The 55,696-nt window shown below is 42.3% G+C and carries 46 protein-coding genes and 1 pseudogene; 43 read left to right on the top strand and 4 right to left on the bottom strand.

Annotated elements, in window-relative coordinates:
- The 16 genes and pseudogenes from RWS39_RS02670 to RWS39_RS02745 all read left to right on the top strand — a co-directional run.
- Positions 1 to 165, top strand: a pseudogene (locus RWS39_RS02670) (phosphoglycerate mutase); the annotation flags it as partial.
- Between the two features lie 129 nt (positions 166 to 294).
- Entirely contained in the window at positions 295 to 2,352 is a 2,058-nt protein-coding gene (pbp2b, locus tag RWS39_RS02675) for a penicillin-binding protein PBP2B (protein WP_314480166.1), read from the top strand.
- 53 nt (positions 2,353 to 2,405) lie between these two features.
- Positions 2,406 to 3,002, top strand: coding sequence for a recombination mediator RecR (gene recR, locus RWS39_RS02680; RefSeq protein ID WP_005589561.1), 597 nt, complete (start codon positions 2,406 to 2,408; stop codon positions 3,000 to 3,002).
- 148 nt (positions 3,003 to 3,150) lie between these two features.
- Positions 3,151 to 4,197, top strand: coding sequence for a D-alanine--D-alanine ligase (locus tag RWS39_RS02685; protein ID WP_314480169.1), 1,047 nt, complete (start codon positions 3,151 to 3,153; stop codon positions 4,195 to 4,197).
- Positions 4,198 to 4,301: 104 nt separating this feature from the next.
- Positions 4,302 to 5,675, top strand: coding sequence for a UDP-N-acetylmuramoyl-tripeptide--D-alanyl-D-alanine ligase (locus RWS39_RS02690; RefSeq protein ID WP_314480172.1), 1,374 nt, complete (start codon positions 4,302 to 4,304; stop codon positions 5,673 to 5,675).
- A gap of 117 nt (positions 5,676 to 5,792) precedes the next feature.
- Positions 5,793 to 6,485 carry a YwaF family protein gene (locus RWS39_RS02695; protein WP_314480174.1) on the top strand — a complete coding sequence of 231 codons (693 nt, stop codon included), beginning with the start codon at positions 5,793 to 5,795 and terminating at the stop codon, positions 6,483 to 6,485.
- A 108-nt stretch (positions 6,486 to 6,593) separates the two neighbouring features.
- Positions 6,594 to 7,274, top strand: a complete 681-nt coding sequence (locus tag RWS39_RS02700) for a YwaF family protein (RefSeq protein WP_314480177.1) — start codon at positions 6,594 to 6,596, stop codon at positions 7,272 to 7,274.
- Positions 7,275 to 7,568: 294 nt separating this feature from the next.
- A complete protein-coding gene (locus RWS39_RS02705; RefSeq protein ID WP_314480181.1) occupies positions 7,569 to 9,113 on the top strand; it encodes a peptide chain release factor 3 in 1,545 nt (514 codons plus the stop codon).
- A gap of 443 nt (positions 9,114 to 9,556) precedes the next feature.
- Complete coding sequence (locus tag RWS39_RS02710; protein ID WP_314480183.1) at positions 9,557 to 10,468, top strand: magnesium transporter CorA family protein; 912 nt, start codon at positions 9,557 to 9,559, stop codon at positions 10,466 to 10,468.
- 180 nt (positions 10,469 to 10,648) lie between these two features.
- Complete coding sequence (locus RWS39_RS02715) at positions 10,649 to 11,542, top strand: ABC transporter ATP-binding protein (RefSeq protein ID WP_314480185.1); 894 nt, start codon at positions 10,649 to 10,651, stop codon at positions 11,540 to 11,542.
- Entirely contained in the window at positions 11,539 to 12,753 is a 1,215-nt protein-coding gene (locus tag RWS39_RS02720) for an ABC transporter permease (protein WP_314480188.1), read from the top strand. Before RWS39_RS02715 ends, RWS39_RS02720 begins: the two co-directional genes overlap by 4 nt.
- A 129-nt stretch (positions 12,754 to 12,882) precedes the next feature.
- A complete protein-coding gene (gene pyrH, locus RWS39_RS02725) occupies positions 12,883 to 13,608 on the top strand; it encodes a UMP kinase (RefSeq protein WP_005589574.1) in 726 nt (241 codons plus the stop codon).
- 19 nt (positions 13,609 to 13,627) lie between these two features.
- A complete protein-coding gene (gene frr / locus RWS39_RS02730) occupies positions 13,628 to 14,185 on the top strand; it encodes a ribosome recycling factor (protein ID WP_314480191.1) in 558 nt (185 codons plus the stop codon).
- A gap of 99 nt (positions 14,186 to 14,284) precedes the next feature.
- Positions 14,285 to 15,139: an RNA-binding virulence regulatory protein CvfB gene (cvfB, locus tag RWS39_RS02735; protein ID WP_314480194.1), complete on the top strand. Its 855-nt coding sequence runs from the start codon at positions 14,285 to 14,287 to the stop codon at positions 15,137 to 15,139.
- Complete coding sequence (locus tag RWS39_RS02740; RefSeq protein WP_005589581.1) at positions 15,140 to 15,355, top strand: YozE family protein; 216 nt, start codon at positions 15,140 to 15,142, stop codon at positions 15,353 to 15,355.
- A 90-nt stretch (positions 15,356 to 15,445) separates the two neighbouring features.
- Positions 15,446 to 16,444: a PhoH family protein gene (locus RWS39_RS02745; RefSeq protein WP_314480198.1), complete on the top strand. Its 999-nt coding sequence runs from the start codon at positions 15,446 to 15,448 to the stop codon at positions 16,442 to 16,444.
- Positions 16,445 to 16,506: 62 nt separating this feature from the next.
- On the opposite strand, the gene nrdF is transcribed toward RWS39_RS02745, so the two are convergent.
- The 3 genes from nrdF to nrdH form a co-directional block, all read right to left on the bottom strand.
- A complete protein-coding gene (nrdF, locus tag RWS39_RS02750; protein WP_314480201.1) occupies positions 16,507 to 17,472 on the bottom strand; it encodes a class 1b ribonucleoside-diphosphate reductase subunit beta in 966 nt (321 codons plus the stop codon).
- Positions 17,473 to 17,605: 133 nt separating this feature from the next.
- Positions 17,606 to 19,765 (bottom strand): class 1b ribonucleoside-diphosphate reductase subunit alpha, encoded by a 2,160-nt coding sequence (gene nrdE / locus RWS39_RS02755; RefSeq protein ID WP_314480204.1) that lies wholly within the window; start codon positions 19,763 to 19,765, stop codon positions 17,606 to 17,608.
- Positions 19,766 to 19,859: 94 nt separating this feature from the next.
- Entirely contained in the window at positions 19,860 to 20,078 is a 219-nt protein-coding gene (gene nrdH / locus RWS39_RS02760) for a glutaredoxin-like protein NrdH (protein ID WP_005589588.1), read from the bottom strand.
- Between the two features lie 443 nt (positions 20,079 to 20,521).
- Here nrdH and RWS39_RS02765 point away from each other — a divergent pair, with 443 nt between their 5' ends.
- The 14 genes from RWS39_RS02765 (at position 20,522) to budA (ending at position 36,953) form a co-directional block, all read left to right on the top strand.
- On the top strand, positions 20,522 to 20,785 hold the full coding sequence (locus tag RWS39_RS02765) for a phosphocarrier protein HPr (RefSeq protein ID WP_005589589.1): 264 nt from the start codon (positions 20,522 to 20,524) through the stop codon (positions 20,783 to 20,785).
- 4 nt (positions 20,786 to 20,789) lie between these two features.
- Positions 20,790 to 22,523 carry a phosphoenolpyruvate--protein phosphotransferase gene (gene ptsP / locus RWS39_RS02770; protein ID WP_125373530.1) on the top strand — a complete coding sequence of 578 codons (1,734 nt, stop codon included), beginning with the start codon at positions 20,790 to 20,792 and terminating at the stop codon, positions 22,521 to 22,523.
- 236 nt (positions 22,524 to 22,759) lie between these two features.
- Entirely contained in the window at positions 22,760 to 24,184 is a 1,425-nt protein-coding gene (locus RWS39_RS02775; protein WP_314480209.1) for an NADP-dependent glyceraldehyde-3-phosphate dehydrogenase, read from the top strand.
- 378 nt (positions 24,185 to 24,562) lie between these two features.
- On the top strand, positions 24,563 to 26,476 hold the full coding sequence (gene glgB / locus RWS39_RS02780) for a 1,4-alpha-glucan branching protein GlgB (RefSeq protein ID WP_314480211.1): 1,914 nt from the start codon (positions 24,563 to 24,565) through the stop codon (positions 26,474 to 26,476).
- Between the two features lie 3 nt (positions 26,477 to 26,479).
- Positions 26,480 to 27,622 (top strand): glucose-1-phosphate adenylyltransferase, encoded by a 1,143-nt coding sequence (locus tag RWS39_RS02785; protein ID WP_005589595.1) that lies wholly within the window; start codon positions 26,480 to 26,482, stop codon positions 27,620 to 27,622.
- Positions 27,612 to 28,751 carry a glucose-1-phosphate adenylyltransferase subunit GlgD gene (gene glgD / locus RWS39_RS02790; RefSeq protein ID WP_314480265.1) on the top strand — a complete coding sequence of 380 codons (1,140 nt, stop codon included), beginning with the start codon at positions 27,612 to 27,614 and terminating at the stop codon, positions 28,749 to 28,751. Before RWS39_RS02785 ends, glgD begins: the two co-directional genes overlap by 11 nt.
- Entirely contained in the window at positions 28,748 to 30,178 is a 1,431-nt protein-coding gene (glgA, locus tag RWS39_RS02795; RefSeq protein ID WP_314042349.1) for a glycogen synthase GlgA, read from the top strand. The genes glgD and glgA overlap by 4 nt, the downstream gene beginning before the upstream one ends.
- A gap of 301 nt (positions 30,179 to 30,479) precedes the next feature.
- Complete coding sequence (locus RWS39_RS02800) at positions 30,480 to 30,980, top strand: phosphatase PAP2 family protein (RefSeq protein WP_314480214.1); 501 nt, start codon at positions 30,480 to 30,482, stop codon at positions 30,978 to 30,980.
- A gap of 148 nt (positions 30,981 to 31,128) precedes the next feature.
- Positions 31,129 to 32,070 (top strand): mannose-6-phosphate isomerase, class I, encoded by a 942-nt coding sequence (gene manA, locus RWS39_RS02805; protein ID WP_314480216.1) that lies wholly within the window; start codon positions 31,129 to 31,131, stop codon positions 32,068 to 32,070.
- A 342-nt stretch (positions 32,071 to 32,412) separates the two neighbouring features.
- Entirely contained in the window at positions 32,413 to 33,582 is a 1,170-nt protein-coding gene (locus RWS39_RS02810) for an AI-2E family transporter (protein WP_314480217.1), read from the top strand.
- Positions 33,575 to 34,804: a tetratricopeptide repeat protein gene (locus tag RWS39_RS02815; protein WP_314480219.1), complete on the top strand. Its 1,230-nt coding sequence runs from the start codon at positions 33,575 to 33,577 to the stop codon at positions 34,802 to 34,804. Before RWS39_RS02810 ends, RWS39_RS02815 begins: the two co-directional genes overlap by 8 nt.
- Before the next feature lie 99 nt (positions 34,805 to 34,903).
- Positions 34,904 to 35,209 (top strand): DUF4298 domain-containing protein, encoded by a 306-nt coding sequence (locus RWS39_RS02820; RefSeq protein ID WP_314480221.1) that lies wholly within the window; start codon positions 34,904 to 34,906, stop codon positions 35,207 to 35,209.
- Between the two features lie 160 nt (positions 35,210 to 35,369).
- Entirely contained in the window at positions 35,370 to 36,119 is a 750-nt protein-coding gene (locus RWS39_RS02825) for a PHP domain-containing protein (protein WP_314480223.1), read from the top strand.
- Positions 36,120 to 36,233: 114 nt separating this feature from the next.
- Positions 36,234 to 36,953, top strand: a complete 720-nt coding sequence (budA, locus tag RWS39_RS02830) for an acetolactate decarboxylase (RefSeq protein WP_314480233.1) — start codon at positions 36,234 to 36,236, stop codon at positions 36,951 to 36,953.
- Positions 36,954 to 37,120: 167 nt separating this feature from the next.
- Here the strand turns inward: budA and fbpA are convergent, their stop codons facing one another.
- Positions 37,121 to 38,770, bottom strand: coding sequence for an Rqc2 family fibronectin-binding protein FbpA (gene fbpA, locus RWS39_RS02835; RefSeq protein ID WP_314480236.1), 1,650 nt, complete (start codon positions 38,768 to 38,770; stop codon positions 37,121 to 37,123).
- 533 nt (positions 38,771 to 39,303) lie between these two features.
- Here fbpA and trpX point away from each other — a divergent pair.
- The 13 genes from trpX to RWS39_RS02900 all read left to right on the top strand — a co-directional run bounded on the left by trpX (position 39,304) and on the right by RWS39_RS02900 (position 55,650).
- Positions 39,304 to 40,311 carry a tryptophan ABC transporter substrate-binding protein gene (trpX, locus tag RWS39_RS02840; RefSeq protein ID WP_187421615.1) on the top strand — a complete coding sequence of 336 codons (1,008 nt, stop codon included), beginning with the start codon at positions 39,304 to 39,306 and terminating at the stop codon, positions 40,309 to 40,311.
- Between the two features lie 313 nt (positions 40,312 to 40,624).
- Positions 40,625 to 41,671, top strand: a complete 1,047-nt coding sequence (pheS, locus tag RWS39_RS02845; RefSeq protein WP_314480239.1) for a phenylalanine--tRNA ligase subunit alpha — start codon at positions 40,625 to 40,627, stop codon at positions 41,669 to 41,671.
- 166 nt (positions 41,672 to 41,837) lie between these two features.
- A complete protein-coding gene (locus RWS39_RS02850; protein ID WP_314480243.1) occupies positions 41,838 to 42,350 on the top strand; it encodes a GNAT family N-acetyltransferase in 513 nt (170 codons plus the stop codon).
- Between the two features lie 100 nt (positions 42,351 to 42,450).
- Positions 42,451 to 44,898 carry a phenylalanine--tRNA ligase subunit beta gene (pheT, locus tag RWS39_RS02855; RefSeq protein ID WP_390896034.1) on the top strand — a complete coding sequence of 816 codons (2,448 nt, stop codon included), beginning with the start codon at positions 42,451 to 42,453 and terminating at the stop codon, positions 44,896 to 44,898.
- Positions 44,899 to 45,015: 117 nt separating this feature from the next.
- Complete coding sequence (locus RWS39_RS02860; RefSeq protein ID WP_314480245.1) at positions 45,016 to 45,738, top strand: hypothetical protein; 723 nt, start codon at positions 45,016 to 45,018, stop codon at positions 45,736 to 45,738.
- A gap of 124 nt (positions 45,739 to 45,862) precedes the next feature.
- A complete protein-coding gene (locus tag RWS39_RS02865) occupies positions 45,863 to 46,255 on the top strand; it encodes a YbgA family protein (protein ID WP_314480248.1) in 393 nt (130 codons plus the stop codon).
- Positions 46,256 to 47,088: 833 nt separating this feature from the next.
- Positions 47,089 to 48,348: an accessory Sec system protein translocase subunit SecY2 gene (locus RWS39_RS02870; protein ID WP_314480250.1), complete on the top strand. Its 1,260-nt coding sequence runs from the start codon at positions 47,089 to 47,091 to the stop codon at positions 48,346 to 48,348.
- Between the two features lie 6 nt (positions 48,349 to 48,354).
- Positions 48,355 to 49,953: an accessory Sec system protein Asp1 gene (asp1, locus tag RWS39_RS02875; protein ID WP_314480252.1), complete on the top strand. Its 1,599-nt coding sequence runs from the start codon at positions 48,355 to 48,357 to the stop codon at positions 49,951 to 49,953.
- Positions 49,940 to 51,520 (top strand): accessory Sec system protein Asp2, encoded by a 1,581-nt coding sequence (gene asp2, locus RWS39_RS02880; protein WP_314480253.1) that lies wholly within the window; start codon positions 49,940 to 49,942, stop codon positions 51,518 to 51,520. Before asp1 ends, asp2 begins: the two co-directional genes overlap by 14 nt.
- Positions 51,517 to 52,551 carry an accessory Sec system protein Asp3 gene (gene asp3 / locus RWS39_RS02885; RefSeq protein WP_314480254.1) on the top strand — a complete coding sequence of 345 codons (1,035 nt, stop codon included), beginning with the start codon at positions 51,517 to 51,519 and terminating at the stop codon, positions 52,549 to 52,551. Before asp2 ends, asp3 begins: the two co-directional genes overlap by 4 nt.
- On the top strand, positions 52,541 to 54,928 hold the full coding sequence (secA2, locus tag RWS39_RS02890) for an accessory Sec system translocase SecA2 (protein ID WP_314480256.1): 2,388 nt from the start codon (positions 52,541 to 52,543) through the stop codon (positions 54,926 to 54,928). The genes asp3 and secA2 overlap by 11 nt, the downstream gene beginning before the upstream one ends.
- 68 nt (positions 54,929 to 54,996) lie before the next feature.
- On the top strand, positions 54,997 to 55,122 hold the full coding sequence (locus RWS39_RS02895; RefSeq protein WP_314480259.1) for a hypothetical protein: 126 nt from the start codon (positions 54,997 to 54,999) through the stop codon (positions 55,120 to 55,122).
- A gap of 384 nt (positions 55,123 to 55,506) precedes the next feature.
- Complete coding sequence (locus tag RWS39_RS02900) at positions 55,507 to 55,650, top strand: hypothetical protein (protein ID WP_314480263.1); 144 nt, start codon at positions 55,507 to 55,509, stop codon at positions 55,648 to 55,650.
- The last annotated feature ends 46 nt before the right edge of the window (positions 55,651 to 55,696 follow it).

A 55,696-nucleotide genomic window follows, 5' to 3' on the forward strand; every position in this document is an offset into this window, starting at 1 on the left:
GTATTCGTAGGAGCTCACGGTAACTCAATCCGTGCCCTTGTAAAACACATCAAACAATTGTCAGATGATGAAATCATGGACGTGGAAATCCCTAACTTCCCGCCATTGGTATTCGAATTCGATGAAAAATTGAACGTAGTTGCTGAATACTACCTTGGAAAATAATTGATGATGAAGCTCTGCCTAGCAGAGCTTTTTCTCATTGTTGGAGAAAAATTCTTTTTCTTTCCTTTTAGATTTCCATGCTTCATTGCTGGGGAAATGTGGTAAAATAAAAGATAGATTTTTACGAGAATGAGAGAAGAAATGTCTAAGAGGAAATTTGATAGTCATTCTATCACAGGCCGACTCTACCTTCTATTTGGAATTGTCGGAGCCTTATTTTTGGTGCTGATCGCTCGTCTGGGCTATATGCAGGTCGTCAATCAAGAATTTTATACAGATAAATTAGCTAAAGCAAGTAAAACGAAGATTAAATCGAGTTCGGTTCGTGGGCAGATCTATGACGCTTCAGGCAAGCCCTTAGTGGAAAATACAACCAAGCAAGTGGTGACCTTTACACGAGACAATAAACTGACAGCAGAAGAAATCCGTGAAACAGCACAAAAATTGCTGCAGTATGTGTCGGTGTCGGATCTAAAAGTGACCGAGCGCCAAGAAGTTGACTATTATCTGGCGGATAATAAGGTTTACCGAGAAGTGGTTGAAAAATTACCCAAGGAGGAAAAATTTGATACGGATGGCAATCGTTTACCTGAATCCAAGATTTATAAAGCGGCGGCAGAGAGTATTGATCCAAGCCAGCTAGGGTATACGGATGAGGAAAAGAGAATCATCGCTTTGTTTAGCCAGATGAATGCTGTGCCGAACTTTTCTACAGGTACGATCCAGACGGATGACTTGACGACGGAGCAAGTCGCTACGATTGCTTCAATTGGCAAAGAACTTCCGGGCATTAGTATTTCAACTAGCTGGAATCGAAAAGTCTTGGAAACATCGCTAGCTTCGATTGTTGGTCAAATTTCGACCGAAAAAACAGGTCTGCCAGCTGAGGAAGCGGATGACTATGTCAAGAAAGGCTATTCTCTGAATGACCGAGTGGGAATTTCTTATCTGGAAAAAGAGTATGAGTCTGTTTTACAAGGAAAACGGGCAGAGAAAGAAATTCGGCTGGACAAAAATGGCAACATGGAGAGCGTTGAGACCATTTCCGAAGGCAGCAAAGGGAACAATTTGAAGCTAACTGTGGATCTGACTTTCCAGCAGGGAGTCGAGGATATTCTCAGAAATGCCTTTAATATGGAGCTAGCCAAAGGTAATGCCGCCTATTCAGAAGGCGTCTATGCTGTGGCTATGGATCCCAATACAGGATCAATCTTGGCCCTGGCTGGTATCAAGCACGACCTGGAAACAGGCGATATCTCGGCGGATGCGCTTGGTACCATTACAAATGTCTTTGTTCCTGGTTCTGTCGTTAAAGCGGCTACCTTAACCGCTGGTTGGCAGTATGGAGCCATTTCAGGAAATCAATCCTTGGTCGATCAGCCGATTCTTTTTGCGGGTTCTACTCCCATCAATTCTTGGTTTACGGCCTATGGTTCACGTTCTATTACGGCAGTGGAGGCTCTGGAATACTCGTCTAATACCTATATGGTTCAGGTGGCCCTAAATATGCTTGGAACTCCGTATAGCCCAAATATGGCTTTAGGAACCCATAATGTCGATGCTTCAATGAAAAAGCTCCGCTCGACTTTTGCAGAATATGGTCTGGGGACTGAGACAGGGATTGATTTACCGACGGAATCAACAGGCTATATTCCCAAAAACTTCACAGTTAGCAATTATATTACGGATGCTTTTGGTCAGTTTGATAACTACACTCCACTTCAGTTGGCTCAATATGCGTCGACAGTAGCCAATAACGGCAAACGGGTAGCTCCGCATCTGGTTGAAGGCATTTACGCCAACAATGACCAAGGTGGACTGGGAGACTTGATTGAGAAGAAGGAAACCAAAGAGTTAAATCAGGTCAATATTTCTGAGGAAAATATGGCTCTGATAAAACAAGGTTTCTATCAGGTGGTCAATGGATGGAGTGGCTTTACAACTGGACGGACGATTGCCCAAGGTGCCATGGTCTCGATCAGTGCCAAAACAGGGACTGCCGAAACCTTTGTCAACGGTGGTACATCTGCTATCAACACCAATGTCGTATCCTATGCACCAAGCGATAATCCTAAAATAGCTGTGGCCGTGGTCTTTCCGCACAATACTGACCTTTCCTCAACGGTCAGCCACAGTATTACCCGTGATATTATCAACCTTTATAATCAACAGCACCCTATGAATTAGAAAGGAAAGGCAGTAGAATCAGATCAAGATTTTACTGCTCAACGATTACTATTATGCTTTATCCAACTCCTATCGCCAAATTGATTGATAGCTTTTCCAAACTGCCGGGTATCGGCATCAAGACAGCTACTCGTTTGGCTTTTTATACCATCGGGATGAGTGACGATGATGTCAATGAATTTGCCAAAAATCTACTAGCTGCCAAGCGTGAGCTGACTTACTGCTCTATCTGTGGCAATCTGACAGACGATGATCCTTGTGCTATCTGTACGGATCAAACGCGCGATCAGACTGTGATTCTGATCGTTGAGGATAGCCGCGATGTGTCTGCCATGGAAAATATCCAAGAATACCACGGCCTCTATCATGTTCTCCACGGCCTTATTTCACCAATGAACGGTGTAGGACCAGATGATATCAATCTCAAGAGTCTCCTGACTCGCTTGATGGACAGCCAAGTGATGGAAGTGATTGTGGCTACTAATGCGACGGCTGACGGAGAAGCGACTTCTATGTATATTTCTCGAGTGCTCAAACCTGCAGGCATCAAGGTGACTCGACTGGCCCGCGGACTGGCTGTCGGCGCTGATATCGAATACGCAGACGAAGTGACCCTGCTCCGAGCCATTGAAAATCGGACAGAATTGTAAGAATAAAGAAAGATTTCCTGCTGAAAAACAGCTTTGGGAGTCTTTTTTCTATTCAAAAATGCTAGGAAATATGATATACTGAAACAGTCTAAAAAGAAGATGGGGCAACCCAAAATGAACTTATAGCTAGAAATGTTAGGATAAGATAATGGTCAAACAAACCTTGATTTTACTATACGGTGGCCGTAGTGCTGAGCGAGAAGTTTCAGTCTTGTCGGCTGAGAGTGTCATGCGAGCTATCAACTATGACAAATTTTCTGTCAAGACTTATTTCATCACAAAAGCTGGCGATTTTATCAAAACGCAGGTATTTACAGAAAAGCCGTCTGCAGATGAAAAGCTCATGACCAATGATACGGTTGACTTCTCGCAGCAAGTCAAACCGAGTGATATTTATGAGGAAAATGCAGTTGTCTTTCCTGTTCTTCATGGACCGATGGGCGAGGATGGCTCTATTCAAGGCTTCCTTGAAGTGCTGCGCCTTCCTTATGTAGGCTGCAACATCTTGTCTTCAAGTGTTGCCATGGACAAAATCACCACCAAACGTATTCTGGAGTCTGCTGGAATCCCACAGGTACCTTATGTAGCGGTGATTGAGGGTGAAAATCTGGAAGAAAAAATTGCCGAAATCGAAGAAAAATTAACTTATCCTATTTTTACTAAACCGTCTAATATGGGCTCTAGTGTCGGTATTTCCAAGTCTGAGAATCAAGAGGAGCTGCGGGCAGCATTGGATTTGGCCTTCAAGTATGACAGCCGTGTCTTGATTGAGCAGGGAGTCAATGCGCGTGAGATTGAGGTTGGTCTCTTAGGAAATTATGACGTTAAGAGCACCTTGCCGGGCGAAGTGGTCAAGGATGTGGCTTTCTACGACTATGAAGCCAAGTATATTGACAATAAGATTACCATGGACATTCCTGCGAAAATCTCGGACGAGGTTATTTCAGTCATGCGTACGAATGCTGAGACAGCCTTTCGTGCCTTGGGCGGACAGGGATTGGCTCGCTGTGATTTCTTCTACACCGAAGAAGGGGACATTTTCCTCAATGAGCTCAACACCATGCCTGGCTTTACCCAATGGTCTATGTATCCCTTGCTTTGGGAAAATATGGGACTGCCTTATTCTGATTTGATTGAGAAATTGGTAAATCTAGCTGAAGAGGCCTTTGCTAAGAGAGAAGCGCATCTTTTATAATTATGATATAATAGAGGGACTGAGAAGACAGACTGAATGTTTAGTATTTAGTTTGGCCTCACTCCCTTCTTTTTTGGGAAAAAGCGAAAAAATGAGTTAAAAATATGAAATTAGATTTATATGAAATAGCAGAAGTCTTGGCTGCGAAAAATGATGTCAGTCAGTTTGAAAATGTGACTTTTAGAAATGCTGAATTTGACAGCCGTTTGATTGAGGCGGGGGATCTTTTTATCCCGCTCAAGGGCGCGCGTGACGGCCATGACTTTATCGCGACGGCTTTTGCTCAGGGGGCTGCGGCTACCTTGTCTGAACGTCCAGTAGCAGAAGGGCCCTATGTCTTGGTCGATAATGTGTTAGCGGCCTTTCAAGCTTTGGCTCAATACTATCTAGAAAAGACAGGTGTAGATGTGCTCGCTGTGACAGGCTCCAATGGGAAGACTACAACCAAGGATATGCTGGCTCAGCTACTGGCTACTAGCTACAAAACCTATAAGACCCAAGGCAACTATAATAATGAAATCGGTTTGCCCTACACGGTGCTCCACATGCCGGACGACACAGAAAAGCTGGTTTTGGAAATGGGACAGGACCACTTGGGAGATATCCATCTTCTATCTGAAATTGCCAAGCCGAAAACTGGCATTGTGACCTTGATTGGCGAAGCTCACTTAGAATTTTTCGGAAGCCGTATGGAGATTGCTAAAGGCAAGATGCAGATTGCAGATGGCATGAGGAAAGGCAGTCTGCTCTTGGCTCCAGCAGACAAGATTGTCAATGACTTTCTGCCAGACCAGCAAAAAGTGGCTCGCTTTGGTCCCGATGCAGATATTTGCTTGACCCGTCTAGAAGAGCGTAAGGATAGTTTGACCTTTGAAGCGAATTTTCTGGAGCAGGCGATTGACTTGCCCGTGACTGGCAAATACAATGCGACCAACGCCATGATCGCCTCTTACGTGGCCTTGCAAGAGGGTGTCAGTGAGTCGGCGATCCGTCAGGCCTTTGCCCAGCTGGAATTGACCCGCAATCGAACCGAGTGGAAGAAGGCGGCTAATGGGGCCGATATCCTGTCAGATGTCTACAACGCCAATCCAACAGCCATGCGCTTGATTCTTGAGACTTTCTCAACGATTCCAGCCAGTCAGGGAGGCCGCAAGGCTGCAGTCTTGGCGGATATGAAGGAGCTGGGTGCTGACTCCAAGCTGATGCACGGAGCCATGATTACCAGCCTCAATCCAGAGATTATCACCGATCTTTTCCTTTATGGCGAGGATATGGAAGCCCTCTATGTCTATGCTCGGGAAATCTACCCACCAAATCGGGTGCATTATTTTGTCAAAAATGCTGACAAAGATCAGTTTGAAGATTTGACCAAGACCGTTAAGACTTGGTTGCAATCAGCCGACCAAATCTTGCTCAAGGGCAGTAATTCGATGAAATTGGATAAACTAGTGGAGGCCTTGGAGCATGGGGACAACTGATACTTCTTCTAGTCTAGATAGACAGTTGAAAAACTTTTTGAAAAAAATGAAGGACTTTGCTAGGAACGGCAAGCCCAATGTCCTTAAAAATTATGTATTAGGATGAAAATTTGAAAGATGAATTTACTAGATTTTTTTACTAGTCACAAAACAGAACCGCCTGTGATAACGCCTTTTGCTTATATTCTGCTCATGATGAGCCTAGTGTCCGTCATCTATGTTGCCAGTCGTTTTTTTGAGCGAAAGAAAGTACAGACCTTTTTTAGAGTTGCCCAAATCGTACAATTAGTCTCTTTGTATGGCTGGTACTTGGCTATTCAGGAGCCTTTATCGGAGAGTCTCCCTTTGTACCATTGTCGAGTGGCGATGTTTGCTGTCTTGCTACTGCCAGATAAAGTAGCCTATAAGCAATATTTCGCCTTACTGGGAGTGTTTGGACCGATTTGCGCTATTGTCTATCCGATTTTGGACCCATATCCATTTCCACATATCACGCTATTTTCATTTTTCATCGGTCATTTAGCCCTGTTAGGCAATTCGATTATCTACCTGATGAAGCATTATGATAGACTTAATTTGTCCTATCGCCGTATCGTAGAAATTACCTTTGGCTTAGACTTCCTTATCTTGCTTGGAAATATTGCTTTCGGGGGCAACTACGGTTTCTTAAAGGAGCCACCTCTGGTAGGAGATCATGGTATGCTTGGGAATTATATGATCGTGTCTGTGGTCTTAGCGACGGCCTTGCTTCTATTTTCTTACTTGTTCAAAGAAATGAAGGAAAGACAGGCAGAGCGATTGACCCAATAAAGATTGGAAGAGGAAATGATTTCTCTGATAACTAGAAAAATTCTGCCTAGATTTTCAAGCTGCATGGGAGTTTGAACATACAGATTTTAAAAGTAGAAAGGAAACTGGATGCATCATTTTTTGACTACCAACCAAACTGAACCACCCTTTGTTTCAGCTTTGGCCTACTCTTTGATGATGGCGCTGCTTTTGCTGTCTATATACGCATCGATAAAATACCATAAGAATCCTAGCTTTATCAAAAGCATGAAAATCCTTCAGTTGTGCCAACTGGCAATTCTTTATGGTTGGTATGTGGGTTTTCAGCTCCCTCTGGCAAATAGTCTGCCTCTATACCATTGCCGTTTGGCCATGTTTGCGGTAGTCTTTCTGCCAGATAAATGGCCCAGCAAGCAGTATTTCGCTCTTTTAGGAGCCAGCGGGGCAGTCTTCGCCCTCGGCTATCCAGTCTTTGATCCTTATGATTTCCCGCATATTACCAGCTTCTCTTTCCTGATTGGTCACTATGCCCTCTTGGTTAATTCCCTAATTTATCTGATGAATCACTACGACAAGACCCAGCTCAAGAAATACATGATTGTTCTCTATACTTTTGTGCTCGATGCCTTTCTTGTCGGTGTTAATCAAGTGACGGGTGGAAATTACGGTCTGCTAAAAAGCCCGCCTTTTATCAGTCAGCACAATCTTTTAGTAAAATATCTAGCTGTGTCGATTATTTTATCCGCTACCTTGCTTCTTTTTGATGAAGTATTTAAGAAACGGTGGAAAAAACAACTGGAAATTGTTTAATATTGAATGTTACAAGCTCCTGTCAAGTTTATTTGGCAGGACTTTTCTTAAATCTGATTTTAATCTTAATCTATGTAATTTTCTCTTTAGCAGTGTCATTGTCAGATTGTAAGACAAGTTAGCCAAATATAAAGAATAGAATCGCTGGAAAGAGCGATTTTTATCATTCTTATATAATTGAAAAAAAGCGCCAAATCCGCTATAATAGGTAGGTTGAAAGGATTAGAATATTCCAATGTAAAATAAAAAATACTGACATTCACCATTATCCAAAAAGAAAAGAAAGAGAAGAAGATGACTTTACAAGAAGAAATTAAGAAACGACGCACCTTTGCTATCATCTCCCACCCGGACGCGGGTAAAACAACTATTACTGAGCAGCTGCTCTACTTTGGGGGCGAAATTCGTGAGGCTGGTACAGTCAAGGGAAAAAAGACTGGTAACTTTGCCAAGTCTGACTGGATGGATATCGAGAAACAACGTGGGATTTCGGTAACTTCATCTGTTATGCAGTTTGACTACGACGGCAAACGCGTCAACATCCTAGACACACCAGGGCACGAAGACTTCTCAGAAGATACCTATCGGACCTTGATGGCGGTGGATGCTGCGGTCATGGTCGTGGACTCTGCCAAGGGTATTGAGGCCCAAACCAAGAAATTGTTTGAGGTTGTCAAACACCGTGGAATCCCTGTCTTTACCTTTATGAACAAGCTAGACCGTGATGGGCGTGAGCCACTGGACCTCTTGCAAGAATTGGAAGAAGTCTTGGGCATTGCGAGCTACCCGATGAACTGGCCAATTGGTATGGGGAAGGCCTTTGAAGGCTTGTATGACCTCTATAACCAACGTTTGGAGCTCTACAAAGGGGATGAACGTTTTGCTAGTCTGGAAGATGGAGATAAACTTTTTGGTAGCAATCCTTTCTACGAGCAAGTCAAGGATGACATTGAGCTCCTGAAGGAAGCAGGGAATGAGTTCTCAGAGGAAGCTATTTTAGCTGGTGAGCTAACTCCTGTCTTCTTTGGATCAGCCTTGACAAACTTTGGTGTGCAGACCTTCCTTGAAACTTTCTTGAAATTTGCGCCAGAACCGCATGGCCACAAGAAAACAGATGGAGAAATTGTCGATCCTTATGATAAGGATTTCTCCGGATTTGTCTTTAAAATCCAAGCCAACATGGACCCTCGTCACCGTGACCGCATTGCCTTTGTCCGTATCGTATCAGGTGAATTTGAACGTGGCATGAGTGTCAATCTGCCTCGAACTGGTAAAGGTGCCAAGCTGTCTAGTGTTACTCAGTTTATGGCGGAAAGTCGTGAAAATGTGACCAATGCCGTGGCAGGTGATATCATCGGGGTTTACGATACAGGTACTTATCAGGTTGGAGACACCTTGACAGTTGGAAAAAACAAGTTTGAATTTGAACCACTGCCAACCTTTACCCCTGAGATTTTCATGAAAGTTTCTGCTAAGAACGTCATGAAGCAAAAATCCTTCCACAAGGGGATTGAACAATTAGTGCAAGAAGGAGCCATTCAGCTTTATAAGAACTACCAAACAGGCGAGTATATGCTGGGTGCTGTCGGACAACTCCAGTTTGAAGTCTTTAAGCACCGCATGGAAGGCGAGTACAATGCAGAAGTGGTCATGAGCCCAATGGGTAAAAAGACCGTTCGTTGGATCAAGCCTGAGGACTTGGATGAACGGATGTCATCAAGCCGCAATATCTTGGCTAAGGATCGTTTCGACCAACCAGTCTTCCTCTTTGAAAATGACTTTGCCCTCCGCTGGTTTGCGGACAAGTACCCGGATGTGAAGTTAGAAGAGAAGATGTGATTCAGTAAGTCTACTTGATTGCATAGCAATCTAAGTAGACTACGGCAAGTCCTATTAGACTTGCCTAACTGCCTCACTAACTGAGTTTTACAAATGAAATCGATTTGTAAAACTCAGTGTCGTAGTGTAAAATCGGCTTACCTAAACGCTTCACTAGTAAAGTTTTACGAATATTATCGATTCGTAAAACTTTACGTCGTAACGGAAAGGAAGCCAAATACCTAACTACCTCACTAACTCATCGGCGAAAAAAGACTGTTTTCGCCTTTTCGTATCGTAAAGGGTAGAAAGTTAGACTAGCTACCTGCCTTACACTTATGTTTAGAAAATAATATCGATTTGCTTGTTTATTGTCAGGACATAGGAGCTTTGGCAATGAGGCTAAGTGTGGACATTAGGCGTGAGTTATTAGACAATTATTCTAGATCCCAGAAAGGAGTTCTATGTTTCTGGAAAGAAAACTAAAAGACCAATCTGTCTGGATCAACATTGACTCAGATGATGTTAAAAAGAATGGACAGATTTATCAGGATTACAATATCGACCTTGAAACCATCGAGTATGCACTGGATAAAAACGAGCGAGCTCACATGGACTACAATCGTGAGAATGGGACGGTTCTTTTTATCTATAATGTCCTGAATTTAGCGACAGAGAAGGACTACTATGAGACTATTCCGATGACTTTCGTGGTACAGCAGGATCGTCTCATCACCATCAGCAATCAAGACAATGCCTATGTGGTCGATATCATGAAGGCCTACACGGAGCACCATGAGCCTGTATCGGTCTATAAGTTTCTTTTTGCTAGTCTGGAGTTGATCTCCAATTCCTACTATCCGGTCATTGAGCAGATGGATAAGCGCAAGGATGAGCTTAACAGACTTTTGCGTCAAAAAACTACTAAAAAGCACTTGTTTGCCCTCTCCGACTTGGAAACTTCTATGGTCTATCTGGTGGCGGCATCCAAGCAAAATACTATTCTTCTGGGGCACATCAAGAGTCATGCTGTTTATCGTAGCTTTGATGAACTAGAAACCGAGCAGTTTGAAGATGCCATGATTGAGGCACGTCAGCTGGTTTCAATGACGGATTTGATTGCTCAAGTTCTTAGCCAGCTTTCGGGCTCCTATAATAACATTCTGAACAACAATCTGAATGATAATTTGACTGTCTTGACCATTATTTCGGTTCTTCTGGCAGTTCTTGCAGTCATCACTGGCTTCTTTGGTATGAATGTGCCCCTGCCTTGGGCAACGGACAAGAATGCCTGGCTTTACATTGTCACCATCAGTCTTGTTCTTTGGGTTCTTCTGACCAATCTCCTCAAATGGGTGGTCAATAAAGAGCGATGAATAAAATATATTAAATGAATGAGGCTTTCGAGCCTCATTTATTTGTGGTGCTAGCTGGAGCGAGTTTCATATTCTATTTATGAAAAATAGAGATAAAATTTCTTGTATAGTAGGACAAAAAGATGAAAAACTGCTTTCAAAGTAGTATAATAATCTTAGTATCATAATAGGAGGTTTCATATGCTGCATGTAGAAAAACTAGAAAAAAGTTTTGGGCAAAAGCAAGTCTTGTTCGGTATTGATTTTGAAGCCCAGACGGGACATATCCTTGGTTTGATTGGGAAAAACGGTGCTGGGAAAACAACGATTTTTCACAGTATTTTGCGCTTCCTAGACTATAGTGGAGAGATCCGTTTCGAAGGGCAGGCTATCAAGCAGGAGACCTATAGCAGGATTGGCTATCTACCTGAGGAAAGAAGCCTGATGCCCAAGCTGACGGTCTTTGAGCAAGTGCGCTATCTGGCAAATCTAAAGGGTGTGCCGACAGCTGTTGTCAAAGAAAAACTGCCTCAGTGGATGGAAATGCTTCAGGTCAAGGGGAAATTAACCGACAAAATCAAGAGTTTGTCTAAGGGGAACCAGCAAAAGGTTCAGCTGATTATCACGCTCCTGCATGAGCCAGACTTGATTATTTTAGACGAGCCCTTCAGCGGTCTGGATCCTGTCAATACAGAAATCCTGAAGGAAGTGATTGTTGAGGAGAAAAAGCGCGGAGCGACGATTATCTTCTCGGATCATGTCATGACAAATGTGGAAAAATTGTGTGATGATGTTCTGATGATTCGTGACGGGCAAGTAGTTCTAAATGGGGATGTACAGGCAGTCCGCAACCAATATGGTAAAACTCGTCTTTTCGTCTCAAGTGACCTATCACAGGCTGAATTAGAAGCCCTGCCTCATGTTGTCAAGGCGACGCAGACCAAGCAAGGAATCTGGAAATTGATTTTGGATGACGAAACAGCTGGCCCTGAATTGTTTGATCGCTTGACCCAGGGAAGTTATGTGGCGACTTTTGACCAGCAGGCACCGACAATTGATGAAATTTTCAAATTAGAATCAGGGGTGGAAGTATGAAACAAATGTTAATCGTTATCAAAGAAACATACCTGCGTCATGTCAAGTCTTGGAGTTTTGTCTTTATGGTCTTGTCTCCTTTTCTCTTTCTTGGGCTGAGCTTGGGGATTGGCTATCTGCAAGGAAGCTCGATGGCCTCTTCAAAAAAAGTAGCAGTACTGACCCAGCTTGATTCTGTACGAGAAGTATTAAGAGCTGAAGATCAGCTGAGTTTTCAGTACAAAGATGAAGCAGCAGCCAAGCAGGCTGTAAAAGATAAGAAAATCGCGGGCTATCTGACGATTGAGGAAAGAGCTGGACAGCTTTCTGCCACCTACTATGCAGAAACCAGCATGAACGCTGCAATGAAAATGGCTCTGTCCAATTCCCTTATCCAGGTCCAGCAGGCTTTAAACTTGGCTCAGGCTGATTTATCAGATGAGCAGAGTCAGATTCTTGCGCGGACAGTCCAGTTTGAAGAAAAAATCAATGAAAATAAAGAAGGCAAGAAGATGGTTCAGACCTTTGCTGCAATGGGACTGGGCTTCCTGCTCTATATGATTCTGATTACTTATGCCAGCATTACTGCCCAAGATGTAGCAAGTGAAAAGGGCACAAAAATCATGGAAGTTATCTTCTCCAGTATTAAGGCGACGGATTATTTCTATGCTCGTATGATTGGGATTTTTGCAGTGATTCTTAGCCATCTGGGTATTTATGTGCTTGGTGGACTGGCAGCCTTTCTCTTTGCGGACAGCATTCCTCTTGTATCTCAAGTTTTGAAGAGCAATCCAGCCATTCAACAGTATATCGGAGAAGCTGTGTCTTTGAATACTCTAGCTTTTGTAGCTGTTAGCATCTTTATGTATGTCGTCTTGTCGGCCTTTCTTGGCTCCATGGTGGCTCGAGCAGAAGATACAGGAAAAGTCCTTTCGCCAGTTATCATGCTGATTTTAGTCGGCTTCATGGGAGTTTCAGCTTTGGGGGCAGCAGGAGATAATGTGATTTTGAAGGTTGGTTCTTATCTTCCTTTCATCTCAACCTTTTTCATGCCTTTCCGAGCTATCAATGGTTATGCAACCAGCTTGGAAGCTTGGCTTTCTCTAGGAATTACAGCTGCTTTTGCGGTGATGATGACCGTTTTCATTGCACGAATCTACTCCAGCCTTGTCCTGCAGACGGATGATTTGGGAGCTTGGAAGACCTTCAAACGTGCTTTAAAATATAAATAAATCACAACTTCACTGGAGTCATCTGGTGGAGTTTTCTTTTTGTATTTTAATTTAATATTTTGAATAATAGGGCTAGGTAAAAAGTGGAATTTATGGTAAAATAGTACAGATAAAACAAGGAGTGGAAAAATGGTAGAACCTAAATATAAGCGTATTTTGATTAAACTATCTGGAGAAGCTTTGGCTGGCGAAAAAGGTGTAGGGATCAACATCGCCACTGTTCAAAAGATGGCTGAAGAAATCAAGGAAGTCCATGAACTGGGCATTCAAATTGCCTTGGTTATCGGTGGTGGTAATCTTTGGCGAGGCGAGCCAGCAGCAGAAGCAGGCATGGATCGCGTTCAAGCGGACTATACTGGCATGTTAGGAACCGTCATGAATGCACTTGTAATGGCGGATTCTCTGCAACAAGTGGGTGTTGACACCCGCGTTCAAACAGCAATTGCCATGCAGCAGGTAGCTGAGCCTTATATTCGTGGACGTGCCCTTCGTCACTTGGAAAAAGGTCGGATTGTTATTTTCGGTGCTGGTATTGGTTCACCATATTTCTCAACAGATACGACAGCTGCTCTGCGGGCTGCGGAAATTGAGGCAGATGCTATTCTCATGGCTAAAAATGGCGTGGATGGGGTCTACAATGCCGATCCAAATAAAGATAAAACAGCTGTGAAGTTTGATGAATTGACCCACCGTGATGTTATTAACAAAGGTTTGCGCATCATGGACTCGACTGCTTCTACCCTTTCTATGGACAATGACATTGACCTAGTCGTCTTCAATATGAATGAACCTGGCAATATCAAACGAGTCGTCTTTGGCGAGCAAATCGGGACAACTGTCTCAAATAATTTATAAAAATCAGGGAGAAAAGAAAATGGCAAATGCAATTGTAGAAAAAGCAAAAGAAAGAATGACCCAGTCGCACCAAAGTCTAGCGCGTGAATTTGGTAGCATTCGTGCAGGCCGCGCTAATGCTAGCCTTTTGGATCGTATCCAAGTGGAATACTATGGAGTAGAGACACCGCTTAACCAACTTTCTTCTATCACGATTCCAGAAGCGCGTGTGCTATTGGTAACACCTTTTGACAAGTCTTCTATCAAGGATATCGAGCGTGCGATCAATGCATCTGACTTAGGTATTACACCATCTAGCGACGGATCTGTCATTCGATTGGTTATTCCAGCTCTGACAGAGGAAACTCGTCGTGACTTGGCTAAAGAAGTGAAAAAAGTCGGTGAAAATGCTAAGATTGCGATTCGTAACATCCGCCGCGATGCGATGGACGAAGCAAAGAAACAGGAAAAGGCTAAAGAAATCACTGAAGATGAATTGAAGGTTCTTGAAAAGGATATTCAAAAAGTCACTGATGATGCAGTGAAGCATATCGATGATATGACAGCGACTAAGGAAAAGGAACTTCTAGAAGTTTAATATTTTAGCAGAATCAAAACTCAGTTGGCCTAGGCTGGCTGAGTTGTTTTAACATAAAAATCCTTGCGATTAGAAGAGGCAAGGTAGAAGTAGGACTATATGAACACAAATCTTGCTAGCTTCATCGTGGGGATTATCACGGATGAAAATGATCGTTTTTACTTTGTTCAAAAGGATGGACAAACTTATGCCCTTTCTAAGGAAGAGGGACCGCATGAGCTTGGTCAGTCTGTCAAGGGCTTTGCCTATAGCGATATGAAGCAGAAGCTTCGCCTGACGACTCTTGAAGTCACAGCGACCCAAGAGCAATTTGGTTGGGGAACAGTGACGGAGGTTCGTAAGGATCTAGGCGTCTTTGTCGATACCGGCCTGCCGGATAAGCAAATCGTCGTGTCACTAGACATCTTGCCAGAAATCAAGGAACTTTGGCCTAAGAAGGGCGACCGCCTCTATATTCGTCTGGATGTGGACAAGAAAGACCGCATCTGGGGTCAACTGGCTTATCAAGAGGATTTCCAGCGTCTGGCTCGCCCTGCCTACAATAACATGCAGAACCAAAATTGGCCAGCCATTGTTTATCGGCTCAAGCTTTCTGGCACCTTTGTCTATCTGCCAGAGAATAATATGCTGGGCTTCATCCATCCGAGCGAGCGCTATGCAGAACCACGTCTGGGGCAGGTCTTAGACGCACGAGTAATTGGCTTCCGTGAAGTAGACCGCACCCTTAATCTCTCCCTCAAGCCTCGCTCCTTTGAAATGCTGGAAAACGATGCCCAGATGATTCTGACCTATCTGGAGAGCAACGGTGGCTTCATGACTTTGAACGACAAATCTTCACCAGACGACATCAAGGCCACTTTTGGTATTTCCAAAGGCCAGTTTAAAAAAGCTCTGGGTGGGCTGATGAAGGCTGGTAAAATCAAGCAAGATGTGACTGGAACGGAGTTGGTGTAAATGAGAAAATCTTTTTACAGCTGGCTGATGACGGAGCGAAATCCAAAAAGTAATAAGCCCAAAGCTATTTTGGCGGACTTGGCTTTTCAGGATACGGCCTTTCCCAAGCATACAGATGATTTTGATGAAGTCAGTCGTTTTTTGGAGGAGCATGCAAATTTTTCCTTTAACTTGGGCGAGTTTGATGCTATTTGGGAAGAGTATCAGGCCCATTAAGTGGATAGTGGCTAGGGATAGTCATTTTCTGCTTGCTTTGATATAATAAAGGTAATTCATTCAAAAAATTAAAATAGAGAGGTTCTTTGTTTGCAGGAACATTCAGTAGAATTGAAACTGGGCCATCCAGATGATGCCTTTCATCTTTTTGGCTCTAATGAACGCCATCTGCGCCTAATGGAGCAGGAATTGCAGGTAACTATCCATGCCCGAACCGAGATTGTGCAGATTTTGGGTACGGAGGCTGCCTGCGAGGAGACTCGACAGGTCATTCAGGCTCTGTTGGTCTTGGTCAATCGTGGCATGACCATCGGCACACCCGATGTTGTGACAGCCATTACCATGGTCAAAAATGATGAAATTGATAAGTTTGTAGCTCTTTACGAAGAAGAAATCATCAAGGACAGCTATGGCAAGCCGATTCGGGTCAAGACACTTGGTCAAAAAATCTATGTGGACAGTGTTAAAAATCATGATATTGTCTTTGGTATCGGGCCAGCCGGAACAGGCAAGACCTTTCTGGCGGTGACCTTGGCGGTGACAGCTCTCAAACGTGGGCAGGTCAAACGCATCATCTTGACGCGACCAGCGGTAGAAGCTGGTGAGAGTTTGGGCTTTCTGCCTGGTGACCTTAAGGAAAAGGTGGATCCTTATCTGCGACCAGTCTATGATGCCTTGTATCAGATTTTGGGCAAGGACCAGACGACGCGCCTAATGGAGCGAGAAATCATTGAGATTGCACCTCTGGCCTATATGCGGGGGCGGACGCTGGATGATGCCTTTGTCATTCTGGATGAAGCTCAGAATACCACCATCATGCAGATGAAGATGTTTCTGACACGGCTGGGCTTCCAGTCCAAGATGATTGTCAATGGTGACATCAGTCAGATTGATCTGCCTCGCAATGTTAAATCTGGTCTCATCGACGCTCAGGAGAAATTGAAAAACATCTCCCAGATTGATTTTGTGCATTTCTCAGCCAAGGATGTGGTTCGCCATCCAGTAGTGGCGCAGATCATCCGTGCCTATGAACCGCCAGCTCCTAAGAAAGAGGATAGTGAAGTAGCTGAAGACAAAAGCACTAGCTGAGGATAAATGATAAAAAACGACTAACTTGATGAACAAGTTAGTCGTTTTCTAGTGTCTGCAAATTATTTGGTTAAACCGTAGTTGTAGTCATCGTCTTGCATGGCCTCAACTTCACCAAGAAGGTAACCATTTCCGACTTGAGAGAAGAAGTCGTGGTTGGATGTTCCTGTTGAGATACCGTTCATGACGATAGGGTTGACATCATCAGCTGAATCTGGGAAAAGTGGATCCTGTCCTAGGTTCATAAGGGCCTTATTGGCATTGTAACGAAGGAAGGTTTTCACTTCTTCGGTCCAACCAACACCGTCATAGAGGCTTTCTGTATAGCCTTCTTCGTTTTCGTAGAGGGTGTAGAGCAAGTCGTACATCCATTCTTTGAGTTTTTCTTGCTCTTCTTCCGGCAATTCGTTGAAACCAAGTTGGAATTTGTAACCAATGTAAGTTCCGTGAACAGATTCATCACGGATGATTAGTTTGATGATTTCCGCAACGTTGGCCAGCTTGTTATTGCCAAGATAGTAAAGGGGTGTAAAGAAACCAGAGTAGAAGAGGAAGGTTTCAAGGAAAACGCTGGCAATCTTCTTTTCAAGGTGGCTACCATTGAGGTAGATTTCATTGATAATTTCTGCTTTTCTTTGTAGGTATGGGTTTGTGTTAGTCCATTCAAAGATTTCTTCAATTTCAGCCTTGGTATTCAAGGTAGAAAAGATAGAAGAGTAAGATTTTGCGTGAACGGACTCCATAAATTGGATGTTGTTGAAAACAGCTTCCTCATGCGGTGTACGGATGTCTGAGCGCAGAGCTTGAACCCCAGTTTCAGATTGCATGGTATCAAGAAGGGTTAACCCACCAAAGACTTTACCTACCAAGTCTTTTTCTTTGTTTGATAGTTTTCTCCAGTCGTCTAGGTCATTGGATAGGGGAATCCGCGTATCCAGCCAGAATTGCTCAGTCAGCTTTTCCCAAGTTGATTTGTCGATGACATCTTCGATAGCATTCCAGTTTATGGCTTTATAGTATGTTTCCATGATAATCTCGCTTTAAACTTCTAATACTTGCTTATGTCGCCGATGGAATGATTTCCTTGGCGACATTACGATAGGTGCTTTTTTATACTTTATTTTGTTGAATTTAAATGGTGTAATTGTAAATTGTTACTTACTAGATCACACAGCTTTCACATTGGTTAGCGCCTACTTCGCCGCCATCATCAGTGAAGGTGCGGACGTAGTAGATGGACTTGATTCCCTTGTTGAAGGCGTAGTTACGCAGGATAGAAAGGTCGCGGGTTGTCTGCTTGCTTTCTTTTTTCCACTCGTAGAGGCCTTTAGGAATGTCACTACGCATGAAGAGTGTCAGTGAAAGTCCTTGATCCACGTGCTCAGTTGCAGCTGAGTAGACATCGATAACCTTGCGCATATCCATGTCATAGGCAGAAGTATAGTAAGGAATGGTTTCAGTTGACAAACCTGCCGCAGGATAGTAAATCTTACCGATTTTCTTTTCCTGACGTTCTTCGATCCGCTGAGTGATTGGATGGATTGAAGCAGAAACATCGTTGATGTAGCTGATAGAGCCATTTGGTGCAACAGCTAGGCGGTTTTGGTGATAGAGACCGTCCGCTTTTACCTTGTCACGAAGTTCTGCCCAGTCAGCAGCGGTTGGGATAAAGATATCTTTGAAAAGTTCCTTCACACGGTCAGACTTAGGTACAAATTCACCCGTCAGGTATTTGTCAAAGTAAGTGCCGTTGGCATAGTCAGATTTTTCAAAGTTATGGAAGGTCACACCACGCTCGCGAGCGATATTGTTAGACTCAACCAAGGTCCAGTAGTTCATGAGCATGAAGTAGATGCTGGTAAACTCGACAGCTTCCGCTGATCCATAGTCGATCAGTTGCTGAGCCAAATAGCTGTGCAGTCCCATAGCTCCCAGGCCAAAGGTGTGCGCCAGACTGTTACCGTTGTCGATAGAAGGCACAGCTGTGATGTGTGAGCTGTCAGTGACAAAGGTCAAAGCGCGTGTCATAGTCCGAATGGATTTTCCAAAGTCAGGCGAAGTCATCATGTTGACGACGTTGGTAGAGCCTAAGTTACATGATACATCTGTCCCTAAGTGGAGATACTCTTGTGCGTCATTCAAGAGACTAGGCTCTTGTACTTGCAGGATTTCAGAGCAAAGGTTACTCATGATGATTTTACCGTCGATTGGATTTGAACGGTTAGCTGTATCAATGTTTACGACATAAGGATAGCCAGATTCTTGTTGGAGTTTGGAAATTTCTGTTTCCAAATCACGGGCCTTGATCTTGGTCTTAGTGATGTTTGGATTAGCGACCAACTCATCGTATTTTTCAGTGATGTCGATATAGGCAAATGGTACGCCGTATTCACGTTCGATTGAGTAGGGGCTGAAGAGGTACATATCTTCATTTTTACGCGCCAATTCATAGAATTTATCTGGAATCACGACCCCGAGCGAGAGGGTTTTGACCCGAACTTTTTCGTCGGCATTTTCTTTCTTAGTAGAAAGGAAGGCGATGATATCTGGGTGGAAGACATTGAGGTAAACAACCCCAGCTCCCTGACGTTGCCCCAGTTGGTTAGAGTAAGAGAAGCTGTCTTCGAAGAGCTTCATAACAGGTACAACGCCAGACGCTGCTCCCTCATAGCCCTTGATAGGTGCTCCAGCCTCCCGCAGATTGCTGAGAGAAATACCGACCCCACCTCCGATACGAGACAATTGCAGGGCAGAGTTAATGGAGCGGCCGATTGAGTTCATATCATCTGTTACTTGGATGAGGAAGCAGGAAACCAATTCACCACGACGAGCTCGACCAGCGTTGAGGAAGCTAGGTGTCGCTGGTTGATAGCGTTGGTGGATGATTTCATTAGCAATATCCTTGGCAATGGCCTCATCTCCGTTAGCAAAGTAGAGGGCGTTGAAGAGTACGCGGTCTTCCATACTTTCTAGATAATACTCACCGTCATTGGTTTTCAGCGCATACTGGTTGTAGAATTTGTAAGCTGCCATGAAAGATTTGAACTTGAAATCTTGAGCATGGATAAAAGCAGCTAACTCTTCAATATATTCAGGAGAATAGAGTTGGATAAATTCTTTTTCCAAGTAGTTCTCTTCGATTAAGTATTGAATTTTTTTAGTAATAGAAGCAAACTTCATCGTGTTTGGTTCAACATTTTCTTTAAAGAAGGCTTCCAAGGCTTCTTTGTCTTTGTGAAGCATGATTTGCCCATTGACTGGACGGTTGATTTCGTTATTTAGACGGAAGTAAGTCACATCTTCTAAGTGTTTGAGTCCCATAATTTTCCTTTTTCTAAAATGTCTTTTGCTTTTACAAAATAAACGGCTCCTACGAATGATAGGAGCGGCAACAAAGCTCTAAATATTGGTGAGATTATGATAATTTTTTAAGTTTACCAGGCTGGAAACCAGAGAATGCTTCAGTTGGCGTTTGAATAACAGGCGCTGCATTGAAACCGAGGCTTTTAACATGGTCGATGTATTCTGGTTGCTCATCAAGGTTGATTTCGCGATATTCCACATTGTTGGTATCAAGAAAACGTTTGGTCATCTTGCATTGAACACAATCGTTTTTAGAGTAAATAGTTACCATTAGATGATTCCTCTATACTTTCATTTTCTTAAATTTTAATCTGAAACTAGTATATCTAAAAGCGAATTCGATGTCAACAGTTTTGAACTAAATATTGTATGATATTTTCTTATAGCAACTATTTAGATACAATATATAGTGTATAAAACATCGAAACAAAGAGAAATAACCACAAGGAGTCACAGCGCTTACTATACTTTAAGCGAAGCTAGACCAAGAAGAATTCATTATAGGGAAGAAATCCTTGAAACTATTTCGGAAAGAGAGGGAGTTGACTATCCAATCTACTATATTTAAAACAGAATTCATTTTCAAACTCTAACGAAATATTTTGTAAGCGGGCTATAAAATTCTTGAAAAAGATTTCAAAAAGTGATATAATATCAATTTGTAAGGGTTATCACTTTAACTCAAAAAGAATTATTTTAAAGGAGAGTCTAACTATGGCTTCTAAAGATTTCCACATTGTGGCAGAAACAGGTATTCACGCGCGTCCAGCAACATTGTTGGTACAAACAGCTAGCAAATTTGCTTCAGATATCACTCTTGAGTACAAAGGTAAATCAGTAAACCTTAAATCAATCATGGGTGTTATGAGTCTTGGTGTTGGCCAAGGTGCTGACGTTACAATCTCAGCTGAAGGTGCAGACGCGGATGATGCTATCGCTGCTATCTCAGAAACAATGGAAAAAGAAGGATTGGCATAATAAAATGACAGAAATGCTTAAAGGAATTGCAGCATCTGATGGTGTTGCTGTTGCTAAGGCATATCTATTAGTTCAACCGGATTTGTCATTTGAGACTGTTTCAGTCGATGATACGAATGCAGAAGAGGCTCGTTTGGATGCAGCTCTTGAAGCTTCACAGAACGAGCTTTCTGTTATCCGTGAGAAAGCAGTAGATAGCCTTGGTGAGGAAGCGGCTCAAGTATTTGACGCTCACTTAATGGTACTCGCTGACCCTGAAATGGTTGGTCAAATCAAAGAAACGATCCGTACTAAGAAAGTAAATGCGGAAGCTGGTCTGAAAGAAGTTACAGACATGTTTATCGCTATTTTTGAAGGTATGGAAGACAATCCATACATGCAAGAACGTGCGGCAGACATTCGTGATGTAACGAAGCGTGTTTTGGCAAACCTTTTGGGCAAGAAATTACCAAATCCAGCTTCTATCAATGAAGAATCAGTTGTGATTGCACATGACTTGACTCCTTCTGATACAGCTCAATTAGACAAGAAATTTGTTAAAGCGTTTGTAACCAATATCGGTGGACGAACAAGCCACTCTGCGATTATGGCGCGTACGCTTGAAATCGCAGCGGTATTGGGAACCAATAATATTACTGAACTCGTTAAAGACGGCGATATCATTGCAGCAAATGGTATCACTGGTGAAGTTATCATTAACCCAACTGAAGAGCAGGCAGCAGCATTCAAGGCAGCTGGTGAAGCTTATGCTAAACAAAAAGCTGAATGGGCTCTCTTGAAAGATGCTCAAACAGTGACTGCCGATGGCAAACACTTTGAACTCGCAGCTAACATTGGTACACCAAAAGACGTTGAAGGTGTCAATGCAAATGGTGCTGAAGCCGTAGGTCTTTATCGTACAGAATTCCTTTACATGGATTCGCAAGACTTCCCAACAGAAGATGAGCAATACGAAGCTTACAAGGCTGTCTTGGAAGGTATGAACGGTAAACCAGTAGTTGTCCGTACGATGGACATCGGTGGAGATAAGGAGCTTCCTTACTTCGATATGCCGCATGAAATGAACCCATTCCTTGGTTTCCGTGCATTGCGTATCTCTATCTCTGAAACTGGCGACGCTATGTTCCGTACACAAATCCGTGCTCTCTTGCGTGCTTCTGTACACGGACAATTGCGTATCATGTTCCCAATGGTTGCCCTCTTGACAGAATTCCGTAAAGCTAAAGCAGTTTACGAAGAAGAAAAAGCGAAATTGCAAGCTGAAGGTGTTGCTGTAGCGGACAATATTCAAGTAGGTATCATGATTGAAATTCCAGCAGCAGCAATGCTAGCTGATCAATTTGCGAAAGAAGTTGACTTCTTCTCTATCGGTACTAACGACTTGATCCAATACACAATGGCTGCTGACCGTATGAACGAACAAGTTTCATACCTCTACCAACCATACAACCCATCTATCCTTCGCTTGATCAACAACGTTATCAAGGCAGCTCACGCTGAAGGCAAGTGGGCAGGTATGTGTGGAGAAATGGCCGGTGACCAAACAGCTGTGCCACTCCTTGTCGGTATGGGCTTGGATGAATTCTCTATGAGTGCAACATCTGTCCTTCGGACTCGTAGCCTTATGAAGAAATTGGATACAGTGAAGATGCAAGAACTTGCACAACGCGCTTTGACTGAGTGTGCGACAATGGAAGAAGTTCTTGAACTTGAAAAAGAATATCTTGACTTTGATTAATCTAAAAAAATAAGATCAGGAAATTTTCCTGGTCTTTTTTAGTTTTCTTCAACGTCATAGTGGACCTAGTGTAGAAAGTGAGAATTGATAAAAAATCGAGAAATATAGAGAGTTAATATGAGCAAAAGAAGATGATTCATGAAAATTGTGAAAAATTTCTTTAAATATATAAAATTTAGTTGAAATTTTCAGAAAATTTGATAAAATGATACTTAATAACATTATGGAGGGCACAAGTGACACAATATAAGAACTATATAAATGGAGAGTGGAGAGCTTCTGAAAATGAAATCACCATCTCATCTCCTATCAATAATGAGATTTTAGGAACTGTGCCTGCCATGAGTCAGACAGAGGTTGATTATGCGATGGCGAGCGCTCGTGCTGCTTTGCCAGCTTGGCGCGCTCTTTCAGCAGTCGAACGTGCAGCTTATCTGCATAAGGCCGCGGATATTTTGGAGCGTGATCAAGAGAAGATTGGCGAAATCCTTGCAAAAGAAGTTGCCAAGGGTATCAAAGCGGCAGTCGGAGAGGTAGTCCGGACAGCAGACTTGATTCGTTATGCGGCTGAAGAGGGCATCCGTATTCACGGTCAAGTTATGGAAGGTGGCGGCTTTGAAGCTGCCAGCAAGAAAAAATTGGCTATGGTTCGTCGTGAGCCTGTAGGAGTTGTCTTGGCTATTGCGCCATTTAATTACCCAGTCAATCTGTCTGGTTCTAAGATTGCTCCTGCCCTTATCGGCGGAAATGTTGTAATGTTTAAGCCACCTACTCAAGGTTCGATTTCTGGTCTGCTCTTGGCTCAGGCTTTTGCTGAGGCTGGTCTTCCTGCTGGTGTTTTCAATACCATCACAGGACGTGGTTCAGAAATCGGGGACTACATCATTGAGCATAAGGAAGTAAATTACATTAACTTTACTGGCTCTACTCCAATCGGTGAACGCATCGGTAAGTTGGCTGGTATGCGCCCCATTATGTTAGAATTGGGTGGTAAGGATGCTGCAGTTGTGCTGGAAGATGCTGACTTGGAGCATGCAGCTAAGCAGATTGTTGGCGGGGCATACAGTTATTCCGGTCAGCGCTGTACGGCTATTAAACGTGTCATTGTCATGGAGAGCGTAGCAGATAAATTAGCAGCGTTACTTCAGGCAGAGGTAGAGAAACTGACGGTTGGTGATCCCTTTGATAATGCGGATATCACACCAGTCATTGATCATGCATCAGCAGATTTCATCTGGGGCTTGATTGAAGATGCTCAGGAAAAGGGAGCGTCAGCCTTGACAGAAATCAAACGTGAAGCAAATCTCATCTGGCCTGCCTTGTTTGACCATGTGACACTGGATATGAAATTAGCTTGGGAAGAGCCATTTGGTCCTGTTCTTCCGATTATTCGTGTGACTTCCGTTGAAGAGGCTATTCAGATCTGTAACCAGTCAGAATTTGGTCTTCAATCTTCAGTCTTTACAAATGATTTCCCGAAAGCATTTGAAATTGCTGAGAAACTGGAAGTGGGTACTGTACACATCAATAATAAGACCCAACGTGGTCCAGATAACTTCCCATTCCTTGGTGTTAAGGGATCTGGAGCCGGAGTGCAAGGGATTCGTTACAGTATCGAAGCGATGACACAAGTGAAATCCATCGTGTTTGATGTGAAATAATGAGAAAGGCGGCTTTGTGCGGCCTTTTTTCTTACCTTGATGAACTTGTAATTCTAACAAGTGTTCGAACAATATAAAAATAAGCAGGCGTTGATATTTTTGATTGCTTATCATTTTAAAATGTAAATTTACATATTGGTCTATACAAATTTTAACCGTTTTATCTCTAATTTTATATCAAATAATTCAAGTAAAAGCCTGTAGAATTAGTATTTCATGAGATCTTCTTCAATGGCCTGTCGATATAGTAATTCATTCTTTTGAAGAAATTGGGCTTTTGAAATTTTTGAGATAGTTTTTGGAAATTTACTTGAAAAATATAAGAAAATGGGGTAAAATAGAAACATAGAAAACGCTTACAAATAGAAAGGTGACTAAATGGATAAAAAAGAAGCATTAAGAACCTTTACAACAGGTGAAAACTTTCATTTACAGCATTATTTGGGAGTGCATCGGGATGTGGTGGATGGCAAGGCTGGCTACACCTTTAGAGTCTGGGCTCCAAATGCGCAGAATGTGCATCTGATTGGAGATTTCACCAATTGGTATGGAGAGCAGATTCCTATGACTCGCAATGAAGGCGGTGTCTGGGAAGTCTTCACGGATTTGCCTAAGGAAGGAGATATTTACAAGTACAATATCAAACGCAGTAGTGGTCAGGAAATCTTGAAAATTGATCCGCTGGCTATCTATTTGGAAGAGCGCCCAGGGACAGGAGCTATTGTTCGGACTATTCCAGAGAAGAAGTGGCAAGATGGACTTTGGCTGGCTCGGAGAAAGCGTTGGGGTTTTTTCTCAAGACCGGTCAATATCTATGAAGTGCATGCTGGCTCTTGGAAACGTAATCCTGACGGCAGTCCATATTCTATGGCTCAGCTTAAGGAGGAGTTGATTCCTTATCTGGTCGAAATGAACTACACGCACGTTGAGTTCATGCCGCTCATGGCCCATCCTTTGGGACTCAGCTGGGGCTACCAGCTCATGGGCTACTTTGCCTTTGAACATACTTATGGAACGCCAGAGGAATTTCAAGACTTTGTCGAAGAATGTCACTTAAATAATATTGGTGTCATTGTGGACTGGGTTCCAGGTCACTTTACCATCAATGACGATGCCTTGGCCTACTATGATGGAACACCAACCTTTGAGTACCAGGATCATGACCGAGCTCATAACTATGGCTGGGGTGCCTTGAATTTTGACTTAGGAAAAAATGAAGTGCAATCTTTCTTGATTTCTAGTATCAAGTTCTGGATTGATTTCTACCATCTAGATGGGGTTCGTGTGGATGCGGTTAGCAACATGCTCTATCTAGACTACGATAGTGGTCCTTGGCAGCCAAACAAGGACGGCGGTAACCGTAACTATGAAGGCTATTATTTCTTGCAGCGTTTGAATACAGTTATCAAGCTGGCTCATCCAGATGTCATGATGATTGCTGAAGAGAGCTCGTCCGAAACCAAGATTACGGGCATGAGAGAGATGGGCGGTCTGGGCTTTGACTTCAAGTGGAATATGGGCTGGATGAACGATATTCTGCGTTTCTATGAAGAAGACCCGATTTACCGCAAGTACGATTTTAATCTGGTGACCTTCAGCTTTATGTATGCTTTTTCTGAAAATTTCCTCTTGCCTTTCTCTCACGACGAAGTCGTTCATGGTAAGAAGAGCATGATGCATAAGATGTGGGGTGACCGCTATAATCAATTTGCTGGTCTCCGCAACCTCTTGACCTATCAAATCTGCCATCCAGGCAAGAAATTGCTCTTTATGGGTTCAGAATTTGGCCAATTCCTAGAGTGGAAGTCAGAAGAGCAGCTGGAATGGTCAAATCTGGACGATCATATGAACAAGCAGATGCAAACCTTCACTTCTGCCCTCAATGCCTTTTATCGAGATAATCGTCCGCTTTGGGAGATCGATTTGAGCTATGATGGTATCGAAATCATTGATGCCGACAATACTGATCAGAGTGTCCTTTCCTTTATCCGTAAGACGGAAAAAGGGGATATGCTAGTCTGTGTATTCAACATGGTGCCAGTAGAGCGCAAAAACTTTACCATTGGTGTGCCAGTGGCAGCCGTTTATGAAGAAGTATGGAATACTGAATTAGAGAAATGGGGAGGTGTTTGGAAAGAACACAACGAAACAGTTCAGTCTCAAGAGGGACTATGGAAAGATTATCCGCAGACCTTGACCTTTACGCTACCAGCTTTGGGAGCAAGTATTTGGAAAATCAAGCGTCGTGTGAATGTTCGTAAAAATGCTAAAAAAGATTCCACAAAGGAGTAGGATATGAAGAATGAAATGCTAGCTTTGATTCTTGCCGGTGGGCAAGGAACTCGTCTTGGAAAGCTCACACAAAGTATTGCGAAACCAGCAGTACAGTTTGGTGGTCGTTATCGTATTATTGATTTCGCGCTGTCAAACTGTGCCAACTCTGGGATTAATAATGTCGGTGTGATTACCCAGTACCAACCACTTGCTTTGAACAGTCACATCGGGAACGGTTCAAGCTGGGGCTTGGATGGTATCAATACAGGTGTATCTATTCTTCAGCCTTACTCTGCCAGTGAAGGAAATCGTTGGTTTGAGGGAACTAGCCACGCTATTTTCCAAAATATTGACTATATTGACAGCATCAATCCTGAATATGTTTTAATCCTATCTGGAGACCATATCTACAAGATGGACTATGATGATATGCTCCAATCCCACAAGGATAACAGCGCTAGTTTGACGGTTGCAGTCTTGGATGTGCCTCTCAAGGAGGCTAGCCGTTTTGGTATCATGAATACCGACGCTAACAATCGGATCGTTGAATTTGAAGAAAAACCAGAAAATCCTAAATCTACCAAGGCTTCTATGGGAATCTATATCTTTGACTGGCAACGTCTCCGCAATATGCTGATTGCTGCTGAAAAGAGCAATGTCGATATGTCCGACTTTGGTAAGAATGTTATCCCTAACTATCTTGAATCTGGCGAAAGTGTTTATGCTTACGAATTTAACGGCTACTGGAAAGACGTTGGTACGATTGAGTCACTTTGGGAAGCTAATATGGAATACATTAGTCCAGAAAATGCTTTAGACAGTCGTGATCGTCAGTGGAAAATTTACTCACGTAACTTGATTTCACCACCAAACTACCTTGGTGCAAATGCTCATGTTGAAGATTCTTTGGTAGTTGACGGCTGTTTCGTAGATGGAACTGTTAAGCATTCTATTCTGTCAACGGGCGCTCAAGTTCGTGAGGGTGCAGAAGTCATTGATTCTGTTATTATGAGTGGCGCTATTATTGGCCAAGGAGCTAAGATTAAACGTGCGATCATTGGTGAGGGTGCTGTTATTTCTGATGGTGTGGAGATTGACGGGACAGATGAAGTGCAAGTAGTCGGATATAATGAAAAAGTGGGGGTACCAACAGATGAAGATTGATAAATATTCAGCGATTTTAGGAAATACGGTCGGTTTCCACGACATGTCAACCTTAACAGAACATCGTCCAGTTGCCAGTTTGCCATTTGGTGGGAAATACCGCTTGATTGACTTCCCCCTTTCTAGCCTTGCTAATGCTGGCGTTCGTAGCGTCTTTGGTATCTTCCAGCAGGACAATATTAGTTCTGTATTTGACCATATTCGTTCAGGTCGTGAGTGGGGCTTGTCTACACTTTTGAGTCACTACTATCTAGGCATTTACAATACTCGTGTAGAAAGTAGCACAGTTGGTAAGGAATATTATGAACAGTTATTGACTTATCTGAAGCGCTCAGGCTCTAACCAAACTGTAGCCCTGAACTGTGATGTGTTGATCAACATTGACCTTAATCAGGTCTTCCACTTACATAACACAACCCAGAAACCGATGACAGTGGTTTACAAGAAACTGCCATCTAAAGATATTTCAGATGTCAATGCAGTTCTGCAAGTCAGTGAAACAGACCATGTCCTAGGACATAAACTGCATAGTGATAGAGACGAGGGCGAGCTCTTCAATATGTCTACAGATATTTTTGTAGTAGATACGCCTTGGTTGATTGAAAAATTGGAAGAAGAAGCCCAAAAAGAATTCCCACAAAAACTGCGCTATGTTCTTCGGGACTTGGCAGCTGAAGTTGGAGCTTTTGCTTACGAGTATACAGGTTATCTGGCAAATATTTACTCTGTTGAATCATACTATAAGGCCAATAAAGATATGCTTGATCGGCAGAAATTCTACTCCCTCTTCTCACCAAATCAAAAGATTTATACAAAGGTGAAAAACGAAGAGCCGACATACTATGCAACTACATCAAAAGTAAATCGCTCTCAGTTTGCGTCAGGTAGTATTGTAGAAGGTGAAGTTGTAAACTCTGTTATCTCGCGGAATACAAGAATCTTAGCGGGTAGCAGTGTCAAAGACAGTCTCCTCTTCCCACGCGTTGTCGTTGGAAAAAATGCAGTGGTAGAATATGCAATTGTGGACAAGGGCGTTGAGATTGCTGAAGGAGTTATCGTTCGAGGTACAGCTGAACATCCAGTTGTACTGAAGAAAGGTCAAAAAGTTACAGAGGACATCGTTTCATGAAAATTTTATTTGTAGCAGCAGAAGGGGCACCTTTTTCAAAGACGGGTGGTTTGGGGGACGTTATCGGCGCCCTCCCCAAATCCTTGGTCAAAGCTGGTCATGAAGTTGGGGTTATTCTGCCATATTATGACATGACGGATGCTAAATTTGGTGATCAAGCCGAGGATCTTTTCTCCTTTGAAGTCAGTGTCGGCTGGCGTCGGGAATATGTCGGTGTCAAAAAGATTGAGTTGGAAGGTGTGAACTTCTATTTTATTGACAATCAGCATTATTTCTTCCGTGGACATGTCTATGGTGATTTTGATGACGGCGAACGCTTTGCTTATTTCCAATTAGCAGCAATCGAACTGATGGAGCGCATTGACTTTATTCCAGATGTTCTCCATGCGCACGACTACCATACGGCCATGATTCCTTTCTTGGTCAAGGAAAAATACCGCTGGATTCAGGCCTATAACAACATCAAGACAGTGCTGACGATTCACAACTTAGAGTTTCAGGGACAATTTCCGGATAGTATGCTTTGGGAACTCTTTGGTGTCGGCTATGAACGTTATGCGGATGGCACTCTCCGTTGGAATGACTGTCTCAACTGGATGAAAGCGGGCATTCTCTATGCGGATCGCGTGACAACTGTTTCACCGAGCTATGCCAACGAAATTCGGACAGCTGAGTTTGGCTGCGGTCTGGATCAGGTTCTTCGGATGGAGTCTGGCAAGCTGGTCGGTATTGTCAATGGTATTGATACAGATATCTACAATCCAGAAACAGATAAATTGCTGGCTTACCACTTTAATAAAGATGATTTGACTGGGAAATTGGAAAATAAACGAGCTCTTCAAGCAAAAGTAGGCTTGCCAGTTCGGGACGATGTTCCTGTCGTTGGTATCGTCTCTCGATTGACACGTCAAAAAGGTTTTGATTTGGTGGTGGAAGAGTTGCATAATCTGCTTCAGGAAGATGTGCAAATTGTGCTACTTGGAACAGGTGACCCTGCATTTGAACGGGCCTTCGCTTGGTTTGGCCAGGCTTATCCTGAAAAGTTATCCGCTAATATCCTTTTTGATGTTACTTTGGCTCAGGAAATCTATGCAGCTAGTGATATTTTCCTTATGCCGAGTCGCTTTGAACCGTGCGGTCTGTCTCAGATGATGTCCATGCGCTACGGGACACTGCCACTTGTTCACGAAGTTGGTGGTTTGCGCGATACGGTTGAACCTTTCAACGTCTATAGTGGACGGGGAACAGGCTTTAGCTTCAATAACTTCTCTGGTTATTGGTTAACATGGACTTTCAAAGAAGCCCTCAATCTTTACTGGCATGACCAAGAAGCTTGGCATAATCTGCAAATACAGGCGATGGAAAGAGATTTCTCTTGGGATACAGCCAGTCGAGCATACAGTGATTTATATGAGTCACTACTCTAGTATGTTGCATTAGAACAGTAATCCTCTCTTGTCTTGACAAGAGAGGATTTGTCGGGTAAGTGGTCTTTCTTATGTTGTTATCTTATCCAGACTGATGCTTTTCCCTAAAAGAAAGGAAGTTGATTCGTAAGAATGGAAATCTGGAATTTGGAGAAATAATACTCTTTAGAAAACATGAACAAAAAGAGATTGGGACCTGGATCTCAGTCTCTTTTGTTATCCATCTACCATCTTATAAAGAATTATGCTATAGTAGAGAAAGTATGAGAGTCCAACGTTTAGAAAAGTAGGGTAAGCAAGTATGACAGACTACGAGATTTTTTACCAACAATTGACGGCTCCCTTTCGCAGTCGCCCTAGGATAGTGAAAGGGATGGCCTATTTTAATAGGGGGATGACTGTTTTTATGCCTCTAGTTTATGGATTGGTCTTGATTGATGCCCTTCTGACAGAGGGTTGGAAAGGGCTGCTTGCTTTTTTTCTCCTTCCAGCTATCGGATTTGGTCTCTTGTCAGCGATTCGCAAACGGCTTAATCAAGCACGCCCTTACGAGAAATGGGCTATTCAACCCTTGCTGGCCAAGGATACATCAGGCAAGTCCATGCCCAGCCGCCATGTCTTTTCGGCGACAGTGATTTCCATGTGCTTGCTCTACTATTTCTGGTTGCCGGGGCTTATTTGCCTCTTGCTTTCAGCAGGGCTGGCTGCGGTGCGCGTGATTGGCGGAGTCCACTATCCAAAGGATGTAGTGATAGGATACCTTTGTGGCATTTGCTGGGGAGCTTTACTCTTTTTATTATAAAGGTCTGGCCAGAGCCAGATTTTTTATGTAAAGTAAGGTGAGGAGTAGACAAAGTGCCCGAGTCTATATTATAATGTAAGCAGTTCCAAATTTTCATCGCCAAGGAACATGGGATTTTGGAAGATGAAAAATATGTAAGGAGACTATTATGTCAGAACCGTTATTTCTACAGTCTGCGATGCAGGAGAAGATTTGGGGTGGCACCAAGCTGCGCGATGTATTTGGCTATGAAATTCCCAGTGACCATGTAGGAGAGTACTGGGCTATTTCGGCTCATCCGAACGGTGTCTCAACCGTCAAGAATGGCCGTTTTGCCGGTCAGAAGCTAGATGCACTCTATGCTGAGCACCGTGAGCTCTTTGGCAATCGTCCAGAGCCTGTCTTTCCGCTTTTGACGAAGATTTTAGATGCCAATGACTGGCTCAGCGTTCAGGTCCATCCAGATGATGCCTATGGACTAGAGCACGAAGGTGAGCTTGGCAAGACAGAATGCTGGTATGTCATCGCTGCAGACGAGGGGGCAGAGATTATATACGGTCACAATGCCAAGAGCAAGGAAGAGCTGCGCCAGCAGATTGAGAGCAAGGACTGGGATCATCTTTTGACCAAAATTCCAGTCAAGGCTGGTGATTTCTTCTACGTGCCAAGTGGCACCATGCATGCCATTGGTTCAGGTATTCTAATTTTAGAGACTCAGCAGTCTAGCGATACTACTTATCGGGTCTATGATTTTGATCGTAAGGACGACGCTGGCAATCTGCGTGAGTTGCATTTGGAGCAGTCTATTGATGTTTTGACTATCGGCGAGCCTGCTAATAGCCGTCCCGTTACCATTCAGGCAGATGATTTGACTTCTACTCTTTTGGTAGCCAATGACTTCTTTGCTGTTTACAAGTGGGACATCGCTGGTTCTGTTGAATTTAAAAAGACAGCAGATTACAGTCTGTTCAGCGTTTTGGAAGGTGCTGGCGAGTTGACAGTGGATGGACTAGTGTATCCAATCGAAAAAGGCTCTCATTTCATCCTGCCGAGCGATGTCACAGAGTGGACCTTGTCTGGTGACTTACAACTGATTGTCAGCCATCCATAGTGAAAAAACAAATGAGAGTGGGACAGAAATCGGTAATTCGTTAGAATTCGATTTCGTCATCCCACCTCCGCACAGTTGAGTAAGGCTGTAAAAACTGATGAAATCAGCGTAGTAGAGCCCACTCAACCACTGCGTCTTGCTCGACAATCCAAAGACAATTGAGAGGCTAGGACTTTTGTCCCAGCCTCATTTTTCTTTATTTTCGTAGAATGGATAGAGAAAACAGGACTTTAACTTCAATCGGTGAAAAAGTCCAATAAATAAGGCATTTCATCATGGTTGCTTGAAGATATTTTTTCTGAAAAATGTTACAATGAAAAGGAATATCCAAAGGAGTCGAATATGGAACACAAAGAAAAAGATTTTAGTTTATCCTGGTTTTTTAGATGGTTCTTGGATAATAAGGCCATTACCGTATTTTTGGTGACCTTGCTCATCGGTTTGAACATTTTTATTCTTAGCAAAATTAGCTTTATTTTTACACCAGTGATTGAGTTTATTGGTGTCATTATGTTGCCAGTGATTTTGGCTGGGCTGCTTTACTATCTGCTCAATCCCATTGTCGACTGGATGGAAAAGCGCAAGATTAGCCGTGTGGCTGGAATTACGATTGTCTTTGTCTTGATTGGTATCTTGATTGTGTGGGGCTTGGCAGTTGCTATTCCTAGCTTGCAGCATCAGATAGTGAGTTTTTCAAAGAATGTTCCCGCCTATCTCAAGCAAGCCAATAAAATGATTGAAGATGTTTTGGACAATCATATTTCAGATGATTTGAAGCCACAAATCGAGCAAGTTACGAATAAGCTTTCGACCCAGATTACTTCATGGGCTAGCAATTTTTCATCTAAGGCAGTCAATTGGGCTAGCAATTTGATTAGTACGGCTTCACAAATCATTGTAGCTATTATCATCATGCCTTTCATTCTTTTCTATTTGCTACGCGATGGGAAGAATCTCAAAGGCTATGTAGTTCAGTTCTTGCCAACGAAATTCCGCGAGTCATTTGGTCAGGTTATGACGGATGTTAATACCCAGTTGGCCAATTATGTTCGTGGTCAGGTGACTGTAGCCATTATTGTGGCCTTTATGTTTATGATTCTTTTCAAGATCATCGGCTTGCGTTACGGTGTGACTCTAGCGGTTGTGGCAGGAGTTTTAAACTTGGTACCTTATCTGGGAAGCTTCCTTGCTATGTTGCCAGCCTTGGTTCTTGGTTTGATTGCTGGACCTCTCATGCTGTTGAAAGTCATTATCGTCTTTATCGTGGAGCAGACTATTGAGGGGCGCTTCGTGTCTCCATTGATCTTGGGAAGTCAATTAAGCATCCATCCGATTACGATTTTATTTGTTTTGCTGACTTCAGGAACCATGTTTGGTATCTGGGGCGTCTTGCTGGGAATTCCAGCTTATGCGTCAGCCAAGGTTGCCATCACAGCGCTCTTTAAGTGGTATAAGAAGGTCAGCGGTTTGTATGAAGAAAGTGTTCAAGAATTAGGAGAAGGCAGTGAGTAAGAGTGAACAAATGTTAGCAGCCCTGAAAAATCAGGATTTAGTGCAAGCTGAGAAGTATTTTGAAGAGGCTTTGAGCCAAGATACTGATCAAGAGTTATTAGAATTAGCCGATTACTTAGAAAGTATCGGCTTTTTCCCTCAAGCCAAGCGTATTTATGAAAAATTGGCTCCGCTTTTCCCCGAGTCCTATATCAGTCTGGCAACGATTGCTGCTGACGATGGTGACTTAGAAGAGGCTTTTGCCTATTTAGAGGAAATTAACTCAGAAAGTGAATGGTATGTGGCCGCTCTCTTGGCCAAGGCAGACCTCTATCAGCTAGAAGGATTGCCAGATGTGGCAAGGGAGAAATTACTGGAAGCTGCCAAACTGTCGGACGAACCTTTGGTGACTTTTGGTTTGGCAGAAATTGAGTTTGAATTGGAAAATTTTGCCCAGGCCATCAAGGAATATGCCCAGCTAGATAATCGGTCTATCTACGAGCAGACAGGCGTATCCACCTATCAGCGCATCGGCCTTTGCTATGCCAGTCTGGGGAAAATCGAAGCAGCCATTGAATTTTTGGAAAAGGCTGTGGAGCTGGAGTACGATGAAGAGACGGTCTATGAATTGGCAGCTATCTTGTACGAACAAGAGGAGTACCAAAAAGCTAATTTGTACTTCAAGCAGCTGGATACGATTTCGCCAGATTTTGAAGGCTATGAGTATGCCTATGCGCAGTCTCTCCATGCGGAGCATAAGACCGAGGAAGCTTTGGCAATGACTGAGCAAGGCTTGACCAAAAATCCTTTCGAGACTCGCCTTCTGCTCCTTGCTTCCCAACTATCTTACGAACTGCATGATGTGGAAAAATCTGAGCACTACTTGCTAGCAGCTCAGGGAAATGCAGATGATGTAGAGGAAATTGCTCTGCGCCTGACCAATCTCTATCTGGAGCAGGAGCGCTACGATGAGGTCTTAGCTTTTGAGGAACAAGAGCTAGACAATGTCTTAACCCGCTGGAATCTGGCGCGGGCTTATCAAGCCTTGGAAAATCTGGAAAAAGCTGGGGAGCTTTATCAGGAACTGGCAGTTGATTTGCAGGAAAATCCTGAATTTTTGGAAGAATTTGTTTATCTCTTACGCGAATTAGGGCGTGTGGAAGAAGCGAAAATACAGGCTGATAAGTACCTGCGTTTGGTTCCAGATGATACTGCTATGGCAGATTTATACGAAAGTTTGTAAAGTTTTCTTGGGAAATCTCTTACCTTGCTAGCTTTGGGACATCTTACAAGAAGATTTTCTTACGGACACTATAGTTTGATTAAAGAAGGAGTGGAGATAATGTCCCAATTGAAACGAATCCAAGAAATGGAAGAGCATTTGAATAAATACGCTCAGACGCTGGCTGCAGCTCAATCAGCTTTGGCTGAGCTGGAGGCCAGCCAGAAGCATTATATCCAGCTCCGAGATTATTACACCAGCCAAGCTTTCTTTGACGATTTGGAATTTTCCAATCGACCGGACTTTCCTGAGGATGTGGCCTGCGGCGTTTTGAGCGAAGATGCTGTCTATGACCTCATGGGAGAGCACTTTGAGACGGCCTTGCAGCTGCTAGAACTATCCAGTGCCATGCTGAAAGAAAGATAGAAGACTAGGAAGATTCGTGAAATAAAATGACTTCTGTTGAAAAGCTAGAGCATGGAATAAGGGTAACTTAAAAAGTCGGAAATGTAGAAAATCCTAAACAAAATCCGACCAACTATTGACATTATTAAAGGACATAAGATTAGCAGAAAGGCGGATGAGCATGCGCGACAATCATCTTCATACTTATTTTTCCTATGATTCTGAGGCGGATTTTTCTGACTATCTGGACCATTACGAGGGCGAGATTGTCACCACCGAGCACTATGACCTGTCCAATCCTTACCCTTACCAAGCTGCCTCATCCCATGATGATGTGCCTGATTATGCGGCCTATTCGGCAAAAATTGCAGAGCTGAACCAGCAATATGGTAACCGCATCAAAAAGGGGATTGAAATTGGCTATTACGCTCCACGTAAGGACGATATCCTATCTTTCCTATCTGACAAGGAATACGACTTGAAACTCCTATCTGTTCACCACAATGGTAGTTTTGACTATCTGGAAGAGCCTGTCTTGCAGCTGGACAAGATGGAGTTAATTCCCCGCTACCTGAGAGAGCTAGAAGAGGCCATCGAAGCTGTGCCAGCAGATGTCCTAGCTCACTTTGACTATGGTTTCCGAAAATTTGCGCTTACCGTGGAGGAGTTAAAAACTTTTGAACCGCAGCTGCGACAGCTTTTTCAAAAGATGATTGATCATGGTCTGGCCTTTGAACTCAACTGCAAGTCCATGTATCTCTATGGTCATGAAGTTCTCTATATCTACGCTCTTGGTCTGGTCAAGGAGCTGGGTGGTCAGCGCTTTTCAGTTGGCTCCGATGGACACAAGCTCGAGCATTTCCGCTTGAAGTTTGACCACGTGGCTCAAATCCTCTCTGATTTCGGTATTGAGGAAAGTCAGCTGATTTAGGGTATCGGAATTACACCTTGATTGTCCATTAAACGATTTTTTTGAAATTCGACCAGAATATGATATACTTAATTATCTTAGAAAATACAGAAATTTGTTGATATAGGAGAAAAAATGGCAGAGCCAGTGAAATTATTTCAGTATAACACCCTAGGAGCTTTGATGGCTGGACTTTATGGTGGGAGCATGACGATTGGGGAGCTCCTGAAATACGGTGATTTAGGGATTGGTACACTGGATTCCATTGATGGGGAGCTGATTGTTCTTGATGGCAAGGCCTATCAGGCTAAGGGATCTGGCAATGTGCCTGAAGTTGTAGAAGTTTCAGATGATGTAACGGTGCCCTACGCTGCGGTTGTTCCCCATCAAGCGGAGGTCATTTTCCGCCAACGCTTCGAAATGACAGATGAAGAGCTGGAAAAGCGAATTGAATCCTATTACGATGGGGAAAATCTATTTCGCTCCATCAAGATTCATGGAGAATTTTCCCACATGCATGTGCGAATGATTCCGAAATCAACCTCAGAGAAGAAGTTTGCTGAAGTAGCCGTGAGTCAGCCAGAGTACTATGCGGACAATGTTTCTGGAACTATTGTTGGTTTTTGGACACCCGAAATTTTCCACGGTGTCAGTGTGGCGGGCTACCATCTTCACTTTATTTCGGACGACCATACCTTTGGTGGTCACGTTATGGACTTTGTTATCAAGGAAGGGATTGTGGAGCTAGGTGCTGTCGATCAGTTGGATCAACGTTTCCCAGTTCAAGACCGTAAGTTCCTCTTTGCAAAATTCAATGTCGATGAAGTAAGATCGGACATGGATAAGGTTGAGTAGCCAATTACTGTGACAATTGTCTACTTCTGATAAAAAAAGAGGCTAGGAATCTGCGGTCCCAACCTCTGAAAGATAAGTAGAGTTTTAAATTTAGTAAGTTTGTGGAGCCTCGGCTCCTCTTTTGTTTTTCAATATCCGCCAAATCGATATTTTAGAAACTGCTTAGTTTACATTTTCATGCTTTTAATCTTTTCTTCATCTGGTGTGACGCGCAGGGTTTTCTGGCCTGTATAGGTGACAAATCCGGGCTTGCCACCAGTTGGCTTGTTGAGTTTTTTAGCCTCAATCATGTCCACTTGGACCAGATTGGAGAGTCTGGCTTTGGAGAAGTAGGCTGCTAACTCAGCAGCATCCGTCTTGACCTCATCACTAGGCTGGAGATTGCCTGTAATGACCACATGGCTACCTGGGATATCCTTGGCGTGGAACCAAAGCTCGTCCTTTTTCGCCATCTTAAACGTCAGCTCATCATTTTGTAGATTGTTGCGACCAACTAGGATAATGGTTTGGCCATCTGTTGCCAAATATTTCTCTGGTTTCTGCCTTTTTTGGATTTTTTCTCTCTGGCGTCGGCGGATAAAGCCAGTCTGGATGAGTTCCTCTCGGATTTCCGCAATTTCAGTCAGGCTGGCCTGAGCAAGGGCTGTTTCCACGCTCTCTAGGTAGAGAATCGTAGTCCGTGTCTCCTCAATTAAGCTGGTCAGGTGTTTGACGGCTTCCTTGAGCTTCTGGTAGCGTTTGAAATAGCGTTGGGCATTTTGATTTGGGGTCAGAGCCTTGTCAAGTGCAATGACAATCTTCTCACCCGTGTAGTAATTGTCCAGCTCCACCTGATCCTGATCGTTGGGCACCTGATGGAGGAAGGTGGTCAAGAGTTCTCCTTTTTGGCGGAATTCTTCTGCGTTCTCCGTTGCTAGGAGCTCTTCCTCTTGCTTGCCCAGCTTTTTCCGGTTCTTTTCCAACTCGTTTTCTACCCGACGGATAAGCTCGCTGGCCTGCTGGTTGACCCGATCACGCTCAGCCTTATCCTTATAGAAAGTGTCTAAAAGCTCGGATAGACTGGACATTTGGGTCTTACTGTCGGAAAATAGCAAAGCAGAAAAGGATTTTTCGGTCAAGCTTGGCTGAGTCGGACTGGCAAAGAAGGCTCGGAAGGTTTTGAGCTTGTCAGCTGCCAGATGGCCACTGAGCTCAGTAGCCGTATCCCGTCCCAATCCCTGAAACATTTGCTGCAGGCGTTTGGGCTCTAAGTCCTCTGTCTGTAGGATTTGGAAGAGCTTTTCATCGCCCACAGTGAAAGGGTTGAGACTGCCAGTCTGAGGCGGTGCGACATAGGTTGAGCCCGGCAGGATTGTTCGATAGCTATTTTGTGAAAATCCGACGTGTTTGATAGCTTCAATGATCTTGCCGCTAGCCTTATCCAAGAGAATGATGTTGCTGTGCTTGCCCATGATTTCGATGACCAGAGTCACAGCCACGCTATCGCCGATTTCGTTCTTATTAGAAACGCTGATTTCCAAAATCCGATCATTTTCCACTTGCTGGATTGCTTCAATGACAGCGCCCTGCAGGTATTTGCGCATGACCATGATAAAGGTAGTGGGAATAGCTGGATTTTCAAAAGTAGTCTCTGTCAGCTGGACGCGCCCAAAGACCGAGTGGGCTGACAGGAGCAGCTTGTGGCTTTGGCGATTACTGCGAACCTGCAAGACTAGCTCCTGTTCAAAAGGTTGATTAATCTTTTGGATGCGGCCGCCCAGCAGTTCGCGGCGCAGCTCCTCTGTCATGTGGTGTAAAAAAAATCCGTCGAAAGACATGCTTTTCTCCTTGAAACTTGCTAAAGAAGATTATAACAAAAAACCAAGCCAAAAGCTTCTAAAGTCTCATCAAAAAGAAATTTATTTTTTATCAATGATTATCTATATAAACAAAAACCGAACATTTTATAAAAATTTTCAAAAAAGCCTTGACATCCCTTCAGGAAAAATTTACAATATAGGAAATTAGAAAAGTAGTAGATGCATTTGTTTTTAGCGAGCTTGTGGTTGGTGGAAATGAGCAGCAAATCTTTACGAAATTGGGCTAATTGATAAATATGAATTTGAAACAATAAAAATTCGGTGCGCACACCTTACAGTGCAGCTTGTTTGATGACAAGATAGAGATATGGGGGAATACTAGCTATTTTTCCATAATTGAGGTGGCACCGCGATTTACGCCCTCACACAGAGTACCTGTGTGAGGTTTTTTTGTTGCTTATTATAAAAAATAAGGAGAATTGCCTATGTTTAAACGATGGCGTCCCTAGGGATTGAATAGAAAAAATGAAATAAAGAAATGGAGAAAGAACATGAAAAATAAACGTTTAATGACTATTTTGGGCCTCTTGGCTATTTTGGTAATTGGTGGGATGGCTTATTCCAGCTTGAGTGGAAAGAGCAACGGATCTAAGACTGGCGACGATAGTAAGACAGTCAAGGTTGGTGTCTTGCAGTATGTCAGCCACCCATCCCTTGATTTGATTTACAAGGGAATTCAAGATGGTCTAGCTGAGGAAGGCTACAAGGGTGACAAGATCAAGATTGACTTTATGAATGCAGAGGGAGATCAGAGCAAAGTTTCTACTATGAGTAAGCAGCTGGTGTCCAATGACAATGATGTGCTGATTGGTATTGCGACTCCGTCTGCGCAAGGCTTGGCTGCGGCTACTAAGGACAAGCCTATTGTCATGGGAGCTATCACAGATCCAGTCGGAGCAAACCTAGTGAAAAATCTGGAAAAGCCAGGTGGTAATATCACAGGTGTTTCTGACCACAATCCAGCTAAGCAACAACTAGAGTTGATTAAAAAATTGACGCCAAATGTGAAAACGATTGGTGCCCTCTATTCTAGCAGTGAAGACAACTCCAAAGCTCAGGTAGAAGAGTTTAAAAAATTGGCTGAAGAGGCAGGCTACAAGGTAGAGGAATATTCTGTTCCTTCAACCAATGAAATTGCTTCAACCATGAATGTCATGACTGGCAAGGTTGATGCTATCTGGATTCCAATTGACAATACTATTGCGTCAGCATTTGCGACAGTTGTGTCCAGCAATAAAGAAGCTAAGAAACCGATTTATCCAAGTGCGACGGCCATGGTAGAAGAAGGCGGTCTTGCCTCTGTCGTTGTAGACCAGTATGACCTCGGTGTTGCGACAGGTAAAATGGCTGCTAAAGTCCTTAAAGGTGCCAAGCCTGCTGATACTGCAGTAGATATTTTTGATAAAGGTAAATCTGTTATCAATACTAAGAATGCCAAAGAACTCGGTATCACTATACCAGAAGATGCTCTCAAAGAAGCAGGACAAGTGATTAAATAGAAAGAAAGGAAGTCCGTTGCTTAACGGGCTTCTTTTTCTGCTTGTAAAATCTTTAACTGAGCTTGCGAAAAGTTTAGAAATCTGTTAGAATGAATTATAATTGAATAGCAATCTGCAAGACCAGTAACCTAGGGGAAGTTTGACAGGGAGGAGAGCCAGAGACTGAGAGCTCTCTAGATGAAAGCTAGGCGAATTCACTTGCTTTAGGATTGGTAATTAAGGTCTGGCTTGCCAGATAAAAAACGGATGGTACCGCGTGTCAACGCTCCGCTTCGGTGTGAGTAAGACCGCGGTTTTTATTTTTGGAGGAACTATGTTAACAATTGAAGAACGATTGCAGAGTCTGCGTGAGGAAACTTTAGCCCAATTGCAGACCATTACTCTGGAAAATGCTAAGGATATGCAGGAGCTGAAAGTATCTGTCCTAGGGAAAAAAGGAAGTCTTACTGAGATTCTCAAAGGGATGAAGGATGTTTCTGCTGAGATGCGCCCTATTATCGGGAAGCACGTCAATGAAGCGCGCGATGTGCTGAATGCAGCCTTTGAAGAAGCAGCTCAAATCTTGGAAGAACAGAAAGTCGCAGCCCAGCTGGCCAATGACGCCTTGGATGTGACCCTACCAGGTCGTAAGATTCCAGCTGGAAATCGACATATTTTGACCCAGACGAGTGAAGAAATCGAAGATATCTTTATCGGTATGGGTTATCAGGTTGTGGATGGTTTTGAAGTTGAGTCAGACTACTACAACTTTGAGCGGATGAACCTGCCTAAAGACCACCCTGCCCGGGATATGCAGGATACCTTCTACATCACAGAAGAGATCCTCTTGCGTACTCACACTTCTCCTGTCCAAGCTCGTGCAATGGATGCCCATGACTTTATCCAAGGTCCGCTCAAGATGATCTCTCCGGGACGTGTTTTCCGTCGTGATACAGACGATGCGACTCACTCTCACCAGTTTCACCAGATTGAAGGTCTGGTCGTAGGGGAAAACATCTCTATGGCTGATTTGCAGGGAACCTTGCAGCTGATCGTGCAAAAAATGTTTGGTGCGGATCGTAAGATTCGTCTGCGTCCATCTTACTTCCCATTTACAGAGCCATCTGTCGAAGTAGATGTATCTTGCTTTAAGTGTGGTGGGGCCGGCTGTAATGTCTGCAAGAAGACTGGCTGGATCGAAATCATGGGAGCTGGAATGGTGCACCCAAGTGTCTTGGAGATGAGTGGCATCGACTCAGAGAAATATTCTGGCTTTGCCTTTGGTCTTGGTCAAGAGCGGGTAGCTATGCTTCGCTACGGTATCAACGATATTCGTGGCTTCTACCAAGGCGATGTACGTTTTTCACAGCAGTTTAAGTAAGAAGCTTAGACTAGGACTTGATTTGAACAATCCCATCACGACAAGCCTGATTAGCAATGTTTGCGGACTTGAAATGCGTGGAAAAGATGTTTATCAGTTTAGTTGTCTATAAGACGATTTTAGCTGGGAGTATCGTTCGCAGCTGCTTCTGAGAAAGGGGTGCCCTATGTTAGTTAGAGTTCGGACGGAGGATCTGGATATTTTGCGGGAGTTGGAAGTGCAGACCTACCAAGAAACTTTTGGTCCTTTCATCAAGCAGGAAGACTTGGAGCATTATTTTGCCCATGAGCTGGCGCTTGAAAGGCTGGAGCGGGAGTTGGCGAATCCTGAGTCTGAGCATTATTTTGTACTGGACAAGGAGCAAAAAATCGCTGGTTTTCTCAAGTGTAACTGGGGTCTGGCTCAGACAGAGCAGGAGTTGGAAGCTTCCTTTGAAATTCAACGGATTTATGTGCTTGCCTCCCATCAGGGTCTCGGCTTGGGCAAGGAAATGTTTGAATTTGCCCTAGAAGAAGCCCGAAAACGTGGTTTTAGCTGGGCTTGGCTAGGCGTTTGGGAAAGAAATTTCAAGGCGCAGAATTTTTACTTTAAATATGGCTTTGAAAGGTTTAGCCAGCATGAATATATCACTGGTGACACAGTCGATATTGACTGGCTTTTAAGGAAGAAATTAAACTAAAAAGACGATAACAGCGCTGTCTATTGGGCTTTTAGTAAAAACAGAAATTTATAGAGAGGAATCAAATACGACCGAAAAGACGAATGGACTGGCTTTGTCTATGAAATCAAAGTTAGCGCTGGTCGGTCGTAAAATCATCAATATGTTAGTTAGTTATAAATGGTTAAAAGAACTGGTTGATTTGGATGTGACAAGCGCCGAACTGGCAGAGAAAATGTCCACAACTGGTATTGAAGTAGAAGGAGTCAGCTCACCAGCTGAAGGCCTTTCGAAAATTGTTGTCGGAGAAGTTCTGAGCTGTGAGGATATACCTGAAACTCACCTGCACCTCTGTCAGGTCAATGTCGGAGAAGAGGAGCCTCGCCAGATTGTCTGTGGAGCGCCGAATGTTCGCGCGGGTATTAAGGTTATGGTGGCTGTACCAGGCGCTCGCATTGCAGATAATTATAAGATTAAAAAAGGAAAAATTCGTGGGTTAGAGTCACTGGGTATGATTTGCTCCTTGGGCGAGCTAGGCATTTCGGATTCTGTCGTGCCAAAGGAATTTGCGGATGGCATTCAAATTTTGCCAGATAGTGCTGTACCAGGAGATGAGGTTTTCCCTTATCTAGACTTGGATGATGAGATTATCGAGCTTTCTATCACGCCAAACCGGGCTGACGCTTTGTCTATGCGCGGGGTTGCGCACGAAGTAGCAGCTATCTACGATAAGCCTGTTCATTTCAAAGAATTTCCTCTGACTGAAGGGGATAAAGATGCTGTGGCTAGCTTGTCTGTTGCCATTGAAAGCGACAAAGCACCGTTTTATGCCGCTCGTATTTTGGACAATGTGACCATTGCTCCGAGTCCTCAGTGGCTGCAAAATCTCCTCATGAACGAAGGAATCCGTCCAATTAACAATGTAGTGGACGTGACTAACTATATCTTGCTCTACTTTGGTCAGCCCATGCATGCCTTTGATCTGGATACATTTGAGGGCGACCAGATTGTCGTCCGAGAAGCGCGTGCTGGTGAAAAACTGGTGACGCTGGACGGTGAAGAGCGTGAACTGGAAGTCGGCGATTTAGTTATCACTGTGGCAGATAAGCCAGTGGCTTTGGCTGGTGTCATGGGCGGAGCAGCGACGGAAATCTCTAGCAAGTCTACTCGTGTCGTTCTGGAAGCGGCTGTCTTCAATGGCAAGTCAATCCGTAAGACAAGCAGCCGTCTGGGCTTGCGTTCTGAGTCTTCTTCACGCTTTGAAAAAGGGATTAACCTTGCAACAGTAACTGAAGCTCTAGATGCTGCTGCAAGCATGATTGCTGACTTGGCTGGTGCCAATGTTCATGCTGGCATTGTCCAAGCAGGACAGTTAGATACGACTGACAAGCAGGTTTCAACTAGCCTTTCAGATGTCAACCGAGTTCTGGGAACAGATTTGACTTATGCAGATATTGAAGATATTTTCCGTCGTCTAGGCTTTGGTCTCAGCGGTTCTGCGGACTTCTTTACAGTCAGCGTACCTGCTCGTCGTTGGGATATTAATATTCCGGCAGATCTTTACGAGGAAATTGCTCGTATTTATGGCTATGACCGTTTGCCAGTTTCCCTACCTCAAGATGCTGGAACGGCTGGCGAATTGACGGCCACTCAAAAGCTACGTCGCAAGGTTCGGACGGTGGCTGAAGGAGCAGGTCTGACCGAGATTATTTCCTATGCCTTGACCACGCCAGAAAAAGCTGTCGAATTTACGCTCAATCCTACGAATCTGACTGAGCTTATGTGGCCTATGACAAGGGAGCGCAGTGTTCTTCGTCAAAATATGCTCTCAGGCATGCTGGATACTGTCAGCTACAATGTTGCTCGTAAAAATAAGGATTTAGCCCTTTATGAAATTGGGAAAATCTTTGAAAAGACAGGTAATCCGAAGGAAGAATTGCCTAACGAAATCAATAGCTTTGCCTTTGCCCTAACTGGCTTGGTAAGTGAAAAAGATTTCCAAACGCCAGCGACTCCTGTTGACTTCTTTTTCGCTAAGGGTGTGGTTGAAGCACTCTTTGACCGCTTGGGATTAGAAGCTGATTATCAAGCAACTGACCAGCTCAAGAGTCTGCACCCAGGTCGGACAGCACTGATTTCGATCAAAGGTCAACCAGTGGGTTATGTTGGGCAGGTTCATCCAGTGACGGCCAAGGCTTATGACATCCCAGAAACCTATGTGGCGGAGCTCAATCTGACGGCTATTGAGGCGAGCCTTGAGCCAGAACAGCCTTTTGTAGAAATCACCAAATTCCCAGCTGTTACTCGCGATGTGGCACTCTTGCTCAAAGCAGAAATCAGCCACAGACAGGTGGTTGAAGCGATTCAAGCTGCCGGAGTGAAACGTTTGACGGATATCAAGCTCTTCGATATCTTCTCTGGTGAAAAGCTGGGTGTTGGCCTTAAGTCTATGGCCTACACACTGACCTTCCAAAATCCAGAAGACAGTCTAACCGATGATGAAGTGGCTAAATACATGGAAAAAATCCAAAAATCCTTGGAAGAAAATGTCGGCGCAGAAGTGCGCTAGTATATACAAAGAGAAGCAGTCCTTAAGGGCTGCTTCTTTAATAAAATGATACTTTATAAAATGCCTAATTTATGGTATTCTTGTTCTATTAAATAATGTGGTGTAAAGGAGATTTGTGTGGAATATAAGAGGAGTTATGCGGGTGAAATTGTAGCTATTACTATTGTTATTATTGGAGCATTTATATTAATTGGAATAATGCAATCACCAAATAGTAGTGGTGCTAACCACAGTGATAGCTTAGAACAGCTAGAATATGAACGAGAAGAAGCAAGGTTGAATGAAAGCCCGATGACTATTGAAAAAGCCAAAACCTTGGTTAATTCGGATTTTGCACCTGAGAATGAAACACCAGAAGAAGAGCAAAAAAGACTGCAAGCTTTTGTAGAGACCTATAATAAACAATTAGAGTCCGAACAAGCTTCTATCCGAAGAGAAAAGGAATCTGAGCAAGAAATTCTCAATCAAAATAATGAATATGTGGGTCCAATTCTAATTGGTGCAGGTGTTATAGTTACTATTTTAGGTGTTTCGGCTTATAAGAAAGCTCATGAGCCTGCAGCTTTTACCATTTCTGATGATAAGATTGATGTTAAACCCTCTGTTTTCCAAGATATAAATCACATTGATTTAACAAATATTAAGCAAATCGAGTATGAAATTAGACGTGCTTATTCTAAAAATTCGAGATCAACTTATCGTATACTTTATTTTAAAGACGAAGAAGGAAAAACATTGGAAGAGATTGACTTGAATGATCTTGTTGATGCTGATTTCAATAGTATTTATAAAGAAATCAGTAAGCGAGCTCCGCATATTGAATGGATTTTTCCAGAGTAAGAGAAAGATTAGTAGTCGATGAATCAACTCGCTTTTTGTCTCGCTAACTTTATTACTGGGAACAAACAATGTTGTAGATGGTTCTGGAAGAATTCGAAAGTGAAGATTAGAAGGAAAAGTAATCATGGAAAATTCAAACCAAATATCCCAATGTCAGACTCTTTGGGCTAAAAATAAATATCTGGTGCTCAGCCACTCCAGCAAGATCTATCTGGAAATCCGCCAATATCTAAAAAGCGACTCAGTGGAAGCAGCACATGTCCAAGACTTGATTGATCAGGCGGTAGCCCTGCCTGAAAATCGTGGTCAGGTTTGCAATTCTTTTCAGCATGTTTGGGGCTATTTTAAGAAAAAAGCCAGCCCAGCTGAAAAAGAAAATTTTATGCTTCTTTTAGAGCGATACCAAGTAGGTCAGGTGGAGCAGGAGGTTTTGGTAGAAGCTGTGAAAGATTTGCTTAGAAAGTACCCCAATCCCTATCTGCAACAGTCGACGTTGATATTTGGTGATGGGGCGTGAGGTTCGGCTATCGAAGATGACTAGCTTAGAGCTTGTAGTGGTTAGAAGCAATAGATTGTATTCTCCAGTCCAATAAGGCTAGGGAATTTTTGGGCTCTTTGTCAACTGTAATGGATTATAAAAAGTCATACCCTGAGTCTGAGAACTATTTTGTCCCAAATACTTTTCGTCTGAGTTGTAATAGTAAATAAATGTTTAGAATAGTCAATCCCATTCCAAATAGATTTTGCTCAAAATTCATAAAGTGCCCTTCACGCTTATAAAAAGAGAGGTCGTGTTTGAAAATAATTGATAAATATGCTACAATGGTAGGCACTCGTAATTTTTATAAATGATTTTTTAATGAGAAAAATCGGATAAAATCCATTCAACTTTCGAAGGATTGTGATCAGATGAGAAAGCGTAAAATCCTTAAATTTTCTCTGATGTTATCCTAAAATTTAAAAATGGATTCCTCAATCTCGTGAGGAATTTGATTGTAGAACTGATTTTTTAGATGTCAATCATGGTGACAAAATTGATATACTTATAAAAATTTTAAGGATTAAATAAATCCTTTTATGCATTTGATAATGTTCAAATAGAAAAAATGGAAGAACAGGTGTTCTCACATGGAAATATTCAAGAATAGAAGAGAAGCTCCAAGTAGATTTACACTCATGAGGTGCTCCTATATTTCGTAGATGAAATATCATGGTAAGCCAGTTAATCCTATCTTGTTTACCAGTGGGATAAGCCTGTTTTCTTGGGTTGCCTTGCTGTTACGATAGTGCATGAGCATTGCTAGAAAACGATCGCAAGACTTGCTAAATATAAAGAATAAAGGATGACAGATGAAACATTTCGGTCTTAAAAAACAGAAACGAACAAGTATTTTTTTCCGAAGAGCAATTTTTACAATTTTGATCATCGCGATCTATTTACTTGGTCGCCATATTTTACTTCCAGGATACAATGGCAATACAGGTTTTTCACAAATAACTGAGCAAAATCCCTTGGCCTATTTGTATTCCTTAGCAGGAGTAGATGCCTCTCAGATTTCCCTGTTTTCACTGGGATTAGGTCCATGGATTACCACGATGATTGTTTGGCAGGTTATCAATTTAAATAAAAGTTGGAATATCCAGTCCTGGTCATTGAAAAAAGCGGATTTTGTGCAAAAGATTCTCACTTTGATTTTTTCCGTGTTACAGGGGATAGCTGTTATGTACACGGCTCGTTCGGAAAATGGACGCTTTTTGCTTCTGGTAGATGATTGGATTTATAATACGGCTGTACTAGCAACTGTTGTAGCAGGAAGCTTTGTTATTATCTGGTTGGCTAGCTTGAATGTTAGTAAGGGAGTAGGCGGGCAGACAATTATTATTATTTCAGGAATTTTGCTACAATTTGCTAACCAATTAGTGGTATTGATAGGAAAATCTGTTTTGTCTAAAGAAGGATTAGCCTTTCTAGTAGGTGCGGCGATCTCATTTTTGATTTTGGGCTATATTGCTGTGGTCTGCGAGAGAGCTGAAATTCGTTTGCCTCTAAATCGAGTCATGTTAAGTAGTCGTTACTATGGCAAATCTTACCTTCCTATCAAATTTCTTCCCTCTGGGGGAATGCCTATTATGTATGCCTCGAGTGTTATTATGTTGCTTCAGTTGGTATTAGACTGGTTTGGACATGGTTTTACAAAAAATTTTGGTAGTTTATTTGACTTTACAAAACCCCTAAGTTTGGCCTTTTATCTGCTGGCTATCTATCTTCTTACAATCTTATTTGCCTATATCAACTTAGAACCAGAAGAAACAGCGAAACGTTTACAACGTCAAGGGGAATACCTAGATTATATCCAGCCCGGGAAAGCAACTTTAAAAGTTTTGAAACATTACATTTCCTTGCAGTCTAACGTAGGAGCACTCTACCTGATCGTTTTTGTTGGTTTACCTTATTTCATTAATTTCTTCCTACCTCTTCCAAATTTGCTTTTGACTATACCAAGTACATTGATCATTTTAGTTAGTATGCTCTTGCCTTTGCATGAAGAAATACGCATCTTGAGAATTGGGACTTACTACCACCAAGAATTAGAATTTAAAGGAGAATAGAGGGATATGTTTTACTTTGTACCATCTTGGTATAGACAAGATCGGAAATGGTATTCTACCACTCTGCCTTTCTATTACGTGTCTAAAAATATGATGTTTGATGATGCGGTGAATTTGCTGCGAATGTTTCAGCAATCAGGAGAGGCAAATACCACTCTGATTTTGAACTATTCACCACATATTCGAACCTTTCTTTATCAGCAAAGAATATTACCAGAAACTGTATGGAATCTATTTGATACCATACAAGGTCTGACGGATGTATCTGTACGTAAAATTCGTCTGGAAGATATTAAGTGGCCTCAAGGAGTAGAATTCTTCTATACTCCTTTTATGATTGAGGTATATTTAAATCAAGAGCACTATGCTAAAATTAACTTTTCACAAACAGGTAATTTCTTTGATATTACTTATTTTGAGGGTGGGCAGACAAATCATCAGTTGATTTTTGATGATCGTGGATTTGTTTCAAGCATCATCTATTTTGAAAATGATCAACCTTACTACCAAGATTATTTAAATTTACAAGGTACATGGCAGTTTAGGGAATTTTTGGGCACAGAAAATCATCAAGTACTTATTAACCCTGAGGCGCAGGCTACATTTGCAAAAGAAGTTTACCAAGATATCGAAGAATTGATCAATGAAAAATTAGATCAGTATCTAACTTTTGCGCTAACGAAGGATGATACGATTGTGATTTCGTCAGATGTGCAGCACAACCACTTTTTCCAAAAGATTAAGGAAAATCATCATGTTATTTTGTCTTTTTTTGGAGATCGCTATCCAATCACAAACCAAGAACAGCTGTTAACAGATTTGACAGACACGCCGTTCTTCGTTGTTGATAGTTTAAATAAAATTGAAACGATAGCAGCTAATGTGGATTTAGAACAGTTGCCGGGCTTTTATGAGATTCCACCTTATGATACTCATCTAAACCTAGGGCATAGTCAAAGAAAAAAAGAGTTAATTGTTTACGTCAATTACGACAATCTACCAGCAGATCAAATTCAATATGTGTTTACGACTTTGTTTGAAATGATGTTGAAAAATGAATGGATTGACTTGCTGGTCGGAACACAAAGTCAGGATTTTGGTCGAGAGGCCTATATAAAACAGGTGCTAGAAAGCTATCTATCACTTAAGCCAGAATATGAACAAGATTTGATTTTTGTTGATAAAGAGAAAAGAGCGAGAGGTGAGAACCGAGTTCTTGATGATGAAGAGGAGATTGTTCGCGAACGGATTGATATTGAGACTATTCATAGCGACATCGATTTGATTAAAGTTCTGAAGTACGTTCGTATTATACTAGATTTGGGGACTCCAGCTGATGTGTTGACTCAAATCGCTGGCATTAGTGGAGGGATCCCTCAGGTTAACTTGTATAGTTCTTCTTATGTGAAGCATGGAGAAAATGGTTGGATTCTAGAGGATATTTCAGATTTCGAAGAGGCACTCTTATACTACCTCACAAACTTAGAACATTGGAATCAATCTCTAGTTCACTCAGTCAAGAAGATTGAACAGTACACAAGGGGTGAGATTGTCGATATGTGGAAAAATACCATAAAGGAATTAAAAGGAAATGAAAAAAATTAGTGTTTTGCAAATTGCTGATGAAAATTGGCAGGAGCAATATGAAATTCCTAGTAATATAAAATGGACATTTGTCAAACCAGAAGACATCGTCTCTTTATTGCCAGAAGATATCGGGATCTTAAATAGAGAAGTTGAGGCGGAAAACGGGAAAAAAAAGAAGAAAAAAGTAGACAAACCGTTTGATGTCGTGTTAGTAGATACTGCTGAATATTTAGAGTATGTCACTATCTTGGATCAGAAAATTCAGGTTTACCGTCTGTTCTATCATGAGCGTTGTCGAATCACTACGAAAACATTGGAACGATTTCTTTTGCGTAAAAAGGCTGTGAAAACAAATTTTGAAAATCCAGAGCAGATGCTACATATATTTTCACGTGGTTTTTTCTCTAAACAAAATGGAACGAAACTAAGTGTTAATCATCTAGTCGCTGCACCATCTTTTGAGGGTCAAATCAGTTATGAAGGGACAAACTACCTTCGTTTGTGTGGCCGATATGGCGAGGATTATCAAACCATTGCGACCTATCAATATAATATTTTTCTGAGTGGGGAGATGCCCTTAGATTTGTGGCCTGAGTTCATAGTTTCAGAAGGTTGTTCGATTCGCTACGTTGTTAAAGGTTTTCCAGCTGGAAATTCTTCCATGCAAGAATGGATTTATGATGAAACGAGTTTTGATCGGTCTTTGACGTTAGATGTAAATGATTCTTATTATTTGAGTATCAGCATTCAAGCAAAGGGACAAGGGATTGTAAAACTTGGTCCCTGCCATTATCGAGACTCCCATCTAGGCTATGGAGACTTGTTAGTTGGAGGAAAACGAATTAGCGACAAAAATCGAGAAGAACTGATTTATTTCTTTCATCCAGGAGATTTGAAACCACCGTTGAACATCTATTTTTCAGGGTACCGTCCTGCAGAGGGATTTGAAGGGTACTGGATGATGAATAATTTGGGATCGCCATTCTTACTAGTAGGGGATCCGCGTTCAGAGGGGGGCGCATTCTATCTTGGATCGGAGGAACTCGAACAAAAACTTCTCCAAGTGGTTCATAATTGCTTAGATGAACTTGGTTTTACGAAGGAACAACTGACCTTGTCAGGTTTATCAATGGGGACTTTTGGCGCCCTTTACTATAGTTCTAAGTTGGAACCTCATGCCGTCATTGTCGGAAAACCTCTTGTTAACTTAGGAGATATAGCAGAAAATGAGTCAACTATTCGTCCGGGAGGATTTCCAACGTCACTGGATTTGGTGTATCGTACAATAGGGGAGTTATCAAGTGAAGCTACAGCTCAGCTTAACGAACACTTTTGGACGACTTTTGAGTCAGCTGATTTCTCAAAAACAAAATTCATTATCTCCTTCATGTATCAAGATGACTATGATATGTCTGCCTATCCTGATATACTGGATGAGTTAGGACAGCGAGATTACCGCGTCAGCGTTATCAGCAAGGGATTGACTGGACGACACAACGATGATACACAAGGTATTGTTGAATGGTTCTTTAATCAATATAAAACGCTATTAATGAATAGTTTTGAAAGGGAGTTTAAATCGTGAGATACAAGGAAGAAGTCTACTTTGCTTATTGGGATCTCCAAAGCGTATCTCAGTATCTATACGGTTCATCTGTCAGACTGTTAGATGATGGTCGTGTTTTGTATGAAAATCAGTTCATGCCTTCGGGGACAGTTATTCATGAATGGCACTCACGGGCAAACTATCAGGCTTTACGTAATATGAGTCAGCTTCCTGAATTGAAACGTGGGCAAAACTATATTTTTGGCAGTCATATAGAAACCATCCCAGAAAATTCAACATACTTAAAAGTTGAATTTATGGATGCTCGAGATGAAGAAATTTCGAATAAAATCATTAAACAGGGAGAGAGAGTGAGCGTATGCGTTCCAGATAGCACACAATATTATAAGGTGCAGTTAGTGAGTTCGGGTTGTCATCGCTTCCTGTTTGAAGGGATTTATGTTGCTGAGGAGCAGTTAGCGGATTATACAGTGGATCGCTACTGGATATCTGATTTGCTTCATCAGGATTCCGAGAAAGAAACGCTGTATGTTTGCTTTACTGAACCTGAACTCAATCGAACCGGTTTTATCCCAGAACATGTTAGTGAGCATTTCTCAAATGTATTGATTGTTAATTCGTCCTATAGGGAAGCACTCCTATACATGGAGGAATGTTTTTACGAAGGCTTGCTTGAAACGATTGAAGAATTAGCGCAAGAGCATCTTTTTGAAAAAGTGACTTTTGTTGGTTATGGAGCGATTTCTAATATTGCGGCCCTACATTACTCCAAACAATTTGGAAATTCATACGCTCTCGTGACGGATGAGTTTTTAAGCGAACTAGATTATCAACGCTTGCTGGAACGTTACCGTACTCGAGTAAATCCGCCTATTTTTAAAGAATTATTGCTACAGCAATTTAATCCGACAAAAGTTAGAGAATATGCGAACTTGAAGACTAGACCACGTGAACTAGCAAGCATTGAAAATTTATTAGATAAGTCATTTTTACTTCAAGCAATTGACTTGGAAAAGATTGAAAAGTGGATGAGAGAGAATGAAAACTAAACGATTCAATTTGACCAACTCCTATAAACTAATGCGTTACAAAAAGATTTTGGAGAAGGTTAATAAACTATCTGATAGTTATGCAGCTATGTCAAATGAGAAACTGCAAGCTCAGACAAAATGGTTTAAAGAACGCCTTTCTGGAGGAGAAAGCTTGCAGTCCATTTTGCCAGAAGCGTATGCAACCATTCGTGAGGCAGCCAAGCGTGTATTAGGATTATATCCTTATGATGTTCAGGTTTTAGGGGCCTTGGTTATGCAAGACAATCAGATTGCAGAAATGAGAACAGGGGAAGGAAAAACTTTGACAGCTATCCTTCCTTTATACCTAAATGCTTTGACGGAAAAAAGTACAATCCTAGTCACGGCCAATGAATATTTAGCAGCGCGTGATGCTAAACAAATGGCACCCGTTTTTCGATTTTTAGGAATGACAGTTGGGGTTGGTGTCTCGGATGATCCGGCAAAAAAACTTAAAATTCCTCAAAAACAACAAATCTATAAGAGTGATATTGTCTATACAACACATAGTGCGTTAGGGTTTGATTACCTAGAAGAAAACTTGGCGACATCTCAATCAAAGAAGTTTTTGCCAAAATTTTATTTTTGTTTGGTCGATGAAGTAGATGCAGCCTTGCTAGATAGTGCTCAGATGCCCCTAATCATTTCAGGTTCTCCTCGGGTTCAATCCAACCTCTTTCTCTCGTGTGATGAGTTTGTAAAAACTCTAAAAGAAGGGGAAGATTTTAATTTAGACTCCACTCGGACGTCTGTATGGTTGACGAGAAAAGGAGTAAAGGAAGCAGAGGTTTATTTCCGCGTTCAGAATGCCTATGATCCAGATAATTACCAGCTCATTCGGCAAATTAACCTAGCTTTGAGAGCCAACCACTTATTTGAAAAAGATCGTCAGTACACGGTGGATAATGGCAAAGTTAAATTGATGGATGAGGCGACAGGACGTCTCTTGGAAGGAAATAAACTCCAATCAGGATTGCACCAAGCACTAGAAGCTAGAGAACGTGTAAAAATCACATTGGAAACGCGTTCGATGGCCTCTATTACCTATCAAAATTTATTTAGAATGTTTCCAAAATTAGCAGGAATGACGGGTACTGGTAAAGTTTGTGAGGATGAGTTCAGAGACGTTTACGACTTGGGAGTCGTAGTTGTTCCTACACGAAAACCCAATTTACGAATTGATTATCCAGATGAAATCTATCTCACGATTCCTCAAAAATTATATGCTTCATTGGAGTATATCAAAAAATTACATAAAAAAGGCCAGCCAGTTTTAATTGCGACAGGCTCGGTTGGAATGTCTGAAATTTATTCTATGCTCTTACTCCAAGAGGGAATCGCCCATAATGTGTTGAACGCCCATAATGCAGCGAAAGAGGCTGAGATGATCGCACTGGCTGGTAGACGCTCTTCAGTGACTGTAGCAACATCAATGGCAGGTCGTGGAACAGATATTATCTTGGAAGAAGGAGTTGCTGAGTTGGGTGGACTCGCTGTTGTTGGAACAGAGAGAATGTCCAGTAAGCGAGTGGATTTGCAGCTTCGTGGTCGTGCCGGACGACAAGGCGCTCCAGGATTGAGCAAATTCTTTATTTCTCTTGAGGATGATCTTATTTCCAAGTCTGGTAGCAAATGGATTAGTGAGTACTATCATAAAGAAATTGCAAAACCAGAGGAAAAACAAAAGATTCATTTGATCTCTCGTCGTATTAGGTATGCGGTTGAAGAAGCTCAGAGGAATAGTGATAACGCGTCAGCGGCTTCCAGACGTTCAACGGAACAATATGATGAAAGTATCCGTATTCAGCGACAGATTATCTACAATAAGCGTAATAAGCTCATCTCCCATTCAGACTTTGATTTGACCTATTTCTTGTCTACCCTATCGGATGCAGTGGACATTTATACAAGTAAAACACCGTTTAAAGAGCGGGCGGATTTGTTTCGCTTTGTTTTGGATAACATTAGTTATTACTGTGAGGATATTCCAGATGATCTAGATGTTACAGATTTACAGCAAGTTAAAAAGTTTTTATCAGACCTCCTTGTTTCAGAGTACCAGCAGAAAAAAGATAAAATCAAGGATTCAGAGTTGTTCAATCAATTTCAACGAACTGTCGTTTTGAGAGCGATAGATGACTGTTGGATTGAGCAGGTTGACTATTTACAGCAATTTCAAGGTTTGGTGTCTAGTCAAGGGTATGCCCAAAAAAATCCTGTCTTTGAGTTTCATAAAGAAGCTTTTAAATCATACAAAAGAATGAATGCAGATATAAATCTAAACATTATAAAAAATATGACATTGAGTTACATTAACATTAAGCCTTCTGGGAAATTAGAAGTTTTCTTTGGCTAATACTTTGACAGATTCTGTTGTAGACTTTATAATGATGATATAACTGTATTTTTGGAGAAAATCATATTATGAGTAAAAATAATAACAAAGAGCTAAAGGGATTTAAACAGTTGATATCAAAGTTTAAGCAAAAGGGTAAGGAAGATAATGATTACCGTGGTCTGAATGCAACTAAATCAAAGCCCGTTAGTTGAAAATTCAAAGAGCAAAAGGAAATTATTCTGAGTGCTAGTGAAGATCTTGAGTTGCCAACAGAATCAGTTTCTGTCATGGAAGCCTTAGAAGAATTTCAGGAAAGGAACAGTTTGGGGGTAGCTGACTTGATAAGGAATGTTAGTCAGAATTTGTCAACTGTAGTGGGTTTCTGAAAAGTCATACTCTAGTATCTGAGAACTATTTTGTCTCAGATACTTTTTTAGAAATGGATGAACTTTAAGCTAAGTTCGGGTTTTGCTTGATAGCGCTTCAGGATATTTTCCTTATTTGGAGCTTAGAAAAGAATAGCAATTTACGCTATTTTACGCTACAATGAGGTATAGTGGTGTAAATCAGAATAAGTAAGGAATAGAGGGAGCGAAATGAGACTTAAGAAAACATTGTTCGGTAACTACCGTGCTAAGGAAGTCGAAGTTTGTATCGAAGCATTAAAGGAAGGGTTTGATCGTGAAATTCAAAAGAAGAATGAAAAAATCGGGTCCTTACGTAAAAAATCAACTCTATGAAGAATCAAGAAAAAGAGATCGGTGAAGCAGTCATTTATGCCAAATC

This window comes from Streptococcus cristatus (assembly GCF_963529205.1).
GTDB classification, from domain to species: domain Bacteria; phylum Bacillota; class Bacilli; order Lactobacillales; family Streptococcaceae; genus Streptococcus; species Streptococcus cristatus_O.

Bases quoted from the DNA above. Each gene is read 5' to 3' on its own strand.
- pbp2b (WP_314480166.1), top strand. From the start codon at position 295: ATGAGAGAAGAAATGTCTAAGAGGAAATTTGATAGTCATTCTATCACA.
- recR (WP_005589561.1), top strand. From the start codon at position 2,406: ATGCTTTATCCAACTCCTATCGCCAAATTGATTGATAGCTTTTCCAAA.
- RWS39_RS02685 (WP_314480169.1), top strand. From the start codon at position 3,151: ATGGTCAAACAAACCTTGATTTTACTATACGGTGGCCGTAGTGCTGAG.
- RWS39_RS02690 (WP_314480172.1), top strand. From the start codon at position 4,302: ATGAAATTAGATTTATATGAAATAGCAGAAGTCTTGGCTGCGAAAAAT.
- RWS39_RS02695 (WP_314480174.1), top strand. From the start codon at position 5,793: ATGAATTTACTAGATTTTTTTACTAGTCACAAAACAGAACCGCCTGTG.
- RWS39_RS02700 (WP_314480177.1), top strand. From the start codon at position 6,594: ATGCATCATTTTTTGACTACCAACCAAACTGAACCACCCTTTGTTTCA.
- RWS39_RS02705 (WP_314480181.1), top strand. From the start codon at position 7,569: ATGACTTTACAAGAAGAAATTAAGAAACGACGCACCTTTGCTATCATC.
- RWS39_RS02710 (WP_314480183.1), top strand. From the start codon at position 9,557: ATGTTTCTGGAAAGAAAACTAAAAGACCAATCTGTCTGGATCAACATT.
- RWS39_RS02715 (WP_314480185.1), top strand. From the start codon at position 10,649: ATGCTGCATGTAGAAAAACTAGAAAAAAGTTTTGGGCAAAAGCAAGTC.
- RWS39_RS02720 (WP_314480188.1), top strand. From the start codon at position 11,539: ATGAAACAAATGTTAATCGTTATCAAAGAAACATACCTGCGTCATGTC.
- pyrH (WP_005589574.1), top strand. From the start codon at position 12,883: ATGGTAGAACCTAAATATAAGCGTATTTTGATTAAACTATCTGGAGAA.
- frr (WP_314480191.1), top strand. From the start codon at position 13,628: ATGGCAAATGCAATTGTAGAAAAAGCAAAAGAAAGAATGACCCAGTCG.
- cvfB (WP_314480194.1), top strand. From the start codon at position 14,285: ATGAACACAAATCTTGCTAGCTTCATCGTGGGGATTATCACGGATGAA.
- RWS39_RS02740 (WP_005589581.1), top strand. From the start codon at position 15,140: ATGAGAAAATCTTTTTACAGCTGGCTGATGACGGAGCGAAATCCAAAA.
- nrdF (WP_314480201.1), bottom strand. From the start codon at position 17,472: ATGGAAACATACTATAAAGCCATAAACTGGAATGCTATCGAAGATGTC.
- nrdE (WP_314480204.1), bottom strand. From the start codon at position 19,765: ATGGGACTCAAACACTTAGAAGATGTGACTTACTTCCGTCTAAATAAC.
- nrdH (WP_005589588.1), bottom strand. From the start codon at position 20,078: ATGGTAACTATTTACTCTAAAAACGATTGTGTTCAATGCAAGATGACC.
- RWS39_RS02765 (WP_005589589.1), top strand. From the start codon at position 20,522: ATGGCTTCTAAAGATTTCCACATTGTGGCAGAAACAGGTATTCACGCG.
- ptsP (WP_125373530.1), top strand. From the start codon at position 20,790: ATGACAGAAATGCTTAAAGGAATTGCAGCATCTGATGGTGTTGCTGTT.
- glgB (WP_314480211.1), top strand. From the start codon at position 24,563: ATGGATAAAAAAGAAGCATTAAGAACCTTTACAACAGGTGAAAACTTT.
- RWS39_RS02785 (WP_005589595.1), top strand. From the start codon at position 26,480: ATGAAGAATGAAATGCTAGCTTTGATTCTTGCCGGTGGGCAAGGAACT.
- glgD (WP_314480265.1), top strand. From the start codon at position 27,612: ATGAAGATTGATAAATATTCAGCGATTTTAGGAAATACGGTCGGTTTC.
- glgA (WP_314042349.1), top strand. From the start codon at position 28,748: ATGAAAATTTTATTTGTAGCAGCAGAAGGGGCACCTTTTTCAAAGACG.
- RWS39_RS02800 (WP_314480214.1), top strand. From the start codon at position 30,480: ATGACAGACTACGAGATTTTTTACCAACAATTGACGGCTCCCTTTCGC.
- manA (WP_314480216.1), top strand. From the start codon at position 31,129: ATGTCAGAACCGTTATTTCTACAGTCTGCGATGCAGGAGAAGATTTGG.
- RWS39_RS02810 (WP_314480217.1), top strand. From the start codon at position 32,413: ATGGAACACAAAGAAAAAGATTTTAGTTTATCCTGGTTTTTTAGATGG.
- RWS39_RS02820 (WP_314480221.1), top strand. From the start codon at position 34,904: ATGTCCCAATTGAAACGAATCCAAGAAATGGAAGAGCATTTGAATAAA.
- RWS39_RS02825 (WP_314480223.1), top strand. From the start codon at position 35,370: ATGCGCGACAATCATCTTCATACTTATTTTTCCTATGATTCTGAGGCG.
- budA (WP_314480233.1), top strand. From the start codon at position 36,234: ATGGCAGAGCCAGTGAAATTATTTCAGTATAACACCCTAGGAGCTTTG.
- fbpA (WP_314480236.1), bottom strand. From the start codon at position 38,770: ATGTCTTTCGACGGATTTTTTTTACACCACATGACAGAGGAGCTGCGC.
- trpX (WP_187421615.1), top strand. From the start codon at position 39,304: ATGAAAAATAAACGTTTAATGACTATTTTGGGCCTCTTGGCTATTTTG.
- pheS (WP_314480239.1), top strand. From the start codon at position 40,625: ATGTTAACAATTGAAGAACGATTGCAGAGTCTGCGTGAGGAAACTTTA.
- RWS39_RS02850 (WP_314480243.1), top strand. From the start codon at position 41,838: ATGTTAGTTAGAGTTCGGACGGAGGATCTGGATATTTTGCGGGAGTTG.
- pheT (WP_390896034.1), top strand. From the start codon at position 42,451: ATGAAATCAAAGTTAGCGCTGGTCGGTCGTAAAATCATCAATATGTTA.
- RWS39_RS02865 (WP_314480248.1), top strand. From the start codon at position 45,863: ATGGAAAATTCAAACCAAATATCCCAATGTCAGACTCTTTGGGCTAAA.
- RWS39_RS02870 (WP_314480250.1), top strand. From the start codon at position 47,089: ATGAAACATTTCGGTCTTAAAAAACAGAAACGAACAAGTATTTTTTTC.
- asp1 (WP_314480252.1), top strand. From the start codon at position 48,355: ATGTTTTACTTTGTACCATCTTGGTATAGACAAGATCGGAAATGGTAT.
- asp2 (WP_314480253.1), top strand. From the start codon at position 49,940: ATGAAAAAAATTAGTGTTTTGCAAATTGCTGATGAAAATTGGCAGGAG.
- secA2 (WP_314480256.1), top strand. From the start codon at position 52,541: ATGAAAACTAAACGATTCAATTTGACCAACTCCTATAAACTAATGCGT.
- RWS39_RS02895 (WP_314480259.1), top strand. From the start codon at position 54,997: ATGAGTAAAAATAATAACAAAGAGCTAAAGGGATTTAAACAGTTGATA.
- RWS39_RS02900 (WP_314480263.1), top strand. From the start codon at position 55,507: ATGAGACTTAAGAAAACATTGTTCGGTAACTACCGTGCTAAGGAAGTC.